The sequence below is a fragment of the Allotabrizicola aquatica (SeqCode) genome (assembly GCF_965194375.1).
In the GTDB taxonomy this organism is placed as follows: domain Bacteria; phylum Pseudomonadota; class Alphaproteobacteria; order Rhodobacterales; family Rhodobacteraceae; genus Tabrizicola_A; species Tabrizicola_A aquatica.
In genome coordinates this window covers 1-54,977 of sequence record NZ_CBDAEL010000009.1, presented here as the reverse complement: position 1 = coordinate 54,977, position 54,977 = coordinate 1, and the positions used below count along the sequence as shown (strand labels likewise).

The window sequence follows — 54,977 nt, the reverse complement described above, 5'->3', positions numbered from 1 at the left end:
TCATCCGATGCCCCTGCCCCGAAATGCGCCTCATTCGCAGCCTTCAGATCATGGACCAAAGACCGCGACGGATCGGCCTTGACCCGTGCCGCATAGCGCATGACCCAAGCCACCGCTGCCGCCCATGTCAGCGCCAAGATCACCAGCCGCAGCCACAGCCCGTCGGCAAAGCTGATCCCAGCGGCATCCGAGGCGATCACGGTGGAAAAGGCATTGATGGTCGATCCCAGAACGCCAATCCCCGCACCCAAGAGGATCACCGCAACCGCCACCAGCGCGTCATATCCGGCCGCGATCATCACAGGGATCAACAGGCCATAAAACGCCAGCGTTTCTTCGGCCATCCCGTAGGTCGTCCCGCCCAGGGCGAACAGCGCCATGAGGATGGGGATCATCCACATCTCGCGCCCCTTCAGCCGGACCATCGCACGGCGGATGCCCGCATCGATTGCGCCCGTCGCGGTGACCACCCCGATGAACCCGCCGATGATCAGGACGAACAATGCGACATCAATCGCGTTGGCGGCATAGCTGTCGGGGTCGTAAAACCCCGCGATCGGGGCCAAGATCACATCGACAAAGCCTTGGGGATTGCCCGGCGTCAGGGCGTAGGTGCCAGCGACGGGCACATCCTTGCCCAGCGCCTCAGAGGGCACGCGCGTGTATTGGCCAGACGGGATGATCCATGTCAGGGCCGCGACCGCAATGATCAGCACGATCAGGATCGTAAAGGCGTTGGGAAAGCGCCAGCCTTTGGGCGGGGTCTGTGCGGGCATGAAACAGGTCTTTCAAAGGCAAACTGCCCGCCGGGGTGCGGCGGGCAGGAGTTTGTCGGACTTAACCGGTGGGCGTGATGATCACTTCAACCCGACGGTTCATCGCGCGGCCATTCGCCGTGGCGTTTGTGGTGATCGGTTCGGCATAGCCGCGGCCTGAATAGGTGATGCGCGAGGCAGGAACACCATCCGCAATCAGGATCCGCGCCACCGAGAGGGCACGGTCCACACTCAGTTGCTGGTTATAGGCCATGGATCCGACGTTGTCGGTATGTCCCACAACCCGCACAGTGGAGTTGGGATGCGCGCGCAAAGAGCGCGCCACTTCGCGCAGGGCCGGGCGGAAACTGGGGTTCACCACCGAGGATCCGGTGGGGAAGGTCACATCTTCGGGCAAGATGACTCGCAACTGGCTGCCGGTGTTGGTGATGCGCGCGCCAGATCCGGCAAGCTGCTGGTTCAGCTCACGTTCCTGTCGGGCCATGTTTTCGCCAATCGCCCCCCCAATCACACCGCCCAGCACGCCTCCAATCACGGTCGAACGCGTGTCATCGCCAACGATATTGCCCAAGACCGCGCCGGTCGTGGCCCCCAGCAAGACGCCGTTGACGGGCCGGTTCGGCGCGCCGGTGTTGTAGGTGCAGCCTGCAAGGGCAAGTGCGGTGGTCAGGGTCAGAGCTGTTGCTTTCAAGATCATGGCAGGGTTCCTTATCGTGGCCCCTCTGGGCCCGGCGCGGCCCCGGGGTATCCAGAGCCGATCTTCCACCACCTTGCGCCACTCGCTTGCGCTCTGCGCTAATCTGGATCAGCCGCCCTTGATCGAAGTTTTCTGCGACCCACAGCAGAAGTCCGGGGGCCCAGACCCGCTTTCGCCGATGCAGAGCCGTTGGGTACGAAAGAACTCTGGTCCGACCTAACCTCGATCAGCACAGGTCCGGCTGCACCCGCCTAGGTTGGTTGCAGCACAGCCCGGAGGCCCAGATGCAAGGATTCGTCGCCCCTCTCGACCGCCTCACCAAAGCCAACAAGGACTTTCGCCGCGTGCTCTACACCACGATGCGCCTGCAATTGGTGATCATGGCCCTGAAACCGGACCAAGAGATTGGGTCGGAAATCCACGCAACACATGATCAGTTCTTTCGCATTGAAAAAGGCAAAGGCCGCATCCGGATAGGTCAGGCCAAGGTCAAAGTTGGGGCTGGCGATGCCTTTGTCGTGCCGGCCGGGGTGCGGCACAACCTGACCAACATCGGCAAGAAGCGGTTGCACGTCACCACACTCTACGCCCCGCCCAACCATGCCGATCACCTGATCGAACCCATCAAGGTGGCGGTAGAGGTGCCAAGCCCCAGCGCAACCACCGCCGCCGTGATGGAGGCGGCGCGCAAGGACATGATCGACGAAGGATCACCGACTGCCCGGGGGCTGAAATGACCTTGCCAAACGAAGTCCGCGCTCTGGCCTTGCGCCTTGGGGCTGATCCGTCGCGCGTGACGGGGCACAGCGTTCTAAGACAGACCGGGGAGATGAAGCTGTCACTGGCCTCTCAGCGCTGGCACCGGTTTTCGGCGCGTCAGACCATAGCCGTGACCTCCTGCGCCTTTGACTGGCATGCGCGGTTCTCGCCCTTTGGCTATCTGTCGGTCACGGATGCCCTGAAGGCAGGGCGAGGCCAGCTGGACGTGACAGCGCTGGGGCTGATCCCCTTGGTGCGCAGCGCACCCTCTGTGGCGCTGACCAAGGGCGAAATGCTGCGATATCTGGCGGAATTGCCCTTTGCCCCCGATGCGATTTTGCACAATCGCGGCTTAACTTGGCAGGTGATGGAGGCAAACCAACTGGCGGTTCGCTGCGGACCTGCCGCCATGCAGGCCGAGGTGGTCTTTGCGCTGAACGCCGATGGCCGGGTCGCCAGCTCAACTGCGCGGGATCGCCCCCGATCGGCCAAAGCGCCTCACCTTCCAACACCTTGGCGGGGTGAGTTTTCCGACTATCGCCAGCAACAGGGCCGCTGGATCCCCTTTGCCGGTCAAGTCGCCTGGATCATCAACGGGGTCGAAGTGCCTTACTGGCGCGGAGTGCTGTCGCATTGGTCGATGGCCGCCCCACCATTTGCCAGAGCGGTACCGAACTCCTTGTCCCGGTCCCACGTGCTTCAAGGGACCAAGATATGAGAGTTGCTCACAAGCTGAAGGGCCGGCACCACGCCGCATCCCACGACGGTAGGCACGCCTAGACCGCAGAGGAACCCCAAAACGCCGCACGACACTTGGGCCAGTCAATCATGCTGCAGGCACGGTTGGTTTTTTGCGGCCATACTTCGAATAGGCCCAAAAGATCGCTGCGACGCCCACGATGAGCCCAAGCGACAGGAGCGGTCGCACAGCAAACCAGCCAATCGCAATAACAATCGCACCGACGGCCAACGCCATAGCAAAGGAAATCAAACCCGTCCCAAATGCGATCAAGGACCCCACAAACGGGATAACGTCGCCGATCACGCTAAAAATCCGCAAGATCAAGCCAATTCCAACAAACAACGCCAATACCCCTGACGCACGAATGACCCAAGTCAACACGCCGTTATTGGCCTGACTATCGGCGAACATTTTGGCCGAGGGTTCACGCCCTGCCGCCAAAAGGAACAAGCTATATCCATTCTGGGTGGTATAATCCGTCAGGCTATCGCCGTTTTGCATGCCGACGATACTGACTTCGGGCAGAACAATCTTTTCAAAGCTGACCTTTGTATCGCCGATCTGCGGTGCGTTTTCATCGGCACCGAAATACAGCGCCTGCATCACTGATCTGCCCTCGCCTGGATAGCCCAAAGCCGTAGAGGCTTTGGCAGCTGCGTCATCGGTGATCGGCAACACTTCGCGCATGCCAACCGAGGCGATCTGCAAGCCCGCCACGCTAAAAGCACCCAATTGCGCCGTATCCACCAAGGTTTCCGAAGAGGGCAGCCAGAAATCAGGGTTCTCATGCCCTTGAGGTTCCTTGAACGCCGATGAATCTTGGGCGGATCCGCTCCATTCCGTGGAGTAGCTATAGGTTGTTATGGTTTCTTCGCCGCCACCCAGCTTTTTCTCAGTTGTGCTACTCTGGGTTTCAACCCATTGGTACATCTCAACATTTCTTGAAATTCCAATCGCCCCAGATGCGGTGATCCCCGTATCCGCATCAATCACATCCGAGGCAGGTGTCACATCGCTTTCGATATGAACCAATTTGCCATCAAGCGCGGGGTCGATCTGGGTTGCATCGGTCGTGACGACGATCGAAAGCCCTTCATTCAGCGATTTATAGGTCGCAATGGACCGGCCTTCATTCCAAAACAGCGCGACTATTGCCACGATGACCAAGACCAAGCCGAACACGGCACCCATCAACGCCCCGCCCAGACGAGAGAACCAAGATGTCGATGACTTCTCCACCACGTTCATAGCAGGCCCCATTGTTTTGCGCCGTTTTCCTTTGCCAAGCTTCTTAGCAGTTCTCAATGATGCTGGCAGAAAAAATCTTTGAACGATTGCGCTTGCTTCAAACTCCATTCATTCGGACTTTTCTTTGCAATTCAGTCTGCGCAAAGAGACTGAACATAGAGCAATTAGGAACCGCGCGTGGTTGTATCGCGACCCTGCCCGCCCTGCACAAGCTGGCGGCGTGCCTTAAGGGCGATGTGCCGCTATTCACCTATCCCGGATCGAAGCCGGCCGGGCGGCACCGCTTTCACCCCGTCACAACCCCATCCCCCACGACGATCTGCCGCTTGCAGGTCGCGGCGATCTTCTCGTCATGGGTGGAAATCAGAAAGGTCGTGCCCTCATCGCGGTTGATCTGGGCGATCAACTCCATCACCTGCAAGGCCGAGGCGCGGTCAAGATTGCCGGTCGGCTCGTCAGCAAGCACCAGCTCTGGCGCGTTCATCAGCGCGCGCGCCACCGCCACGCGCTGCTTTTGTCCGCCTGACAGGTTGGCTGAGGGAAAGTGGATCCGTTCGGCCAGACCCATCCGGGTCAGCAGATCGGCCCCGCGCGCCCGGGCGGCTGCGGTCTCGCGGCCGTTGCGAATGGCGGTCGGAAAGATCACGTTTTCCAGCGCGGTAAAGTCCGGCAAGAGGTTGTGGAATTGAAAGACAAAGCCAATGTGCTCGTTGCGAAATGTGGTCAGCGCGGCATCGGAGGCGCGGATCAGATCGACCCCCAACATCTGATGCGCGCCCGAGGTGGGCTGCATCAGTGTGCCCAGAATGGTCAACAACGTGCTTTTTCCGGATCCAGAGGGTCCCAGAAGTGCTGCCATCTCTCCCTTGTCCAAGGTCAGGTTTAGCCCGCGCAAGACATGGGTGGCGGTGTCGCCGGTGCCAAAGGTCTTAACCAGATCGCTGACAGTCAGCAGCGTCATTGGCCAATCGCCGTCACCGGATCCACCCGCGCGGCCGCGCGGGCAGGCAGGATGGAGGCGGCAATTGCCCCCAGAACCGTCAGCACAATCGCCAACCCATAAGAGCCTTGGGTGATGTCCATCGGCAAGGTGCCCGAGCGGAACGCATCGCGGGTGGGGAAAGGCAGCAAGGCGAGATAGCCGATCCCCGCGCCCAAGAGACCGCCCATCACCCCGATCAAGGCCCCTTGGGTGACAAACACCCCGACCACAAACAGCCGCGACGCCCCCATCGCCCGCATGATCCCAATCTCGGGGCGCCTGCGATAGGTGGACAACAAGAGCGCCGAGGCGACACCGATGATGATGGTGATCATGGCGAAGGTTTTCAGGAAATAGCCGGTCTGCGCCTGCGCATTCAGCGCCTCAAGAAGTTGCGCGCCATCTTCGGTCCAAGATTTGGCATCAAGGCCCATCAGCCCTTCCACCCGCAAGGCAACCGCATCGGCGGCGTAAAGATCAAAGAGCTTGATCTCAATCCGGCTGATCCCTTGGGGCATCTCAAAAAGCGTGCGCGCTGTCGCAAGGCTGACATAGGCCATGCGTCGGTCTGGCCCGCCCCCCGTGCCGATCTGGTAGAGTCCAGTCAGGGTCAGCGCGGCTTTGATGCCGTCGGTCGACTCCAGCGAAATCGTCTGACCCAGCGCAAGGCCCATATCATCGACAAGGGATTTGCCCAAAAGCACCGCGCCCGATCGCAGGCGCACTTCGCCCTCCACCAGATAGCCTTCCAGATCGCTGATCGCAGATTCGCGCCCCGGCTCCAGCCCGATGATCGACACTTGCGACACCTGCGTGCCACGGCGCAAAAACCCCGCCCCGGTGATCTGGGGCGAGACGGCCTTGACCTCGGGCAAGGCCTCGATCAGCGGGGTATAACTGATCGCCTCGCGCAGTTGAGGCGTGTTTGTCGACGGTTCCTGCACCAGCAAAACGCGGCCCGGCAAGGCCATCAGCAAGGCCGGATCGGTGGCCTCGGCCTCAATCGTGACGTGACTGATGTCACCTGCGGTGCGCGACAGGATGAACTCCGCCAGACCGCCGATCAGCGCCGACATGAAGATAAAGATGAACACCCCCACGGCGACGCCCACCACCAAGAGCGCGGTCTGAGCCTTGGAGGCCGTCAGGTAGCGCGCGGCGATTTTCAACCCATAGAGCATCAGGGCACCACCACGGTGACTGCCAACCCGTCGCTGAGGCCCGTGCTGTCGATAATGACCTGATCGCCCGCGTTCAGCCCATCGGTCACGATCAGCCGCGCCGCTGGCCATTCGACGACCGTCACCAGCGTTTGCACAGCCTTGCCGCCGCTAAGCACAAACACCGCGCCCGCCATCAGCGCCGAGCGCGGTACGGTCAGGGCCTTCTGCTGATCCACCACGATATTCGCGGTCACCGTCAGCCCCACCGGGGCCGCAATCGGCCTGTCAAACCCGATCTTGATGGCCAGTCCCCCTGTGGCCGAATTGACCCTTGGCGAGACAAAGACCACCGAGCCGGCCAAAGTGTCGCTGCGCCCAACCAGTTGCAGGGTCGCCGATTGCCCATAAGCAATGTGGCTGGCGTAGGTTTCGTCCACATCAGCCTCAACAATCAGATCGGACAAATCAGCGAGCGTGAAAAGCGCCGTCGTAGGGTCGACCAACTGGCCGGGATCGACGGTACGGCTCATCACAGTTCCCGCCATCGGAGCGGTGACGGTGTAACGATCCAACTGAATGGTCGCTTGATCCAGCAAGGCCTGCAGCCGCGCCACCTCTTGCGCGGCCCCCTCCAGTGCCAGCTTGGCGTCATCGAGTTTTGACCGCGAAATGATCCCGCCCAAATCGCGGTCGCGGCCATAGGTGGCCGCGGCTTGGGCCTGCTTGATGCGACCCTGCTCAAGGGCCGAGCGGGCCTGCTGCACGATCGCCTCTTGCTGGCTGGCATCCAACCGCGCGAGCACATCGCCCTTGGCCGCGAGATTACCTTCGTCGACCAACAGGTCCGAAACTGTGGCCGACACAGCCGATCGAACCTGCACCGAGGCCCGCGCCTCGACCTTGCCGTTCACGGCCAGAACGCGCGTGACCGTGGAAAAGTCTGCGGTTTCGACGCGAACCTCAAAGGCATTTCCCGCCCCAAACTGCCACCAAGCGAGCACGCCCAAACAGACAGCCAAAAGGCCGCCCGAGACCCAAAGCCAGCGGGTGGATTTGCGAGGTTCAACGTCGGTCATGCAGGGGGTCCAAAGGCTTGGGCACAATCAACCCTGCAGGGGCTCGCACCCAACCGCACTTACCTGCGTCAGCCGGTGCCCGCGAATTCAGCGCGCTGATGTCCGCCCATGCGCCCCGGCGCTGACCGGTGTTAGTGCAACGCCTTGCTCGCCGCGACAGTCTGCTTTGATCCCGACGGCAACCCCTGCCGACCGGGGCCGATCAAAGGAGCCCGAGAATGGCACAGGAAAACAACCTACCAAAAAGCATCGCCGCCGATTACGAAAGTGTCATGGCGCAGATGGAAACGATGCGCGCCGATATGGCCAAGATGGCCCATAACGTGCAGCAAATCGCCAGCCGCCGCAGCCATGATATGGCTAAGGATATGACCGACGGCATGTCAGAAGCCGCCAACTATTTGGGCCGTAAAGGCCATGAGGCGGATATGCGCGTCGAAGGCGCGGTGGCAGCAAACCCTTACATCGCGATGGGGCTTGCGGCGGGCGTGGGTGTGCTCTTGGGCGCACTGACCCGGCGTTAAGGCCCGTGTTGCGCCAACTTGCGGCCAGCTTGGCTGCGACCGCCCGCCAAAGACTGAACAGGGGCCTTGTGGTCCTTGCTTGGGCTTTGGGTGCCGCCGGGCTCGCTGCGGCGGGTCTTGGGATGCTCGTGGCGGCCGCACTGATCGCGCTGTCGCGTCTTATGGGGCCGCTGCTGGCCTGTGGCCTCATGGGCCTAATCCTGCTGCTTCTGGCCCTTTTGATCGCCACACGGCTTCGCTCACGCCCTGTTGCGCCAACGCCCCGCGCCTTGACCCCTGATGAGCTCGCCTTCTCGATAGGCTTCGCGCTTGCAAGGATCGTCTTGGGAAGGCGTCCGTAAGGAAGCTGCAGTTTGCGCTGGAGGCTGCCAGCCGATTGCTGACAGGGCGCTCCCATTGTCAACGCGCCCTAACCACCCTTGAGGCGCTGGAGCAGGTAAACCTCGCTTTGAGGGCCGACAGCGGCGGCGCGGTTGTTGGCGATCACCTCGCCATCCACCGCCACCGAAACGCCTGCCTTGATAGCAGGGGCAAGGCCGGGATGCGCTTTTTCCAGCGCATCCAGCATTTGCCCCACGGTCGCGGCCTCAACCTCCACCACTTCCTGCCCATCGGTGAACCGCCGCAGGCTAGACCAGAGATGGACCTTGGCCATCAGGTCTTGGCCGCCTTGCCCGACTTATTCGCCTTGATCGCCGCCAAGACCTTGGGCGGGGATAAGGGCAAGCTGCGGATCCGCGCCCCTGTTGCCCCGGCAACCGCTGCGGCAATTGCAGGCAGCGGCGGGGTTATGCCCGTCTCGCCCACGCCGCGCACGCCATAGGGGTGGCCGGGGTTTGGCACTTCAACAATCACCGTGTCGATCATCGGCAGGTCCGAGGCCACCGGCACGCGGTAGTCGAGGAAGATCGGGTTTTGCAGCCGCCCATCGGCGCCGTAGACGTATTCCTCGTTCAGCGCCCAGCCGATGCCCTGCGCGGCACCACCCTGATATTGCCCTTCGACATAAGCCGGGTGGATCGCGGTGCCCGCGTCCTGCACCACAAGATAGCGCAAAACCGTGGTTCGACCGGTCTCGGGATCAACTTCGACATCAACCACATGCGTGCCAAAGCTGGCACCAACACCCTCAGCCGTCACCTCATGGTGACCCGAGATCGGCCCCCCGGTTGACCCCATCTTGCCACCAATCTCACCGATGGACATCGGCGGGAACTTGCCAGCGTTCGGCCCGGCGGGATGGGCGGCCCCATCTTTCCATTCCACCGCCTCAGGGTCGATGCCCCAATCCGCCGCCGCCCGGCGGCACATCTCTCCAACCGCCTGACGCGCGGCCTCTACCGCCGCCTTGCCGCTGGCAAAGGTCGCCCGGCTGCCATGTGTGGGTTCATTGACGCCCAGCGCGCCAGTTTCCACCACGTTCACCCGGACGTTTTCATAAGGAATGCCCAAGAACTCGGCCACCATCAGCCCGATCGAGGCCCGGCTGCCGCCAATATCGGGCGTGCCAATCGAGACGGTTGCCGTCCCATCCTCGCCCACCGCCAGCGACACCGATGTTTCGCCGCCATGGTTGAACCAAAAGCCCGAGGCGACGCCCCGCCCTTGGTTCGGGCCCAGCGCAACCTTGTAATTCGGATGCGCCTTGGCCGCCTCCAGCGTTTCTTGCAAGCCGATGACATTGTAATCCGGGCCATAGCTCGACTTAGAGCCATTGCGCGCGCCGTTCTTCAGCCGCACCTCAATCGGGTCCAGCTTCAACTCGCGACACATCTCATCAACAAGGCTTTCCACCGCAAAGGCCGCCATGGGCGAGCCCGGTGCACGATAGGCTGCCGCCTTTGGCCGGTTCGCGATGACCTCAACACCCTCGTGCTTCAGGGCTGGAATGTCATAGCAGGCAAAGGCGCAAGGCAGCGCTTCGCCAATCGGTGACATGCCGACGAAGGCCCCACCCTGCATGCGGAAAAAGACCTGACCTGCCGTGATGGTGCCATCACGCTTCATGCCCAGCTTGACATCCATCGAGGCCGAGGCGGTCGGCCCCGTCGCGCGCAGCACTTCGGACCGGTTCATCACCAGCTTCACCGGACGGCCGCCCGCCTTTTTCGACAGCGCCAAGGCCAAGGGTTCCATGAAGATCGTGGTCTTGCCGCCGAAACCGCCGCCGATCTCGGAGGGCGTCACCCGCAGGTTCGCCGCCTCAATCCCCAAAACCGAGGCGCACATGCGGCGGATGTACCAATGGCCCTGCGTGCAGACCCACATCTCGCCGCGCCCGTCCTCGCCCATCTGGCCGACACAGGCATGCGGCTCGATATAGCCTTGGTGAGTGGCTTCGGTTTTGTAGGTGTGCTCGCGCACGATGTCGGCGGCGGCAAAGCCCGCCTCCACATCGCCATGCCCAAACTCCATGTAGCGCGCGACGTTGGGGTGCATCCCCTCGGGCACCGAGTAATCGGCAACCCCCTCGCGAATGACCGGGGCGCCCGGTGCCATCGCGGCGTCAACATCAGTCACATGCGGCAGGATCTCATACTCCACCGCAATCAGCCGCGCCGCGTCCTGCGCCAAAAGGGCCGAGGTTGCGGCAACCGCAGCGACCGCGTGGCCGTCGTAAAGCACCCTGTCGCCTGCCAGCGTGTTGTCTTGCAGGTTCAGGTCTTCCCCCGAAAGACCCGTGGGAAGATCGGCCCGTGTCACCACAGCCTTGACCCCATCCAAGGCCAGCGCCTTGGATGCATCAATGCTCTTGATCCGCGCATGGGCATGGGGCGAGCGCACGACCGCCGCCCAAAGCATGCCGGGCAGCGAGAAATCCGCGCCATAACGTGCCCGACCTGTAACCTTGTCCAGCCCATCAGGGCGGTTGGGGCGGGTGCCGATCAGTTTGTAGCCAGACTTGAGCTCATCCTTCGCCATCACGCAGCCCCCCGCATCTCTGCCGCCGCGTCCTGAACGGCGCGGATGATCTTGTCATACCCGGTGCAGCGGCACAGGTTCCCGGCCAGCCAATAGCGAATTTCAGTATCGGTCGGATCGGGGTTGCGCTCTAACAGCGCCTTGGCGGCGACCAAGATGCCCGGCGTGCAGAACCCGCATTGCAGCGCCGCATGTTCGATGAACTGGCGCTGCAACGGGTGCAACTCTTCGCCCGCCATGCCTTCGATGGTCTCCACCTTCTTGCCCTCCGCCTCGGCGGCGAGCATCAGGCAGGAACACACCAGCACTCCGTCGACAACCACAGAGCAGCCCCCGCAATCGCCCGTGCCGCAGCCTTCCTTGGTTCCGGTCAGGCCAAGCTGGTCGCGCAGCGCATCCAAAAGCGTCTCGCGCGGGTCGGCAAGGAATTCCGCCGGATCGCCGTTGACAGTGGTGGTCACATGAATCTTGGTCATTTGCCTTGTCCTTTCGCCCGGTCATAGGCAATTTTTGCCGCCCGTCGGGCCAATACGCCCACAACTTCGGTGCGGAATTCCGCCGTGCCGCGCTTGTCGGAAATCGGCTTTGCACCAGCTTCCGCCGCAGATGTCAGCGCCTGCAGCGCCGCTGCGTCCAGCGTGGTGCCGATGATCGCCTGTGCGGCTGCCTCGGACAGGATCACCGTCGGCGCCACTGCCCCCAGCGCCACACGCGCCTCAATGATTTTATCGCCGTCCATCCGCAGGTTGACCGCGCAGCCCACCACGGCAATGTCCATCTCGGTGCGCGGGATAAAGCGCAGATAGGCATCTCCGCCATGCTTGCCGCGCGGCGGCAAGAGGATGGCGGAAATCAACTCGCCCTTGGCCAGATTGATCCGCCCCGGCCCCGCCGGGATCTGCTCAACCGGGATTTCCCGGCTGCCATTTGGCCCGGTCACCGCAACCTTTGCCCCCGCCGCGATCATGCCCGGCACCGAATCCGCCGCAGGCGAGCCGTTGCACAGGTTCCCCGCCAGCGTGGCCCGGCCCTGCACTTGGGTCGAGCCGACCAAGTTCATCCCCTCGACCACACCGGGCCAGTCGCGCGTCAGACCCTCATGCCCGCCCAGCACGATGCCCGGTACGGCGATGCCAATCCGCCATCCACCATCCGGCGTTTGGGTGATTTGGTTCACATCAGGGATGTGCTTGAGGTCAATCAGATCGTCGGGCTGAACCATGCCGGCGCGCATCTGCACCAGAACATCGGTTCCCCCGGCCAAGAAGCGCAGGGTTCCTTGGGCAGCCGCGGCAATCGCCGCCGCGTCCGCAAAGCTGGTTGGCTTGTGGTATCGCATTTCGCGGCTCCATTGCATAAGGCGACGTGGCTTGCGGTGCCGCGTTCGTAAGATGATCCTGAGCATTCTGCGAGACGCCTTCAAGCGCTTTGACGCCCCGATGCCGAAAATTTCTGTGGCCAAACGGAACTGACCCTTTGACAGCCAAAATCCGATCCGGTCTCAAAGCGCCTACGCATGTCCGAAACCGTACGGAAATTGCTTGAACGGCCGTCCAGATTTGGCAATCCTCGCCCCAAACACGGGGCAACTTGGCGATTGCCAGACGCTGCTGGAGGGCCAAATGCCGCTTGATCCATCTGATCTCACTGCCGCCACCGCGCCACTGCACAGGGCGCGGTCGATGCCTGCGGGGTTCTACACCGATCCCGCCATCTTTGCGGCCGAGCGTGAGCACCTGTTCTTGAAGCACTGGTTCTTTCTGTGCCGCGCAGAAACCCTGCCCAACCCCGGCGATTACCGCGCTTTTGACAATCCCGGAGGGCCGATCGTGCTGGTGCGGGGCAGCGATGGGGTGCTGCGCTGCTTTGCCAATTACTGCCGACATCGTGGGTCGATCCTCTTGGAAGGCACGGGCAACATCGGCGGGCGCATCATCTGTCCCTACCACGCCTGGAGCTATCTGAACGATGGCCGCCTGTACGGCTGCCCGGACATGAAAGACGCCGAAGGCTTTGATAAGGTTGAGAACGGCCTCGTCACGCTCGACATCGACCAATGGGCCGGGTTCGTCTTTGCGCGCTTCACCAAGGATGGCCCATCGCTGGCCGAGCATCTGGGTGATCTGCCCGACCGCATGGCCAGCCACCGACCCCAAGAGATGCGCCACACTTGGACCTGCACGCTGGATGTGGCCTGCAATTGGAAACTGATCCTCGAAAACGCGATGGAGACCTATCACACCGGGATCGTCCACCGCGAGACGGTGGGGGCGCAAACCTCGCGCACGCTGCCAACACGGGGCAACTGGATTTGTATTCAGGTGGTCTCAGGCCGCAGCATTGCCACCCTGAGCGACACCGTCCCACCCTTTGATAAGATCGAAGGCTTGGATGAGGACGCGCGGATGGGGACCTATTTCACCGTCGCCCTGCCCACCATGCAGTTTGCCGTGGCCCAAGATTGCCTGTGGTGGCTGAACTGCATCCCCATCGCCGAAAACCGCACGCGGCTGGAAGTGGGGGGATGTTTTCCTGCCGCCCGGCTGGACCAACCCGATTTTCAAATCCGGGCCGAGCCCTACTACGACCGCTGGGAGCGTGTCGCCAAAGAGGATGTCGGCATCCTTGAAAAACAGCAGCGCGCGCTGGGGTCCGCTTTGTATCGCCCGGGACCGCTGTCATGGCGCGATGACATGGTGCAGGCCTTGGGTGTCTGGGTGGTGGATCGGCTGGGGCTTTAGCAGGCCCCTGCCCCGCCGCATGGAATGATTGGGATATGCCCCAATCGCAGCATGTCAGGACATCGCGGTGCCATCACGCTGGCACCCGACTGCAACATGACCGCGACAGTCGGTGAGAACGGTGGTGCGGGTCCGCTTGGCGGCGCATGCTAGGCAAGTGATGGTGGGTCGAGCGACGGACCGACACCCTGACCGTCCTGAGGATGACACAAGAGACCGCAAGAGGTCCGCCGCACGGGAAGCATTTCGTGACGTTGGAAGCCATCGATGGCGCCACCGCTCAGCGCAGACACCGTGCCCCTCTCCCCATGCGGGAACCCCGCATGAGAGAATATCTTGCGGTCTAGGCCTTCTGCCGAGCGTTGGCCGGATCCCAAACCGGGGCATCCATGAGGGTCAGCGACCGGCGCTCTCCAAGGATCACCACCTCCAAACCCTCGGTCACGCCCGGTTCTACATAGGCGAAGGTCAGACTTTTGGCCGTTGCATGCCCATAGGCGCCGGAGGTGCAGACCCCGACCACGCGATTGCCCTGCATCACCGCCTCGCCCCCGTAGATGTCGCAGTCGGTGGCAGCCACCGCGCCATAGACCAGCTTGGTCGTGACGGTGCCCGCGCGCATGGCCTCGGTGGCAACACGGCCACGGAAATCGCCTTTGTCCGGGGCATAAAGCCGGGTGCAGTCCGCCTCGATCAGGGTGATCTCATTAGTCAATTCTGACCCATAGCCGCGATAGGCCTTTTCCATGCGCAGGGAGTTTACAGCCTGCCCGCCGAAATCGGCGATGCCATGCGGCACACCGGCGGCCCAGATTGCCGCATAAAGGCGGCCAAGATCAGCCATCGGCGCATGAAGTTCCCAGCCAAGCTCGCCCACATAGGTCACGCGCAGCGCGCGGACGGGAATGCCAGCCAGCATGATCTCCTGCGCCGAGAGCCAGCGGAATGCCCCGTTGGACATATCTGAGCCCGTCAGGGTGGCGAGGACCTCACGCGACTTCGGACCCGCGACGACCAGCATGCCGAAGCTGTCGGTGACGTTGGTGACCGTTACGTCGGGACCTGCAGCCAAAGCCAGATCGTCCCGCGCCTGTTCCTCGGCCCCAGCGCCGGTCAACAGATAGAAGCGATCAGGCCCCAAGCGGGTGATGGTCCATTCACCAAGGATGCGGCCCTTGTCCGAGAGCACCTGCGTTAGACCAATGCCATCCAGCTTTTTCGGAAGGCGATTTGCGGTCAGACGGTCCAACAGCGCCTCGGCCCCGGGGCCCGCCACATCAAACTTGGCAAAGCTTGACAGGTCCATGATCCCCACCCGCTCGCGCACAGCGCGACATTCGGCGGCGACCAGATCAAAGGTGTTGGTGCGGCGGAACTGAAGCTTTTCGGCAAAGCCGACGGGGGCGAAATACTTGGGCCGCTCCCATCCGTGCACCTCGGTCATCACGGCGCCTTTGGCCTTCAACACCTCGAAAAGCGGGGTGATGCGGCGGGGACGCCCGGCCTGCACTTCGCGCCCCGGCAAGGGCGTTTCGAACATGTTTTCATAGTCGTCAAAGCTTTTCGCCCGTGTGTAGTCCTGATCGGCATAGGCCCCAAAGCGCCGCGGGTCGACCGAGGCCATGTTGATCTCAGCATCGCCGTGGATCATCCATTGGGCTAGGAACTTGCCGCAGCCCGCCCCCTGCGCGATCCCGATGGACGAGCCGCAGCATTGCCAAGCATTCGGCACGCCCGGCATTGGCCCGACAAGGGGGTTGCCATCCGGCGTGTGGGGAATGGCGCCGTTGATGATGCGCTTGATCCCGGCATTGGCGAAGATCGGCATGCGCTCTAGCGCCTTTTCCAGCCAAGGGGCGATCCGGTCGAGATCCCCCTCAAACAGCTCATTCTCGCTGGACCACTCCGGCCAACCGCCGCGACTGGCCCAAGCCTCCCGCGCGCCCGTGTGCTCGTAAATGCCGACGAGACCCGCCTTCTGCTCTTGCCGATAATAGCCCGCTGTCGCCGGATCGCGCATCACGGGCAATTCGACGGGGCTGTCCTTGAACTCAGCCAGCGGTTCGGTGACCAGATACTGGTGTTCCATATTGGTGATCGGCGTATCGACACCCAGCCACTTACCGACCTCTCGGGCATAACAGCCCGCCGCATTGACCAGATGCTCGCAGGTGACATTGCCCTGTTCAGTCTCGACCCGGAACTCGCCTGAAGGCAGCCGGGTCACGCCCGTCACTCGGTTGCGCCGCACAATCGTGGCGCCCAGTGCCCGCGCGCCCGCTGCCATGGAATTGCACGCACTCGCAGGGTCCACGTGACCGTCCAAGGTGGTGTGGGCGCCTGCCAAAATGCCATCGGTCTTGAGCCAGGGGTTCAGCTCGCGGATGCGCTCGGGGCTGATGATTTCCATCTGGAACCCAACATTGGCGGCAAAACCCTCGACGTAGCGGAACCAGTCCACCTCCTCTGCCGTGGTCGCGATGCGGATGCCGCCGCAGCCGTGCCAGCCTGTCGGATGGCCCGTCAGCTCCTCAAGCTTGGGGTAAAGCGTATTCCCATAATGGTGGATCTTGGCCATGTTGTAATTGCCAATGAAGGACGGGCATTGCCCGGCGGCGTGCCAAGTCGAACCGCTGGTCAACTCGCCCTTCTCGATCAGCAGGACATCCGTCCACCCGGCTTCAGCGAGGTGGTAGGCCAGACCTACCCCCATCATGCCACCGCCGATGATCACCACTTTCGCATGGGTTTGCATGGCGCTCTCCTTACCAGACGCCGTTGCCGGCTTGCATCCGCTCGCGCGGCAAAATGATGTTGTAACCGGCGCGGATCGCCGCGTCGGTCGTGTCGCTGATGTGGCGCGGATAATGGTCGGTCAGTATCTTGCGAACTCGGTCGCGCGCCACGTCTCGCGCGTCCCGCGCACCGGCATCCTGCCATTCGCTGATGCTGCGGCGGTCCGCGATCTCGGGATAGACGTAATCAGTTTTCATCCGCGCAAAGGTCTGCGGATGACCAAGGTAGTGCCCCGCGCCCATGACCGTATCGCGGATGACCTCAAAGTTCAGCGTGTCCTCGCTAACCTCGATCCCCTTGACCGTGCGCAAAATCGCGCCGAGAAGATCGTTGTCCAGAACATAGCCCTCAAAGCTCGTGCCCATGAGTGAGCCCTGCATGCCGGCGCATTCATGGATCATCGTTGCCCCAGCCTGTGCGGCAAGTGAGATGGTATAGCCTTTCTCGCCCCCACTTTGCGCATCGGGAAGCTTGCTGTCGGTCATTCCGGCGGGCACCGAATTTGGGAGATCATAAAAGTTCGCCATCTGGGCGCAGGCGGCCGACAGAAGCGCCTGCTCACCCGACCCGCCGGACATTGCCCCGGTGCGCAGATCGCTGACGAATGGCCAAGCGGCAAAGATGCCGCGGCAGTTGGGGTCAATGATGTGGCACAGGATCAGGCCCGCCAGCACCTCGGCACAAGCTTGCGCGACCGCCCCCGCAAGGGCGGCGGGCGCCGTCGCTCCGGCTTGGCCGGCCGAGACCAGCAGGATCGGCATGCCGGCTAAAACGGCGGCCTCTAGAGCGTCACAGCTTTCGGTCGCAAATCGCATCGGCGGCACAACATGGCAGCACACAGCGGTGCAGAAAGGCCGCTCGCGGTGCTTGCCGTCGCCACCAGCGACAGCGTCAAGCATCGGCTGCACCGCGCGCACAGATGCGCTGTCGGTGTAACTGACGGCAATAGACTTTGTGGTGCCTGCCAAGCAGGCATAGGTGGTGTTCATATCAAGGTCGAGGATGGTCTTTGCATCCCGCGCCACGATAGAGCGATGATACCAGTGGATATTGTCCAACCGATCCACCAGTCGGGCAATGTCGTAAAGGTCAGCGACCGTGCTTTCACGGTAGCGGCCGGTTTCGAAATCCATGATCGTCGGGGCCGCGCCGCCGGTGCCAGTGTGGACGCGCTTGCCACCGATTTCGATGTCATGGATCGGATCAATGCCGTGGAGGGTAAACGTGCGCCGCGAACGGGCGATCACATCTTCGACCAGTGCACGCGGAAAGCGCATCCGACCATTCCCATCCACCCGGCACCCTGCCGCCACGGCGCGGGCTTCAAGGCTGGGGGTCAGTTGCGATAGGCCGAGGTCTTCCAAAAGCTGCAGCGTCAGTTCGTGGATCCGCAAGACCTCAGCGTCCGTCAGAGGCTTGTAGCGTCCGCCGACGAGGCCCGGTGGGATCGGTGAGACCATGACGGCCTCCTCGACACGCGCGCGGCGGCCAGAGCGGCGGGTGGACGGATCGGCAAGGGCTGGTTCGGTCATGGTGGAAACTCGACGGTTTGTGAGACTCCAGCTAGCACCCGTTTTGGCCGCGGCTCAAACGATCATTCCGAATGGTTCGCATTCCCTGGGCGCATGCGAACATCAGAACCACCCTTCGCTTCGGCCATAATCCACTCAAGAAAAGCGGTGATCGCCGCGCCATGAGACGGACGCGCAGATGTGCTGACGTAATAGCCGTCCGAGGTTTCAAGAGCTTTGTCGATGGGGCAGACCAGCCGACCCTCTGCAAGGATTTGATCCGTGATGTAACTCCACCCCAAGGCGACACCACGTCCCGCCTCGGCCGCCTGAAGAACCATTGGATAGGAATTGAGCCGAATAGCCCGGCGCACTGGTTGCCCATTCACGCCCTGACGCAGCAGCCATTGCCGCCAATCCACCTCACCGGCTGAAGCCCTTGGGTATTCAAGGTGCAAAAGCGTCTGGTCCAGAAGATCGGCTGACTGCCGCAGTTCGGGATGATCGGCCAAATAGCCGGGGCTACACACCGGGTAGACCCGCTCGCCGAACAAAAGCTCGGCCTTCAGCCCCTCCCATTTTCCCGCACCAAAAAGGATGGCGACATCCACCTCACCGGTGCTTGGCAAAACCGGCTGGTCCGCCGCCAGCACGCGCAGGTCAATCTCTGGCTGCAGGGCGGCAAAGCGCTCAAGCCGTGGCATCAGCCAGAACCAAGCGAAGGCAACAGAGGCACTGACGGTGATCTGGGGCGCCTTTGATGCCGCGCCGAGTGCGGCGAGACACTCGCTGATATCGTCCAATCCCCGCGTCACCGAGTCGAACAAACGCTGCCCGTCTGGCGTCACCTCGACACCACGGTGCAACCGGCGAAACAGTCGCAAGCCCAGCCAATCTTCCAGCGCTTTAATCTGTCGGCTTACGGCACTTTGCGTCAGGCACAGCTCATCCGCCGCAAGCGTAAAGCTCAGGTGACGTGCGACAGCCTCAAAGCTGTGGAGCAGGTCCAGCGGCGGTAATTGGTATTTCCTCACGATGGCCCTTTGCATGCACAGTGCAGGCGCGACAATGGCGCCAGCGGGCCGCCAATGCAAAGAGAAATTTGCCGCTTCAAAGCGGCACATGCATGGGGCTCAGTCTGTTGGTTGCAGAAGGGCTTGGCGGCGAAGCCAGAACTCCACGATCAGCATGGTCAGCGTCCCGGCCAAAGGACCGAGAATGAATCCGGGCGCACCAAACAGCAAAAGGCCGCCGACAATCGACATGAACGCGGGAATGGTATGCAGGCGCAACCGGTTCCCGACGAACATCGGCCGCAGGACGTTGTCGATGCTGCCAACGACGATCCCGCCCCAAGCGGCAAGAATGACCGCGCGGATCCAGCTGCCATCAAGAACGAGCAGGATCGCAGCCGGGATCCAGATGATGAAGGCGCCAAGGACCGGAACAATCGACAACAGCCCCATCACCAAGCCCCAAAGCAACGGCGTGGGCAGACCAAGCACCCAAAACATCAGGCCAGCCAAGCTGCCTTGAACTGCGGCGACGGCAAGCGTTCCGTAGGCGATCGCGTGGACAGTCTCGGCCACCCGCCGCAGCAGGTGTTCCGTCTCTGGTTTTGTGAGTGGGAGCCATGCGATGATCATCGTCCGGGCGGCCAATCGGTCGCGCAGAAAATAGAACAGGAGGTAGAAGGTGATGAACACCTCGACCACCTGCAGCAACGACCCCTTGACGAACGTCGCGCCGAGATTGCTGAGATAGGTCGCAATTGCGGACATCATCGAGGGCAAATCAAACTGCCGGTCAATCCAGGCCCCAAAGGGCGCAAGGGCTGGATGGCTGTCTATAAGGGCTTGAAGCTCGCCACCCTCAACACGCGCCTGAAGTGCTTGGATGCCAGAAGTTGCTTCTGTGATAAGGCGTTCAACCACGAAGACCGCAGGCACGACCACAACCACGATGACAATCGCCGTCGAGAGCAAGGCGGCGATGTTTGGGTGCCTAACGCGCCTTTCGACCCTTTCATGGAGCGGCGCGAAAAGGATCGCCAGCGTCAGCGCCCATGTGATGGCCCCAAGGAACGGCCAAGCGATCAGCAGACAAAGCGAGATGCCAGCAACACTGGCGACGGCCAAGGACAAGCGTCCAAAACGGCGGCTGCGGGGTGCACGGGGCTTGGTTGTCATCGGGTCACCGCGCAACCGCTGGCAGCAAACGCAACCCAATGCTTGAGACGGGGCCCGCAAGAGGCCCCCGACCCGGACAGACAAAAGCCTGTGCAGGCGGCGCGTGCATGCCGCCTTGGTCTGCGGCAATGCCAAACCGCAGATAGATGCCGGCGCCAATCATCGCACCGAGCCCAGAGAGCACAGCGAGAAACAGCGTCAACGGGCGCTTTAGGGTCTGGGGTGGGGCAGAGTCTGACAAAGTACCTTCCTGAAATGTCTCGGCGGATGTTAGCCCCGGACCGAACCCCGCGCCTTGACAGAGGTTAAGGTCCTTTACGCGCAGGCTGCACCCAGTCAGCCATCTTTGCGGGCACCGACACCGATGAGGAAGTGATCCACGTCAATACGCGCGCATCATGGGTGCTTTATGCATTGCTCCTGAACAAAGACCCGTTCGAATTGCGTGGAGGCTGCACTGCTCCTTGACCCACCCCTCCTGAATCTCGTCAGTGCCGTCGCGGTCGGAGCGCTGATTGGGGCGGAGCGTGAGCGGCGCAAGGGTGAAGGCGCGGCGCGCTCTCCGGCAGGCATCCGGACGTTCACGATCACCTCGATCTCTGGCGCTGTCGCCTTGGCCCTTGGGGGCGTCGGGTTGCTTGCCGTCTTGACGGCCTGCGTTGCCGCGCTGGTCGCCGTCTCCTATTGGCGCGCCCAAGATCAAGATCCGGGCTTGACCACGGAAATCGTTCTTGTCCTGACGGCCCTGCTGGGCGGCATGTGCATGCAAGCACCGCAGACCGCCGCCGCGATCGCCGTGACCGTGGCGGTGCTGCTTTATGTGAAGGCGTGGCTCCACAACCTTGTCATCAAAGTGATCTCGAAAGACGAGTTGGACGACGCGTTGATCTTTGCTGCAGCGACCCTTGTCATTTTGCCTTTGGTGCCGAACCGCCAGATGGGCCCCTACCTAGCGCTCAATCCACACTCGATCTGGATCGTGATCGTGCTGGTCATGGCGATCAGTGCGGCCGGCTATGTTGCAATACGCCTGTTCGGGGCAAAGTATGGCCTGCCGCTCGCCGGGGCCATTTCCGGCTTTATCTCCAGCACGGCCACGATCCTCGCGATGGGATCGCGGGCTCGGGCGTCAGCAGACCTTCTGGCGGCCTGCGTTGCGGGGGCCGTGTTGTCGACCGTCGCCACGATTGCGCAGATGGCGCTGGTCGTCGCGGCCACCAGTATGCCCACCCTGTTCAGCATGTCTGGCCCCCTGCTTTTGGCCGGAGGCACCGCTTTGGCCTACGGGGCGGTCTTTACGCTCTTGGCCGCGCGCAATTCAGGAACCAGTGCGCCACAGACCGGGGGCGTCTTTAGCCTGAAAACCGCGCTTGCCTTCGGAGTCATCCTTGCAATCGTCCTCGTCATCTCGGCGGGGCTTCAAGAACGGTTCGGCAGCGCAGGCGTGCTGATCGCGGCCGTGGTTGCCGGGCTGGTCGACACTCATGCGGCGGCCATATCGGTTGCGACGCTGGTCGCATCGGGAAAGGTCATGCCGCAAGACGCTGTCCTGCCGATCCTTGCGGCCTTGACGTCCAATACGCTGTCCAAGATCGCCATGGCCGCGATTGGTGGCGGGTGGGCTTTTGCCCTTCGAGTCGTGCCGGGATTGGTTCTTGTTGCGCTGGCAGCCTGGGTCGGGACGTTCGCTGCGTGGCTTTGGACCTAAGCGAAGAGACCGCGAAGGCGGCACAACGATCAGCCATGCCTTGAAGAGCCGGTCCGAAACCCTGCCCGGTCCCCATGTCAGCTTGCTTGTGGCGGTGGCGTTGTTTGCCCGCACAGGGCCAGAGATACGGCGATTGACGCAAAGATGGCGCAGTGCCGCCCGCAAAGTTGCCTGCAAGCATGGAAACCTGTCCGCCCTCATCAGCAACGACAAGAAAGAGCACGCTGGTTCATTAAGCTCATGACGCGTTTGATCTATGCGAAGTGGAAAACAAGTCCGGGATGTGGCTGCACAGAAACCGAGCGGTCTCGTTGCGGATGGCAGCCATGATCCGGGTCCGGCTTGCTTTCAGAGCGGTGTCGTCCGCCCAGATCGGGCAGAGGTTCGGGTCGTCGATTTCGGCCCTCACATGAAAGAGGTCGGCAAGAAAAAACAGCACCTCACCACCGGAAGCGATACGCACGATCCGATGGCCCGGCGTTTCGCCGGGGGTATCGATCAGAGTGATTTCCGGGGGCAAGGGGTGCGAGTTGCATCCAAGGTCGAGCAAGCCAAGGCGGAACAAGTGTTCCAATGCAGCCGGATCGGCAGCTTTGCCATCGGCCCTCTGCGCCTCGGCCGTCAACGTGCCATCGCCCCAATCCAGCGGTGACAGAATGTGTCGTGCCAAGGGAAAGGTCAGTTCCCCGCGCGGGTCGGCCAGTCCACAAAAGTGGTCGTGGTGGCCGTGGGTGATGATCACATGGGTGATGCCTGCGGGGTCAATGCCCGCCATCTTGAGGCAAGGGCCAATTTCGGCAGTTTGTCCTTCGCCCCTATATCGGGCCGGATCGCAGGCGTCGATCAGCACTGAAACACCCGGCCCACCGACATGCAAGGCGTTCACGGGCAGGTGCGAGACGCCGTCCGGAACAGCCTGCGCCTCGGGCGCGAACCAGTCGCGCAGGCTGTCGGATATCTCGCCCAGCGGCAGCACCGTTGCGGTGAGCGCGCCGACCCTGATCTTCTGAACGGGCCAGCGGGTCATCCTTCGACGGCCATTCGGTATCGTCGGGCATACTCGCCACGATGTTTCACGAACCACAGTGGCTGCTCGGGCTGCCACCACAGTTTAGCCAAAGCTTCGGCCGGATAGCTGGCGGCAAAGAACGACTGATCCTGCGCAGGCAACAGCGCCCTCGCGCCCGTGGCGGTGGGGTTCGCCCCAAAGGCGGTGGCGTATTGCGCCGAACCCTGGGGTGTGTTGACCCAAGCGATCCAGTCCTGCGCCGGGCCGGGATCGGCCTTGGCGCTGAGCACGAAGTTCTGCAGATAGCAGTTCGTCCCCTCGATTGGGGCGATGAAATTGCCGGGAAACCCCTCGCGTTGCAGGGCCGCCATTGTCGTGTCCCAGCTGTAGCCGACCACACAGGCGCCCGAACGGAAGGCGTCCATCCCCTCTTCCTCACTGAACCAGAACCGGGCCACATGGGCCGCGCGATCGGCTAAAAACGCACCGATGACGTCATAATTGGCGATCATCCTGTCTTCGAACCGATAGGAGTCGTCAAACGGGTAAGGCAACAGCCCTGCCGCCTCTAAGGCCCGACCGGCGGCGACAAAGGCCGTGTCCTCGCGCATCGTCAGGCGACCCGCATAGGCCGGGTCGAACAGGGCCATCAGGCTGAGCCCGGCAGGGTCAAGCGGGGCGTGGTCCCTGTGATGCCCGATCCCGGCACCGCCCCAGATGTTTGGCGATCCATAGCGCCTGCCGTGAATGATCGTATGCGCATCGGCATGAAAGGCCGGATCAATCCGCGCAAAGCCGATCCGGTCTTCGTCCAGAGGGGCAATCAAGCGGCTGTCCAGCCAACTGGCGAGCCGGTCGGTCGTCGGGCAGGCGATGTCAAATGCTTCGGTCTGCGCGACGTGATGCATCTCGTCCTGATTGCGGGCGCCTTTGAAGGAAACAGCAATTCCGGTGTCGCGGGTAAAGCTGTCAAAGGCGCGGCGCAGCCCTGTGTCGTATCCAGCCCACCCCAGTATGCGCAGCATGTTCCAAAACCCTTCTTTCGACGGCCTGCACCAGGCTTGCAGAACACCCACCGCAAGACAAATGTTATCCACGCCTCAAACGGCGAAACCCTGTCAGTGTCGCACTGGCCCCCTGCTGTCTTTGTCGTGCTCGACGGGTTTTCGCCGTTCGAGGTCTTGTCAGACCGGCCTGCTTGGTGCGCCGAATGGGATTGGCTGCCAGCCACGCGATCGGGGCATGAGCGTCAAAGGGCTGTCGTCAAAACTGCGAGCATGGCCCCTTCACCCCCGGATCGCGGCCTGTAGGCCAAAGACCTCCACTGCGGATGTTCCGGCGGCGAGCCCTTCGATCCAACCGGCTTCGCGGGCCAGTTTGGCCTCGGCCTCGCCGATCAGAGCGCGGGCGTTCGGTGCTGAGATGACCACAAGGCCATCGTCGTCGCCGATGATCAGATCACCGGGCGCCACGAGGACACCGCCGATCGTGACGGGCCGGTTTATGGCCCCCTTTTCGGCGCCGGTGGGGCCGCGGGGGTTGATCCAGCGGCTGAAGACCGGGAAATCGGTCCAACTGCCCAAGGTGCCCACGTCGCGCACGGCCCCATCGCAGACCAGCCCCGCAACCCCCTTATTGCGCAGATGGCCTGACAGGATGTCACCGATCATCGCCGCATCGCGGTAGCCGCCCGCGTCGATCACCAGCACCTGACCGCGTTCGATCACGTCCAAAGCCTGCAGGACTGCGCCAAAATCCGGGGCCTCACAGTGCACCGTGACGGCCGTGCCAAAGAGACGCGGCTGCGACCCCGCCGGGCGCAAGGGGCGCAGGGCCGGGTCGATCTGCCCCGCCTCACGAACCAGATCAACTGCGACGGCGACGGGAATGTCGCTCCACCGGGCGATCTCTGCGGGTGTCAGGCTGGGGGCGGAGGTGTGCAGGGTGACGGGCATGGTGACCTTTGTTTCACAGATTGGCGTGCAGGGCGCGGCCAAGGGCGGCCATCCCGGTTTCGATTGCAGACAGCGACGGTGCTGAGTAGTTCAGCCTTGCATGATTGGCCCGCGGCGTGAGGGGAAAGAACGTCGCGCCGGGCACATAGGCGACCCGCGCCTGGGGCAGGGCAACATTGCGCATGAACTCGGTCGCATCGAAGCCTTCGGGGAAGGTGAGCCATGTGAACAGGCCGCCTTGCGGATCGGTCGCTATGATTTCCTGCGGGAAATGCCGACGGATCGCGTCCAGCATCGCCTCTTTCTTGACCGCATAGGCGGCGCGCAGCGTGGCGATATGGGCGTTCAGGTCATAGCGGTCGAGGAACAGGCTTGCGGCCGCCATGTTCAGCGTTGAGGTTTGGGTGTCGGCGGCCACTTTCAACTGTCCCATCCGGGAAAGAAGATCAGGATTGGCCACCGCCCAACCAATCCGCATGCCCGGCACCAGAATCTTGGAAAAACTGCCCAGGTGGATCACCCGCCCTTCGGTATCCAGCGATTTCAGCGTTGGCAGGTTGTGACCGGCAAAGCGGATGTGGCGATAGGGGGTATCCTCAAGCACGATCAGATCATGACTATTGGCCAGCGCAATCAGCGCCTTGCGCCGCTCTAGTGACAAGGTCACGCCGGTGGGGTTCTGAAAGTCGGGGATGGTGTAGATCATCTTCACCCGGGGTTGGGCGGCAAGGATCGCCTCAAGCCTGTCGGTCTGCATCCCCTCATCATCGACAGGGACAACGGCGTAATCGGGTTGGCTGGGCGCAAAGGCGATCAGCGCCCCAAGGAAGGTCGGGTCCTCGGTCACGATCACATCGCCCGGATCGACCAGCATGCGCGCCGCGAAGTCCAAGCCCTGCTGCGAGCCTTGCAGGATCAGCACGTCATCACCGGTGCACGCCACGCCATCCGCGCGCATCAGCCCCGCGACCTGATCGCGCAGACGCGCCAGCCCGTTGGAGGGCGCGTATTGCATCGCAGCCCCGCCCGGTGCCGTGATGATCTCATGAAACACCGCGTCGAGCTGGTCCGCCGGAAACAGCGTCGCATCCGGATAGCCGCCGCCAAACGAGATGATCGAGGGGTCAGCCCCCAAAGCCAAAAGCTCACCAATGGCTGAAGGCTGCACCTTGGCCATTCGCTGTGCGTATTTGGGTGTCATGGATCGGGTCCTTTTGCGCTGCGTGCAGCAGACACGAAGGGGCGGGCCGGGGCAAGCCGCGATGGCGAAAGATAAAACCGGAATTGAATGACACATGATCGCGCTGGCGGTGTCTTGGGGCGCAAAAGCGGTGCACGCTTATGAAAGGGGGAATGGCCACGCGGGAAAACCGGTTTGCGGCCGTCAATCTCGCCCGACAGGCAGCATCAGACTGCGTGCTGTCGCAAAACTGCAATACTGGCGTCATTCGACGTTTACGCGCCCCGACTAGGAATAACGAAGGCGCGTCAAGACTGGGGGGCGTCGCGGCGGTCCTGCGTGTTCAATTCACGCGCTTTGGTTTCATGCCGCGCCTTTTCCCCTCGGCATGCTGGATTTGAGGGGAAAACGCCAATGCTTGATTCTGTCAGCGAGATGGCACCTGCGGCCGACCTGGACCTGAGCTATTCGCATCCCAGTCAGCCGCGCTTTCGCCGAAGCCTGATCCGCATGGTTGAACGGCTTTCGGGCCAGCCCAAGCTGCGGTCGCTTTACACCGGATGGGCCGCCTCACCCGCGTCCCGCTATGAGCCCGTGTTCGAAGCCGCGATGCGGCTTTTGAACCTGCGCCTTGAAGTGCATCGCAAAGATCGGCTGGAGAGCCTGCCGCGCGAGGGCGGCCTCTTGCTGGTCGCCAATCATCCCTTTGGTATCGTCGATGGCCTCAGCCTTGGTCAGTTCGGCATGGCCCTGCGGGGCAATGTGGCGATCATGACCAACAGCCTGTTGTGCCGGGTGCCCGAGGTGGAACCTTACCTGTTGCCGGTCGATTTCTCTGGCACGACTGAAGCGCGGCGCCTGACCGGGGAAACCCGTCGTCGCGCGGCCGATCTCTTGCTGGCAGGCAAAGTGGTTGCGATCTTTCCGGCCGGAGGCATTGCCACGGCCAACCGCCCCATGAAGGGGGCTGCGGTTGATGCCGCATGGCATCCCTTCGTCGGACGGCTTGCCGCATTGCCGGGCGTGACCACCCTGCCCTTGCATTTCCAGGGTCAGAACTCGCGGCTGTTTCAGATTGCCAGCCATTCCTCCTATCCCTTGCGCCTTGCGCTGATTTTCCATGAAACCCGGCGGCGGATGGGAAAGTCGGTGCATGTGACCGTGGGCCAGCCCCTTGCCAGCGAAGAGCTGCGCAAACTGGATCGGTCTTGTGTGGCCGAAACCCTGCGGCGGCGGTGCATGGAATTGGCCGAAGGCGCGAGCGTCGATCCCGATGAGGTGTTTATCTGGCCGCCCCATCTGCGGTGATCGGTGCCCGCTCGGCGGGTGGCTGCGTCACGGAACCTTCATGTGACCGCAAAGCCCTTGTCATGAATCACCGATATCCCCGGCGCAACCAAGATTGCAAAGGGTCGTCTCATGTTGGAAGTTAAGGCGGTTACGCGGATGTTCGGCCCCAAGGCTGCAGTGGACCGCGCCAGCTTCACCGTCGACCGGCCAGCCTTTGTGGGTATCATCGGCCGTTCTGGTGCGGGCAAGTCGACCTTTCTGCGCATGATGAACCGGCTCACGGATGCCACGTCAGGCGAGATCTTGGTGGATGGTCGCAACGTGCTGGCGCTGCAAGGTGCCGAGGCACGGGCATGGCAAAGCCAATGCGCGATGATCTTTCAACAGTTCAATCTGGTGCCACGCATGGATGTGGCCTCGAACGTGCTGCACGGCATCTTGAACCGTCGGGGCACGCTGCAGACCATGTTCAACATCTGGCCCCGCGCCAACATCTTGAAGGCGCTGGAGATTCTCGACCGGTTGGGCATCGCCGAGCAGGCCCCGAAACGGGCTGAGGCTTTGTCTGGCGGTCAGCAGCAGCGCGTGGCGATTGCGCGCGCCTTGATGCAGGACCCCAAGATCATTCTGGCCGATGAGCCGATTGCCAGCCTCGATCCGATGAACGCCCAAATCGTCATGGACACGCTGAAAAAGATCAACGTCGAAGATGGCCGCATGGTCATTGCCAACCTGCACACGCTGGACACCGCGCGGCGCTATTGTGACCGGGTGATCGGCATGCGTGACGGTCGCATCGTGTTCGACGGCACGCCCGACCAGCTGTCCACAGGTGTTGCTCGCGACATCTACGGCGCGGATGCCTCGTTCAACGAGTCCGCAACCTCAACCGCCATTCCGACCGACACATCTGCGGATGCGGCCTATGCCGCGCAGATGTTGGCCTAACTTTTAGTCCCCGGCCCAAAGCCCGGGATCGGGCGCGGGTCATAACCCTCATGGAGAACACCATGCAAAAGCTGCTGATTGCCCTTGCCGCCACCACGGCGCTGACCGGAACCGCGATGGCACAAGACGCCATCACTGAATTCAACATCGGCATCTTGGGCGGCGAAAACGCTCAGGACCGCATGACCTCGAACGAGTGCTTCCGCGCCAAGATGGAAGAAGCCCTTGGCGTGCCGGTCAAGCTGTTCACCCCCGCAGACTATGACGGCGTGATCCAGGGCCTCCTCGGTGGCTCGCTCGACTATGCGTGGCTGGGCGCTTCGGCCTATGCCAAAATCTATCTGACCGACGCGGAAGCGGTTGAAGTCAAGTTGACCAAGCAAAACACCAACGACTCGACCGGCTATTACTCCATCGGCTTCGCCCGCAAGGACAGTGGCATCACCAACATGGACGAAGCCAAGGGCAAGGTCTTTGCTTTCGCCGACCCGAACTCGACCTCGGGCTACCTGGTCCCCGGCGCCGAATTGACCGCCAAGTATGGCAAGCTGGAAGAGTACTTCTCGGAAGTCAAAATGTCGGGTGGTCATGAGCAGACCATCGTCGGCGTCGCAAACGGCGATTTCGCCGCAGGCGTGTCTTGGGCTGACGGCGTTGGCAACTGGGAAGACGGCTACAACTCGGGCGCTTTCCGCAAGGCTGCTGACGCAGGCTTGGTCGACATGAACAACATCGTCGAAATCTGGCGCTCGGCCCTGATCCCCGAAGGCCCGATGGTTGTTCGCAAGGCGTTGCCGCAGGACGTCAAGGACAAGGTCACCACCTTGACCGCCGACCTGTGGGAAACTGACAAAGAATGCGCTTATGCCGTTGCCGCTGGTGAAGCCAAAGACTTCGTGCCGGTTGAGCATTCGATGTACGAAGGCGTCCTCGCCGCCCGCAAACTGCAAGAAGGCATGTAAGGCCCGGCTCTCGGCCTTATCGCCGGCCGGACCCCGCTTCTCCCCGGGGTCCGGCCTTTTCCCATCTTTTTGTCCAAGGCTTGCACATGGTCGATATCGCCTTTGGTCCCGAACCCGGACCCCGCCCCGATCTGAAGGACCCGCGTGAAGCCTATCTTGAGATGGTCCGCCGCAAACGCATGTATGGCGGCATCATCATGGTGTTGTTCGTAGCCTTTATGGCATCAGGCTGGATTTTGGCAGATGACCGCAACGCTGGCGGGTTCTGGGAGGGGCTGCATCAGGTCTTAGACTTCCCTGCAGAGGTCTTCGCCGAAGCATGGGTCAAGCTTGCCAACCTGCCCGGCATTTTTATCGAACACATCCCCGCCCTGATTGAGACGCTGAACATCGCTGCCGTGGCGACCCTGATCGGGGCACTGGCCGCAATGGCGCTGTCCTTGCTGGCAACGCGCGGGCTGGCACGCTGGCCCCGCCTGATCCCGGTTTTTCGCCGTACTATGGACGCGCTGCGCGCCATTCCCGAAATCGTCATCGCGCTGGTGCTGATCTACGTCTTGGGCGGCGGCCCGGTGCCGGCCGTCATCGCCATTGCGCTGCACACCGGTGGCGCCCTTGGCAAGCTCTTTTCCGAAGTGGCCGAGAATGCCGACCTAAAGCCGGTCGAAGGTCTTGCCTCTGTTGGCGCGACATGGGGTCAGCGCATGTGGCTGGGCATTATCCCTCAAGTCGCACCAAACTGGCTGTCCTATGCGCTGTTGCGCTTTGAAATCAACGTCCGCGCCAGCGCGATCTTGGGTTTTGTCGGCGAAGGTGGCATTGGCCATGACCTCAAGCTTGCCATGCAATGGGGCCAGGGCCGCTATGACCAGGTGGTCGCGATCTTCCTTTTGCTCTTCCTCGCCATCGTCATCATCGACCGGATTTCCGACCATTTCCGCCACAAGCTGGTGAAAGGGCACTAAGCCATGACCATGACCACCCTTGCCCCGACACTGGCCGAAACCGTCACCCGCCGCTTTGACCGCAAACGCCAGTTGGCCTTTGCCATCCCGGCAGCGATCATCGCGTATCTGGTCTATGCTGCCATCAGTTTTGACATCGCGGGCCTTGCCCAGCGCGCGCGGTTCGACAATGCCGCCATCCTCTTGTCCGACTTCTGGTCGCACAAAACCCATGTCACCCGCGACAACCGCAGCGGCGCAGTCGAGATTGCGATTGAGGGCGAAACCAAAGGCACTTACCCCGCAGGCATGATGCCCGAGTGGGTCAGCGTGGCAGACAATGTCACCACCATCGATCTCGGGACCGGCCATGTCGTGACCTATGACGACGCAGGCGCGCGGTTTGTTGTGCCGGGCTATGGCACCATCGACATCCGCTCCGAGGGCGGAAAGCCGGTGATGACGGCGCCCGAGCCCATTCCTGACTGGATCAGCGTCTCGGCCAATAAGATCTCGGTGACCACGGATGCGGGTCGCTTCAACTATTCGCGCTCTAAGGTGGAGACCTTTCGCTATCAGGCGGGATGGGAGCTGTGGTTCTTCACGCTCGACAGCCCGTTTTATGGCAAAAGCTTTGCTGAACTGGGCGCACTGGCGCTGTGGGGAGACCGCGTGTCGCCCGAGCGCAGCAACATTGGCTACATGGTGGCCGAGTTCTGGACCAACAAGATGTGGCGTCATGGCGATGTGGTTTGGGCGATCTTTGAGACCATCCTGATGGCCTTCCTTGGCACCATGACGGCCGCCATTGTGGCTTTGCCCTTGGGCTTTGTTGCGGCGCGCAACTTCAACCCGCTCGGGCCCCTGCGCTTTGCCACACGTCGCGTGTTCGACTTCATCCGCGGCGTGGATGGGTTGATCTGGACCGTGATCCTAAGCCGCGCTTTTGGTCCCGGCCCGATGACCGGGGCCATTGCGATTGCGATCACGGATGTTGGTTCGTTCGGCAAGATGTTTTCCGAAGCCTTGGAAAACATCGACGAAAAGCAGGTCGAGGGTATCCAGTCCACCGGGGCCAACAGCCTGCAGCGAGCCCGGTTTGGGGTCATTCCGCAGATCATGCCCGTGCTTCTGGCGCAGGTGCTGTATTATCTGGAATCCAACACCCGCAGTGCGACCGTGATCGGCGCGATTGTGGGCGGCGGCATTGGGCTGTTGCTGACCCAAGCGATCATCACCCAAAAAGACTGGGAAGAGGTCGCCTATTACATGGTGCTGATCGTGTTGATGGTCATGCTGATGGACAGCCTTTCGGGCTGGCTGCGCCGCAAGCTGATCAAGGGGTCCTGAGATGGGAAAGCTATCGCCCGTCACCCCCGTGATCCACAGCGGCGCTGAGATCGTCAACAGCCAGTTCGGCGCATGGTGCGAGGTGGGCGCGCTGTCGCGCGTCATCAACTCGACCTTCGAAGATTATGCCTATTGTGACCGCATGGCCGATATCGCCAACACAACGGTGGGCACGTTTTCCAACATCGCCGCGATGACCCGGATCGGGCCCACCGACCACCCCTTTGCCAATGCGGCCCAGCATCATTTCCTGTATCGCTCCAGCTATTACTGGGATGATGTGACGGACGATCCGACGTTCTTTGCCGCCCGCGCCGCGCGCCGCACCACGCTCGGTGCAGATTGTTGGATCGGCCATGGCGCGATCATCAAGCCGGACATCAACGTGGGCATCGGGGCGATTGTCGCAAGCGGTGCTGTGGTGACCAAGGATGTCGCCCCGTTCATGATCGTCGCGGGTTGCCCCGCAACCCCGATCCGCGCGCGGTTTTCACAAGACGTAATCGACCGCCTGCTGGCCTTGGCGTGGTGGGACTGGAGCCACGACGCCTTGCGCACGGCATTGGAGGATTTCCGCAGCCTTAAGGCAGAGGCTTTCCTCGAGAAGTATGAAGCCTAAGACTTGAAATCAAACCGATAGGTCAACGCCTCTGGCATCCAGTCCGGGACAGTTGCTCCAGTATCCTCACACGCGCCCAAACGCAGGGCGAGGGTGCGAGAGCGGCGATTGTTCGCATCGACTCGAGCGAAGAGGGTCTGAAACACCGCCTTTGCGGCGACCTCGTCCAAATAGGCGCGTGCCGCCTCATAGGCAAAGCCACGGCCCTGATCCGCATCTGCCCAAACGGTCCAGGTCATCTCAACAGGCGTGTTGGGGTCCTGTTGCAAGGCGCCGACATGGCCAATGGGGCGGGCTGTAAATCGGTCGCACAAGATCAACCTGCCAAAGCCACGGATTTCCCAGTGGCCGATCATGGCGGCGAGTTTTTCGAAAGCGTCTTGGCGCGTATAAGGGCCGCCGGTAAAGCGTGTCCTGTGGGATGTGCAATAGGCCTCGTAGGCGGGCAGATCACCGGCGACCGGCCGCCGTAGGATCAAACGCGCCGTTTCAATCCGGGTCATACCCAGATCCGTCGTGCCAACTCCCCGGCAAGATGCGCGATGCGACCCTGACACAAGGTCATCTCGACCCTGTGGGTCTTGGCGTTGACAACGGCTATGTCGGCCCGCGCGCCCGCTTTCAGATGGCCCCGGTCAGACAGCCCCATGATCCGCGCCGGCGTGGCCGAGATCATCTCCCAAGCCTGTGGCAAGCGCAGACTACCCCGATCCGCCAAGGCAAAGGCCGATTGGGCCAGCGCCGGATAGTAGTAATCCGACATCAGCGCATCCACGAGCCCTTCGGTGATCAAGGCTTCAGCCGCGATGTTTCCGGTCTGGCTGCCGCGGCGCACCACATTCGGCGCGCCCATCAGCACGGGCTCGCCCGCCGCATGGGCGGCCCGCGCCGCGTCTAAGGTTGTGGGAAACTCGGCAATCGGTGCCCCAATGCTGCGATAGAAAGCGCGGGTTTCGGCGCTGTCATCATCATGCGAGCCTGTGGTCACCCCCAGACGGCGGAACTCAGCGGCAATCGCGCCAAGGGCGGCAGGCACTTGCGGCGACTGGGCCTCGGCGGCACGGACAATCTCCATCATCTCTTCGCCCGTTCGCTTGGTCTGGGCGGCCCATTGCGCCAGCCGATCGGGGCGGTTGCGGGCCATCTCTTGGGCTTCGGGCAGGTGATTGTTGAACACCACAAAATCGACACCGTGGCGGACAACCGCCTCAAGCACCTGTGGGTGATCCTGCACGACATGGGTTTCCAACCGCAATTGCATCCGGACATCGGGCAAAAGCGACGGACGGGTCGCGGCCATCGCCGCCATCAGCCCAACCGCCGCAGCCCCCGATCTGTGGCCACCTTCCCAACTCCAGCTTTGGGCAAACCATGCCGTGGTGATGCCATTCACCGCCAGCTCCGCCGCCGCCGAGGCCAAGGCCTTGGTCTGGTCAAGCTGCGCCGAGGGGCGCGGGGCAAGGTGGCGTTCAAACCCATCGCCATGCAGGTCAATGATGCCCGGCAGCAAAAGATATCCAGACAGGTCCAACTCACGCGCTGGGGTGTCGGTGATCTGGCCCTCCGCAACGGTCAGCGGGTGATCTTGCAAGGCACCATCCAACAAGGTCTGGGCCTGGGTCAGGCGAAGCGGGGCGATCTGCGGCATGGGACCTCCTGTTCAGGCCCGGCTAGCGCGGCTTCATGACGCCGATGTGACAAAGTGATGGGCCGGGGCTCAGGAGGCAACGGTCAGCGTGACCCGGTCCCCGGCAAACCAAGTGGTGCCATATTCAATGGGCCGACCCGCCGCATCGACGTTCAGCCCGACCGATTGCAAGATCGGCGAACCAGCTTGCATCTGCAGCGCAAGCGCCTGCAACCCATCGGCAAGCTTGGCAGTCAGCCGTGTTTCGGACCGGGTGTAATCCGTCACCCCGCAGGCCGCCAGCGCGGCTGTGACCGAGTTTTGCGCGTCCATCGCCGTCAAGAGCCCCGGGAGCCGCCCAGCCGGAAAGATCGACGAAAAGATCGCCAGAGGCTGACCATCGGCCAGCGAAATTCCATCGATCACATGCACCAGATCACCGGATGCCAGCGCAAGCGCCGCCGCTTCGGCCACGCTCGCAGGCCGAGTTTCGAGCCGCGTGATCCGGCGCGACGGCGTGCGGCCCGAGGCGGTGACATTTTGGTGAAAGCGCACCCTTTGGCCCAAGGCATAGTCCGTCGGGCGGGCGGCGACGAACACCCCAGACCCACGCCTTGCGTGCACAATCCCGGCCTCGGCCAGACTGGCCAGACCTTGGCGCACCGTGTGGCGGTTGACGCCAAAGCGATCGGCCAGTTCGGCCTCAGTCGGAAGCTTGTCACCGGGGCGATAAAGCTCCTGCGCAATTTCGGTCTGCAGCGTGTTGGCGATAGATCGCCAGATCGGCTCTCGGGGCATCTGTCACCAAATCTTCACGTGTGTCGGGCGGGGAATCGCGTTAAGTGTTGTCTAGTTGTATAGTCAAATAGACAACTTCACAAGATGTCGGGATCCGCCATGACCACCCCTTCCGAGATTTCCACCCGCCAAGGCTGGATGGGCCTTTTGGCCCGCAGTGCGCCCGCGCGGCTGGCCAGCCTTTACGCCGATTTGCCGCCCCATGACATGCTGCGCCCGCCTGAAATTGGCTCGGTGATGGTGCGCGGGCGAATGGGGGGCACGGGCCAGTCCTTTAATCTGGGCGAGGTGACCGTGACGCGCTGCGTGCTGCGACTGTCCTCGGGCGAGGTGGGTCATGCCCATGTGCAGGGCCGCGACAAAGGCCATGCCACCCGCGCCGCCGTGGTCGATGCGCTGATGGCAAGCCCCGCCGCGGAAACGGTGCGCCAGCAGGTTCTTCAGCCCCTCCATGCCGAAGAAACCGCACGTCGCACCGCTCGTGCCGCGCGGGCAGCGGGCACCAAGGTTGAGTTTTTCACGCTGGTCCGGGGGGAAGATCAATGACACCCGAAGCTTTGCTTGGCGGCTTTGCCAACGCCTCGATCGATGCGGCACGGGGGTTTCGCGCGGCCCTTGAAGTGATGGCCCGGCCCGGCCGGATTGAGGATTTGCCCGGCGCGCAGCCGCCGCAGCCTTTGTCAGTTGCGGCTGGAGGGCTGATCCTGACACTGTGCGATGCGACAACGCCCGTGCATCTGGCGGGCGCGCATGATTGCGCCGCCTTGCGCGACTGGATCACCTTCCACACCGGTGCGCCCTTGGTTGGGGCAGCGGCGGCACAGTTTGCCATTGGCACATGGGCGGCGCTCAACCAAGTTCACCGCTTTGCCATTGGACAGCCGGACTATCCCGACCGCAGCGCCAGCTTGATCATCGAAATGCCTGACCTCAGCACCGAGGGCCCCCGCCTGACCGGGCCGGGGATCAAGGGCACCGCGCGGCTCTCCTTGCCCGAGACCGCGGCCTTTGCCGCCAATCAGGCGCTTTTCCCCTTGGGGTTTGACTGTTTCCTGACCGCGGGGACTGAGGTTGCTGGCCTGCCCCGTTCAACCCGCGTGGAGGACATCTGATGTATGTGGCCGTCAAAGGAGGCGAACGCGCGATTGACGCCGCCCACGCGTGGCTGGCAGATGAGCGCCGGGGGGACACGGGAATTGCCGCGCTGTCCGTGGCGCAAATCCGCGAACAGCTGACGCTGGCCGTCAACCGCGTCATGGCCGAAGGGTCACTCTATGACCCTGATCTTGCCGCGCTTGCGATCAAACAGGCGCGCGGCGATCTGATCGAGGCGGTGTTTCTGATCCGCGCCTATCGGACAACCCTGCCCCGCTTTGGTGCATCAATCCCGGTCGACACCACGAAGATGGCGGTGGCCCGGCGCGTTTCAGCAACCTTCAAGGATCTGCCCGGCGGGCAGATTTTGGGGCCGACCTTTGATTACACCCACCGCCTTTTGGATTTCGCACTGATGGCAGAGGGCGAAGCACCTTTGGCTGCGCCCCCCACCCCCAGCCCCTCCCCACAAGGGGGAGGAGAGGCGATTTTGTCTGCCGCAAGCGCGACCTTGGACACCCAAGCGCCTCCCTCCCCCCTCGCGGGGGAGGGATGGGGTGGGGGGGCCACCTCTGCGCATATCCCGCATGTCATGAGCTTTCTGAACCGCGACGGGCTGATCGAAACCGATGCTTTGGGCGATGCCACGCCGCCCGATCTAACGCGCGAGCCGATGGAATTGCCCGCCAGCCGCCCCTTGCGCCTGCAGGCCCTGACGCGCGGCGATGAGGGGTTTATCCTGTCGCTCGCCTATTCCACCCAGCGCGGCTATGGGCGCACCCATGCCTTTGTGGGCGAGTTGCGCATCGGCACGGTCGCGGTGGAAATGGACATTCCCGAACTGGGCTTTTCCATCGAGATTGGCGAGGTCGAATTGACCGAATGCGAAACGGTCAATCAGTTCACCGGGTCAAAAACTGAACCGCCGCAGTTCACCCGCGGCTATGGGCTGGTCTTTGGCCAGACCGAGCGCAAAGCCATCGCGATGAGCCTTGTTGATCGCGCCCTGCGCTGGCGCGAGTTGGGCGAAGACTTTGTCGGAGCCCCAGCACAGGACGAAGAGTTCGTTCTGATGCACGCCGACAATGTGCAGGCGACAGGCTTTCTCGAACACATCAAACTGCCGCATTACGTTGATTTCCAATCGGAATTGGAACTGATCCGCCGCCTGCGCGCCGAGGCGATGGGCCATAAGGAGGCCGCAGAATGACCGCTCAGGATTATAACTTTGCCTATCTGGACGAACAGACCAAACGCATGATCCGCCGCGCGATCCTAAAAGGCATCGCCGTGCCGGGCTATCAGGTGCCTTTTGCCAGCCGCGAGATGCCGATGCCCTATGGCTGGGGCACGGGCGGGGTGCAGGTGACAGCCGCCTGTCTGACGCCGGATGATACGTTGAAAGTGATCGACCAAGGCGCCGATGACACGACGAATGCGGTGTCGATCCGCAAGTTCTTTCAGCGCACCGCCGCCGTCGCTGTGACCGAGGCCACGGCCGAGGCCACAATCATCCAGACCCGCCACCGCATCCCCGAGGCCGCGCTGACCGAGGGCCAGATCCTTGTCTATCAGGTGCCGATTCCAGAGCCCCTGCGGTTCTTGGAGCCGCGCGAGACCGAGACGCGCAAGATGCATGAGTTGGAAGAATACGGCCTTATGCACGTCAAGCTGTATGAGGATGTTGCCCGCCACGGCCATATCGCCACCGCCTATGCCTATCCGGTCAAGGTGGAGGGGCGTTATGTGATGGACCCCTCGCCCATTCCGCGGTTTGACAACCCCAAACTGGCCGATTGCCCCGCGATCCAGCTTTTCGGCGCAGGTCGCGAACAGCGCATCTACGCTTTGCCGCCTTATACGCGCGTCGTCAGTCTGGATTTTGAAGATCACCCCTTTGAGGCCTCCAAGGCCCCACATGACTGCGATCTGTGTGGCGCATCGGAAAGCTATCTGGATGAGGTCATCACCGATGACGCGGGCGGGCGGATGTTTGTCTGCTCGGACACCGATTTTTGTCGCAGCCGTGTGGCGGCCGGGCATGTCGGGCGCCTTGGCACCGCACAAGCAGCCCCCTCACCCCAGCCCTCCTCCACAAGGGGGGAGGGAGCCACCAGCGTCACTCGCACCTCCCCTCCCCCTCGTGGGGGAGGGCTAGGGGTGGGGGGGCCGCTGCCGAAAACGGAGGCCGCAGAATGACCGACGCCCCTCTTTTGTCTGTTCAGGGCCTGACCAAACGCTACGGCGCACGGATCGGCTGTGCGGACGTGTCCTTTGACCTATACCCCGGAGAAGTCTTGGGGATCGTGGGCGAAAGCGGGTCGGGCAAGTCAACGCTTTTGTCCTGCCTTGCGGGCCACTTGCGCCCCGATGCGGGCGATCTGACCTATGATGGCCGCGATGTTCTGGCCATGTCAGAAACCGACCGCCGCCGTCTGGGCCGCACCGAATGGGCCTATGTCCACCAAAATCCGCGCGATGGGCTGCGGATGGGGGTTTCCGCAGGTGGCAATGTGGGCGAACGGCTGATGGCCGTGGGCGCGCGCCATTATGGCGACATCCGCGACAAGGCGATTGACTGGCTGGGCCGGGTGGAGATCGCCGCCGACCGGATCGACGACCGCCCCCGCGCCTTTTCCGGCGGCATGCAGCAGCGTCTGCAAATCGCGCGCAATCTGGTAACCGGCCCGCGTCTGGTCTTCATGGACGAGCCGACCGGGGGCCTTGATGTCTCGGTTCAAGCGCGGCTTTTGGACCTGTTGCGCGGGCTGGTGCGTGAAATGGGGCTGTCGGCCATCATCGTGACGCATGATCTGGCGGTGGTACGGCTTTTGGCCGACCGGCTGATGGTGATGAAGGGCGGCCATGTGGTGGAACAGGGCCTCACTGATCAGGTGCTGGACGACCCGCAGCACGCCTATACCCAGCTTCTTGTCAGCTCTGTCCTGCAGGTGTGAAATGATCGAAATTTACAATCTTTTCAAAAGCTTCACCCTGCACAATCAGGGGTCTGCCGTGATCCCGGTTATGGCGGGGGCCGAATTGACCGTCGCCCCCGGCGAATGTGTGGGGTTGATCGGGGCCTCCGGGGCGGGCAAGTCGACGCTGATGCGGATGGTCTGGGGCAATTACCTTGCAGCCTCGGGATCCATCCGGGTTGGACCTTTGGACGTGGCCACCGCCGCCCCGCGCCAGATCATCCGTTTGCGCCGGGAAACCTTGGGCTATGTGAGCCAGTTCCTGCGCGTGGTGCCGCGTGTGCCGACCATCGATGTGGTTGCCGAGCCTTTGCTGAACCTTGGCGTGCCCACAAATCAGGCCCGCGACCGTGCCACGGCCCTCTTGGCCCGCCTCAACATCCCCGAGCGGCTTTGGTCCCTTTCGCCCACGACCTTTTCAGGTGGCGAACAGCAGCGCGTGAATATCGCGCGCGGTTTTGCGCACCCCTACCCCGCCCTTTTGCTGGACGAACCCACCGCCAGTCTGGATGCGGTGAACCGTGAGGTGGTGCTTGGGTTGATTGAAGAGGCCAAGGCGCGCGGTGCAGCGATCTTGGGCATTTTCCACGACGAGGCCGCGCGTGACCGCGTTTGTGACCGGGTGGTCGACGTGCGCGCCTTTACCCCAAAGGCTGCATGATGGGGCGGCTTTTTGTGGTCGTCGGCCCGTCGGGCGCGGGCAAAGACACGCTCTTGGCCGGGGCCGTGGCTGCAGAACCGCGCCTGCACTGGGCGCAGCGGGTTATCACGCGGCCATCATCCGCCGGGGGAGAGCCGTTTGAAGGTGTAGATGAGACCGAGTTCGCCGCCCGTCTTACACGCGGGGAGTTCGCGCTGCACTGGCAGGCACATGGGCTGCACTATGGTGTGCCGTTGGTGGAGCTTGCACCGCTGGCGCAGGGCCGCGATGTGGTGGTGAACGGATCGCGGGCGGCATTGGCCGAGGCGAAGGTGGCCTTCCCAGACCTGATAGTGTTGCACATCACCGCGCCCTTGGACGTCTTGGCTGACCGACTGGCCGCCCGCGGACGTGAGACCCGCGCCGACATTGCCGCACGCCTTGCCCGCGCCGCCCAATCGCTTCCTGAAGGTCTGCCAGTGCTCGAGGTCATGAACGACGCGACGCCCGAGACAGGCATCGCGCGCCTGCTTCAGGCGCTGAGGGCGTAGCGGTGCAAGAGATGGAACTGGCCGCTCAGGTCTTCGCCAAAGAGGCACAGATCCTCAAACTCAAAGGGCTGTGGCAAGAGACCCGCGAAATGGGTCTGGGCCGCGGCCTCAAAGGCCGGGACCTGCGGACCAATGAGCCGATCAGACAAGGTCAAATGGAACTGAAACTCTTCCATCACATAGGGATAGCCGTAAGCGGCCAGCAACTCCCGCTGCCGGGGCGTCAGGGTTTCTGGACGACGGCGTGCGATATCTTCCGGGGTCAGGGGGGCGCGCAACGCCTCCAACCCGTGCACGACACGGGCGGCCAGATCGGCCAAGGCTGCGGTGTCACCTTGGGGGATCAGCGCCAGAAAGCCCTCCAGCCGGACCATGGCCAAAGCCTCAACCGACACCGCCCGCAGGCTGGCAGCGAGAGTGGCCACAGCCTCACCCAGCGCCACCGGCGTGGTGCCGTCGGCCAACCGGAAAGGTGGCTTGATCGTGCCATGGAACCCATAGCGGCGTGGGGCGGCCGTCAGATCGGCCATGCCGGGCACATTGGGCTGCGCCACGGATTGTCCGGTCCGGGCATCCCAACCCAACCAATGTGCGGCGGCATCGGCAAAGGCACCGTCGCGCGGCGCGAAATAGATCGCAAAGCGTTTCATCTGGTCCATGCCCGCCCTCCTAACCGCCGTTCGTCACATGCTTGTGACAGTTCTTTGTCACATCGATTCAAACTCTTCTGAAGGCAAGTCCCATGACTGAAACCATCCTCGCCAATGCCATGCTTGTCTTGCCCAATGAGGTGATCCACGGCGCGATCCGCGTGCAAGACGGCCAAATCGCCGCGATAGATGCGGGTGGCTCGGTGCCACAAGGGGCCATCGACTGTGAAGGCGACTTGCTGATGCCCGGCCTGATCGAGTTGCACACCGACAATCTAGAGCGCCACATCGAGCCGCGCCCTCGCGTCAACTGGCCCCATGCCAGCGCCATCATCGCCCATGATGCTGAACTGGCAAGTGTCGGGATCACCACGGTGTTCGATGCCCTACGGGTGGGGTCGGTTGTGTCGAACAAGAAGGCCAATTACGGCGAGTACGCCCGGCTTTTGGCTGATGAGATCTTGGACCTGCGTGCCACAGGCGCCCTGCGGATCAGCCATTTCCTGCATCTGCGCGCCGAGGTCTGTTCGGAAACCCTGATTGACGAGTTGGCCAAGTTCGGCCCCGATGACCGGATCGGCATTGTCAGCCTGATGGACCATACGCCCGGCCAGCGCCAATTCCGCGATCTGAACCAGCTGCGCGCCTATGTCTGCGGCAAGCACGGGCTGTCCGAGACAGAATTTGAAAGCCATGTCGCCGATCAAGTGGCGCTGTCCCAGCGCCTTGGTGCCGCGCATGAAGCAGCCGCCGTGACCGAAACCCGCCGGTTTGGGGCGGTGTTGGCCAGCCATGATGACACCACCGCCGAACAGGTGGCGATCTCAGCCCGACATGGTGCGCACTTTGCCGAATTTCCCACCACGGTCGAGGCAGCCCGCGCCTGCCATGACCACGGCATTAAGGTGATGATGGGCGCGCCCAACCTGATCCGGGGCGGATCGCATTCGGGCAATGTCGCCGCGCAAAAGCTGGCCGAAGCCGACCTGCTGGACATCCTGTCCTCGGACTATGTGCCCTCGGCGCTCTTGTCGGCCGCGCTGATGCTCGGGGATCTGTGGGGCGATGTGGCGCGCGGCATGCGAACGGTGACCTCTGCCCCGGCGGCAGCGGTGGGCCTGCAAGACCGGGGGCAGCTGACGCTTGGAGCGCGGGCGGACCTCATCCGCGTCGCGCGCGTCAGAGGCGCCGCTGCACTGCGGGGCACCTGGGTGCAAGGGCGTCGCATGGGATGAAAGGCGCTGCTGCTCAACTCAGCTTGGCAAGGAGGCGGCACGTGACTCCATGCGGTTAGATGGGATGAAGGTGCAAATCGACACACGCTAGCGCGCACGCGACGAACGCGCTCAGCCATCCTGTCAATGACCGTCAGTTGGGGCCGCTCCGGATCCGGCTTAGGACAGCGCAGCTTCGAGCTTTGGAGCTGGCACATGACGATTGCGGTGAGGGCAAGTGGCGGAGTGGAAGTCCTCCACATGTTAGTCCATCGTGTGCCTAGTAAGACTTAGAATTCACTGATAATTTATATATTTAAAACATTTTTCACGTCTATCTGTCCATAGAGTTCCATACTTGACCAGTGAAAGCCAGGCGCATATCGGTATACTGGAGGTATACGAAACAGGATGTGTCCATGCCATTGACCCACAAGGCAATCGAGGCGCTGGCGCGCCACAAGCTCGAGAAGCAGACACCAGACGGAACGCCGAACCTGTACCTGCACACGCGGGCATCAGGAGCCGTGTCCTGGCTTTGCCGCACGACTATTGCAGGTAAGCGCACTCCATTTACGATTGGACCTTGGCCCGAGGTCAGCGCGACAGATGCACGCGCGGTCACACCGGTCATCATTCGCCTCGCTGACCAAGGTCACAGCGTGCAGGCGATCAGGAATGGCTTGAAGCTCACGCTTGACCCAGATCGCTTGGCAGCTGTTGTGCGTGGGGAGAAGGTGGCCGGGGACAGGGTCACCCCGACCTTCGAAATTGTCGCGCGGGAATGGTACGAGAAGCATCTAAAAGGAGGCCTTTCCGAAGGGCCTTACAAACGGCAGGTGCTGCAGCAGTTGGAGGATCACGTCTTCCCAAAGCTTGGGCGCAGGCCGATCAACGAGATCCGACGCCGCGAGATCGTCGATGCCCTGCACGACCTGTGGGTCAACCACAACCCCACCGCCTCCAAGGTTCGTGGTAACATCGGGCGAGTGTTCGACTATGCGATCGATCATGCACTGCGCGAGGACAATCCCACCCCGCCGCCGCGCTCGATGCCCAAGAAGCAGCATCTGGTCGAGCATTTCAGCGCCTTGGCCTACGAGCGCGCACCCGAGTTCTGGCAGTGGCTACACTCACGACCAAGGATGGGCGTGCACACACATGTGGGCATCGCTCTGGCGGTGCTACTGGGCAAGCGCACAGGCGAAATTCGCAAGATGACGTGGGACCAGATCGACTTCGAACACGCGATCTGGGTGACACCCGCCGAAAACATGAAGAAGCGGAAAGCGCACCGCCAGCCATTGTCGCGGCAAGCGCTGGAGAAGCTCCAACTGCTCCACGACCTCGGCAAGAAGGAAGGCTTCGTCTTTGACAGTGGGAGCGGCAAGCCGATGTCGGAGAATGCTATGCTCTACGCTGTGAAACGGTTCGACGACATCACGACCCACGGGTTCCGTGCCACGCTGGGCTCTTGGTGCGCCGAAAGCGGCGTCGACAAGCAGGTTTCTGACCTGATCAAGGCTCACCAACCGAAGTATCTCGACGCAGCGTACAACCGTGTTGATCTGCTTGAGGAGCGGCGGAAGGTGCTTCAGGATTGGGCCGATTTCGTCACCCGTCCAGCGTAGGTCGCACTATGTTCTATAAGAAGGGCTGGAAGCCCCTCAGTGAAATAACCCGGGAAATCCACGATCTGCTGGATGAGAAATACCGGGCAAACCCTTCAGAATGGCAGGCGGAGGGGGAAGCATATCGCATGCACCTGCTTCACTTCTCGACCTGTGACAGCGTTTACTGGCTGCTCAGCGAAGCAGAGGTCGGCTGTATGACGCCATCCGGAGTGGTTTCGGTCTCAAGTCAACTGCTAGAGCCAGTCAATTCTGGAGATTGGGAGAATGACCACGTAAATCTGACGGTTGGCACAATTGGCTCGGGCAGGTGGAGCGAAACTTGTGCAGGCGAACCTCGGGTGCCTGAGGAAGACCTGCGCCGTCGCTTTGGGCCGTTCCTGTTTTCTCCGATCGTCATCAAAGAAGCAGACTACAAGAAGTTCATGACGGAGAGTGCAGCTCGCGCCGAAGCAATGGCCAGCACCCCCGAAGCGAAAGGTCGATTGAGGGCCAAGCAGATCGCGCAGGAACTAATCAAGCTGTTCGATGCGGGGCAGTTTGAAACGCGGTCAGCCGCGCGCAAAATTATCGGGCAGCGGTGCTTATCAGAAAATCAATTCAGTCTGGGATGGGAGCAAGCGCGTCGCGAACGACCCAGCATAGCAAAGCCTGGACGTCGGCTCCTGCGCTAAACCCACAATCAATCCCCCTAACGAAAGTACCCTGGGTGATTGTTGGGGAATTTTTTCCGTCCACCGCTCCTCACATCTTGTCGGCATCAGATGCATCCAAGGAGGATCACGATGACCGACCGAATTCTTCGACGTCCTGAAGTAGAAGCCATAACGGGGCTGGCCCGTAGCACCATCTATGATCGAGTTCGGAACGGAAGGTTCCCGAGCCCTGTCATTCTCGGTGCCCGCTCCGTTGGCTGGAGGCAGAGTGACGTTGAAGCGTGGATTGCCACGCTGTCTGCTGCGCCCACCTTCAGAACCAACCCCCACCCAGATACCGTTGGGTCCCTAGGGGTGGCTGCCACAAACGCAAACGCACACTCTTCCCGCTAATTGAAAACCACCGCCCCCCTTCACGGAAGTACGGTGGCTCAGGTCTTGGCGGACCTCTATTCTACTTCACTGTGCAAAGGCGGGCAATGTTCTGGAGAAAACGATGAACATCCCCTTCCCACTTTCCCCTCGCGCCAAGCGCTGCGGTAGGGGCTACTCTGACCGCTGCCCCGCGCATCATGATCGTCACAACAGCCTCAGCATCGGCATCGGAAACGATGGCCGGTTGCTGCTTAAGTGCCACGCTGGCTGCACCTTCAAGGAGATCCTCGACGCCAGCGGTCTGAGCCGCACCCAGATGTCAGACATCGTCGCAAATCCAAGCCAGATCCGCTCTCAAGAGATCCGCGAGCAGGCGGCTGTAGAGCGGCGTGTCGCGTTTGCCCGTCACCTCTGGGAAGAAGCGGTCCCGATCAATGGCACACTCGGCGAGCAGTACTTGAACAGTCGAGGCATCGAGAGCGGCTACGATGCACTCCGTCTGCACCCTTCACACAAGCTCTCCGACGACGGCCTCATGTACCCCTGCATCTTGGGTAAGGTTGAGCGCGTGGATGCGTTTGTGGGCCTGCACCGCACTTTCCTAACGCCGGATGGCAAGAAGCGCTACCGCTCGATGCTGGGGCCGGTGACAGGCGGGGCAGTTCGCCTTTCGGCAGGACACCGCGGACTGGTGGTCGCGGAAGGCCTCGAAACGGCCCTGTCTGCGAAAACCCTTTACCATCCAGAGGGCTTCTCGATCTGGGCCGCTCTCTCAGCAGGCGGAATGAGGGCACTGCAGTTGCCTGTGTGGCGCACCTCGCTCGTCGTCTATGCAGACGGTGACGACGTTGGGCGAGAAGCGGCCTTCGACCTCGGCGAGCGGGCTGCGCAACTCGGCTGGCCCGCAAAGTCGGTGATCTCGCCCAAGCAGATGGATGTGAACGACGAGTTGATGATCAAGCGGGGGCTGAAGTGATGAACGAGTTCAACATCGAACACAGCGCCGCACCCGAGCCGTTCCTGCCTCCAATTGGTGAAGCAGCGCCCTACCCGGATGACACGCTCGGTCCGCTCAGGGATATCGTTCGCGCCGTCCACGACCTGACTATGGCTCCGCTGGCAATCGCCGCGCAGTCTGCGCTTGGTGCAGCCTCATTGGCCGTGCAGGGCCACGCGGATGTCGAAACGCTCGCGGGCAGCGGCCCTACCTCTCTGTTCCTGTTGACCATCGCCGAGAGTGGCGAGCGCAAGAGCAGTTGCGATAGGCTCGTCATGCGCGGCTTTGACGAGAAGCTGAAGGGTGATTTGATTGAGCACGCTGTAGCACGCAAGTGGTATGCCGCTGAAATGCGGGCGTGGGAAGAAGCCCAGCGGAAGCTTGCGCGACCGGGCAAGAGCGAGACAAAGGAAGGCGAGGCCGCACGCTTCGCCGACCTACAGGCACATGCCATGACCGAACCGCTCGCGCCGCTGCGGCCGGAGCGGCTTGCCTCAGACGTCACCATCGAAGGGCTGGTGAAATACTTCCTCGAAGGCCAGCCTTCTATGGGACTTTTTAATGATGAAGGAGGTATCTTCCTTGGTGGCTTCGGAATGAGCGCGGAAAGCCGGGTGCGCACCGTCTCGGGCTTCTCCGCCCTCTGGGACGGTAGCTCTGTTACGCGCACCCGTTCAGGTGACGGGACAGCCACGATCGGAAATCGTCGCTTTGGCTGCCACCTTATGGTTCAGCCGGTTCTCGCCGCGCCCCTTCTTGCAGACACGGTCGCTGCGCAGCAGGGCTTTCTTGCGCGGTTTCTGCTTGTGTCTCCGGCAAGCCAGATTGGTAAGCGCGTCCGCCACGTGCCGTCGCCACAAAGTATGAATACAGTGGCAGCGTTCGCGGCGCGGATCACCGACCTTTTGTCGCTCGCCTTCCCCACCGTGTCAGGCAGCCGTCAAGAACTGGCGCCACGCCTCTTGCCGCTCTCGTCGGAGGCAAAGGCCACCCTTAGGAGCTACTACGAGGAGGTGGAGTTGGCGCAGGCTCCGTTCCGCGAGTTCAGCGAGGTGCGAGCCTTCGCGTCGAAGTCCGCCGAGCAGGCTACAAGGATTGCGGGGGTCCTGACCCTCTTCGAAAACATCGATGCGGCCGAAGTTTCGGGACGCACCATGGAAAGTGCAGTGACCCTCGCCAGCTTCTATCTTCACGAGGCGGCACGCCTGTTGGGGGCATCTGCAATCTCCGCAGAAACGCGCCAGCTTCACGAGCTTCTGCGCTGGCTGCAGCAGCGTCAAGAAGAGGACTTCATTATCTCGGACATCGTCCAGCGTGGACCGAATGCGCTGCGCGACACCAAGCTTGCAAAGCGGCTGGTGGCATCGCTGATCGAGCACAGGGCTGTAGTTGCTTTGCCCGAGCTGTCGATTGTTGGTGGCAAGCTGCGGAAGGAGGCATTCAAGGTAGTGCGGGGCTGACCCCTTTGCTGGGGCGGCTTAGGCCGCCCCAGTTCGCAGAGTAGCACAAATAGCGGCGCGGGGACATTTTGTGCGGAATACTCCAGTCGCGCCTAGCCTTTGTGCTGCAGGCAGTTCGAGATGCCACCAAATGCGAGACGTCAACTTAGTCGCTGCCCCTATTTCCGCTAGTTTGCTAATCGATAAGGACGAGAGCGAGGGCCAAAGTGAGCCGAGGTATCATCGCATTTGCGCCGAGACCGCCGGTCAGCGGTAGTGTGTCAGGCCGTTGATCTGCAAGTAGACCTCGTCGAGAGGCGAGCGCCAATGCTTGCTCCCGCTCATTAGATCCACCCCCTAGCCCCAGAGTTCTGCGGCAAACATCGGACCGAACCTGCTCCACCAGTTGCGCTTGGTTTCGTGGCTAATCTTGGTCACGCGTTCGTGTAGCAAGTGTTCGACGTTGCGCAACGACATCGGGAACCGGACCTACAGCATCGCTGCAAGTCAGATTATCGGTGGGCTCGTCTTGAAGTGTCGGAAAGGGGAAAATTAATCACCCCCGGAGCTCCCCAAGCGACTTTATTGCCTCATCCAAAGTTCCTCCGACCGGGCCCAAGTCCAACCTTATTCGACCTGCAATTCTTCAAGAAAGGCAACGACCGAGAGAACCCGGCCTTGGGTGATCATGGCGGCATCAGCGGGGTCAATGGCAGGGCCATGCAATGCTTCACTCATGAAAAAGTCGCCCCAGACCGGCATATTTGTCTTACCATGCCCTGCGATGTCAACTTGGCCATAGATTGCTTCGATGACGCGCTTTGTCGGGAAAGTTCCGTTGTTCTCGCGTGCCAAAAGCCTCAAATTCGCGGGCCGCTTTGCAAAAAGCTCACCCACAATGCCGTCACCACCCCCAGTTTCGCCATGGCAGACGACGCAATGATTGCCATAGATTTCAGCGCCGAACTGGGCATCCTGTGCGGAAGCCGCACCAAAGCCAGACGTCGCTCCAGATACAAAAGCAAAGAACAGTCCAATTCTGGTTCTCATAATCAATCCTCCGAAACGAGTCTGCTCGGTCTCAGGCTCTCAGAATAGAACCGTGCAGCCATTGACCAGCGTCAATCAGACGAATTGCGTCAGATCAGTTTCTCGCTTTGGCGGGGGGAAATCCCAATTGTTCAAAGTCAATGCCGTCTTGGCGGCGCATTCGTAACCTTTATCAAGCGTCCTCGAGTGGCGGCCCTCCTGCAGACGCAGTAGAATCGGTCGCGGTTTCGAGATGTCGCTCGTTTGCGGCGTACGCAGTGTAAGTCTCTGAAGGACGCGTCGAATGGACCGAATGTTTTCTGATCGACAGGCAGCGGGCAAAGAACTGGCCCAGCGTTTGACCTCCTTAGCGGGGCGAACCGATACGGTGGTTCTGGGACTACCAAGGGGCGGCCTGCCAGTTGCTCTCGAGATCGCGCAGGATTTGGCCGCGCCCCTTGATGTTGTTCTGGTGCGAAAGATCGGGTCTCCGATGAACCCCGAGCTTGCGCTTGGGGCCGTGTCGGGACCAGACGGAAAACTGCTGATCCTGAACTCAAAAACTGCATCTGGTCTGGCCATTGCAGCAGACAGCATTGAACGGCTTGCCGCACCCCAGCGGGCTGAATTGGTTCGGAGATCCAAGTTGTGGGGGGCAGGTGCTGCCGCAAAGACATTGCGCAACAAGGTGGTTGTTCTGGTCGATGATGGAATCGCGACCGGAGCCACGATGCGGGCGGCGATTGCGGCGGTCAGGGCCAGCGCACCCGCGCGGATCATCGTGGCAACCCCGGTCGCAGCCCCCGACAGCCTGGTCGAAATTGCAAGATTGGTTGATGACGTGGTCTGTTTGGAGAGCCCGGCGATGTTCGTCGCTGTTGGTGCTCATTATGCGCAATTTCCGCAAGTCACGGATGACGAGGTGAGAGAAATCCTTGTATCAGCTCGATCAAGTGCTGGTTAGCCGTGACATGCGAATGGCTTCTCCAAGGCAGGCTGCGGCGCGAAGGGGCCATTTCTGCGGTGTTCGCGGCATAGGATCACGCAAGTGCATCAGGGCCAGACGCGCGCGTGTCACGAGGCGGAACATGGTATAGACCGATTGTAGATGAGGCGGCGGCGGGACGAAACCCTCGGCCGCAAGCCCTTGCATCAATGCGCTGCCCAAGTCTTGACGCCCCATTAAGGCGCATTCCGCAGCCAGATAGCCAACCTCGTCAAAGACATCAATCACCCGCATCTCTAGCGCCGTTTCAACGCGGTCGAAGATGATGACAGGCTGGGTTAGGCAGACATGTTCAGGTCGCAGATCACCATGACCTTCGACAACCTGCCCCATGGTTTCGCGCTGTGCGATGTCGTCGCGCACCCGTTCCATTCGGTGGCTAAGCTCATGAGTGATCTGCGCCATGGCGGGATCAGGCAAATGGCCGGCCATGCGGATCAATTGAAAGCTGTTGATCCTTTGCTCATTGGTGAGATGCGAAAAGTAAACTCCGGGTCTAACTGATGTCTGCTGTTGGCTCCGATAGAACCGCGCAAGATGGGCAACGACCGGCACCATGTCCAAAAGATCCGGCCCCTGCCCGGCAGCAATGACCGCGTCCAACATCCGATCTTGCGGCAAGCGACGCATCTTGACCAACCAATCGACAGGTTTCCCAGCCTGCGCCCGGGTTGATGGCGGGTCGTCCAGCAAAAGGTCGCCTTGGCACAAGACCAGCGCGACCTTTTTCAGGTAGATATCACTCGCCAGCGCCCGGTTTAACCGCAACTCTTGCGAGCAGGCTTTTTCCCGCGCTCTAAGGCTGCGATGGTCGAAATAGCCAAACCGCAGCGGTTTTTTCAGCTTGAAGGCGTGGCCCGAGGTCAGAAAGACAAAGGCCATATGGGTTTCGATGACCTGCGTGACGTCGGGCAGCGTAGCAAGGAAGGCCGCCTTTTGCGCGATCGTCGGAAGCATTGACGCGGTAGGCAAGACCGATCTCACATCCACAAATGGCGCATAGATTTCCGCATGGCACTGGTAATCTGGTCATATTCACCAAAGCTGATCTTGCTGCGCAGGAGTGTAAACACGGATGAAACCGCGATGTCGGGATCAAGCAGCGGTTCATGTTCAAAGGCTTTTTTCACCCGATCCAGAAAGTCATCGACGGATCGCGGATGGGCCGGAGTCTTGGAAGGCACCCAACCTTCAAAGTAAATCCCGCGGATCAACAAGGGCAATTGGGAGGCCAAATCTGCTGCCTCATCAACGGTCAGAAAGTCGCGCAAGGCCTGAAGAGTGGTGCGCAACAGCAAGAACGCCCGACCACGGTCAGACCAGCCGAGGTCAGCTTGCAGCAGGTTAAGCCATTCGGCCACGATCTGAGGCGCGTGGTCTAAAGCTGAGATTCCAGTGGTTTTCATGAGTGGTTACCTATTGCTCGGGCAGCTATATGTTGACAGAGACTTGAGAAGTCTCTTTGCGCACAGCCCATTGGCAACACACGGCCGACCCATGCCAATTGGGCAACGATCTATTGCACAAGACCAAGCTGTGAACATCTCTGAGGCAGCCCTGAAGCGATCATCACATGCGCCATACTTGATCCCAGCGACACCCGCCCTGATGTCGACCAAACAGGCCCTTGGCACATTGACGCCCATCAATGAGGTACCCAAGACGATCGGGAAGACTTTGGTGCATGCAGATCTTCGACCTCACCCCGTCTTCTGCGCTGGGCCAAGCTGTTGCTCAGGACGCCGGATGCCCTTTGTCCGCTCTCGAGGTGAGGCGCTTTCGCGGCGGCCAACACAAGATACGCCCGCTGGTCAGCGTTCGCGGTCAGGATGTCTTTATCGTCGCAGCATTGCATGCCGCAGATGGTGCATCGACCAATGACCTGTTGATCCAGTTGCTTTTCTTTATTGCGACCTGCCGCGATCATGGCGCGCGACGGATCACTGCTGTGGTTCCATGGCTACCCTATGCCCGAAAGGATAGAGTGACCAAGGCACGCGATCCAGTCAGCTCGCGCTATGTAGCGCAACTCTTTGATGCTGTCGGCACAGACGCCGTTGTAACGGTCGATGTCCACAATCCTGCTGCCTTTCAGAACGGGTTTCGTTGTCAGACTGTGCATCTGCAAAGCACGCGCCTGTTCGCCACTGAGATCGCCGCACGTGCGGGTGAAGGGCCGATTGTCGTCATGTCACCGGACAGTGGCGGTGTGAAGCGTGCCGAGGTTTTGCGCCAATCAGTCGAGATGCTGCTTAACCGCCCCACGGCCTTTGCCTTTATGGAAAAGCATCGCTCGCAAGGCTTGATCAGCGGCACCCTCTTTGCAGGCACCGTCACAGACCAAGATGTCTGGATCGTGGATGACATGATCGACAGCGGTGAAACGATGCTGCGGGCGGCAAATGCCTGCCGCGAGCGTGGGGCGCTGACGGTGCATGTTTTGGCCACCCATGCGCTGTGCAGGATCGAAGAAACTGCCAGCCTGCAGGACCCGGCGATAGACACAATCACCGTCACCGACAGCGCAATGAACCTTGGGGGCGGAGCAGAACACGGAAGAATAATCACGCTGAGCCTGGCCCCGATCATAGGACAATGTCTTGCGCGAATGCATCGCGGGCAAGCCGTCAGCCCGGTCCTAGACCCGACCGGGCTAACGCGCTGAACCGTTTGTCTGTTGGTGTAGGGACCGCATGAACGCGCCATGCGACTTCTGACAGTTCGAGACACACCGCAAAATACCCGACGCCGCCTTGCGAACACTCAAGGCGGCTTAACAACCATGCGAATGATCCAAGCGATTTGCCCCTTAGGCGCCGTGGCCCAGCCCAAACGATAAGGGCCGATGCTGGCACCTGCACGGATCGCGCAGGCACCAGTTGGTTCGAAGATCACACCACGGACAGCCGATCCCGCACTTCGCGAATACCGGGCGCGGCCCAAACAGCCTGCTCGGCAACCCGCCGTTCGCTCAGGCTATGCACCTTGCCTTCCAGCGTGACGGCCCCGTCAGACACCTCGATGCGGATATTCTGCATATCCAGCTCGGCCTGACGCTTCAGCGCCTTTTCAATACGATCGCGCAGGTCGGTGGGGCTGGCCTTCGGCGTAATGAGTATGGTGTTCGTCACCCCTTTGACACCAGACAAATCCCGCACCGCACGCGCGGCCGCTTCGCGTTGGAAATTCCATTCGACCGAACCCGCGAGGGTCAACCAGCCGTCCTGGACCTTTACCTTGACCGCATCGGCAGGCAGGGTTGTGCTCCAGCGCAAAACCTCTACAGCGCGGCGGGCGATTTCGTCATCGGCGGTCAGATGGGTCCCAACAGGTCGCACCTCGATCTTCTGTGCAATCGCCTTGACGCCCCGAATGGCCATGGTGACAGCTTCTGCCTTCATCTTCTCGAAATAGGTGGGCACATGACCGCTCAGGGTCACCACACCGTTGTCAACGGCAACTCCAATGCTCGCCGCATCAATGCTCGGTTCAAATTCCAGAGCGTCCAGGACGCTTTGCTTGATGGTCAGATCGGTCATTTGAAACCCTCCATGGAAAAAAATCGTGGGCCGCATACCCACGTTTGCAAGATGATCGAAGGCGCGGCGGACGGCATTGATGCCCCACAATGAAGCGCGGCGGCGCAGCAAAAAGCCCTCGCAATCGGCGCTCATTTCTGGGCCGACCATGGCGCAACTGGTCGCCGCGCTGGTCCTTGGCCTAGCCACCCCGAGGCCCATGCCAACGGGCAACCCGGTCAACCCAGCCCGAAAAATGCGACAAGGGCCGCAGCGGTGGCGGCCGTCGCAATAAGGTTTGGAACAACAGCCTCGCTGCGCTACGAATCCTTGACCTCGATTTTGCGCTCTTGCTGCACGGCCGTTGCCGACTTGGGCAAACTGACTTTCAACACCCCGTTATCAAACTGCGCGTCGATCTTCGACGTGTCGACCGAAGCCGGTATGCGAAATGTCCGCTGGAACGACCCGAAACTGCGCTCACGCAGATGGTAGTCCTGCGCATCCTCGACCCGTTCCGCCGATTTCTCGCCCTTGATCGTCATCAACCCGTCAGACAGCCTGACCTCGATCTGGTCACGCGACAGGCCAGGCAACTCCGCCTGCAATTCATAACCACCGTTGCGCTCAACAAAATCAACCGGTGGGATTTCGATCGCCAGATCCGGCCATGACGGAGCGCCATAAACGCTGCGCCGCGGCCGACCAAAACGCAGATCGGGCCAGTCGAAATCGCTCAACATACGGTCAATCTGATGTCGCAACGACCGCAGCGGTTCCCAGTCTGCAGCCTGCACAGGCACGGCGTCGCGCTTTACGGCGACCTCGGTTTTGGTCTCAGCCATGGATGTCATCCTTTGTTGGTGTGGTTTCAAGTGGCGCAGACCCTAACCTGACGGCTTGAAGCGCGCATTGATGGTCATCACCCGGCCCCGACCACGCCACCAGGGCGGGCAAACCTCGCATGCGAATCTCGGGCAAAACGCCTGCGCTGCGATTGGTTGATGCCAATCAATGCCAGCTCACCCGGCGCGCTCAACTATTTGGCCTAAGTGCCAACATAGGAACGACCATGTGGACTGCGCTTTTGTCCCGCGTCTTGCACCGCCTCATCCGCGAAGGCCAGCTTGTGCTGCGCGTCGCAAACGGGGCAGAGCAGCGCTTTGGTGACGGCTCAGAGCCAACCGTTAGGATCCATATCAAAGACACCGCAACCGTCCGACGGCTGATCCTTGATCCCGAACTGGCCTTGGGAGAAACCTATATGGACGGGGCGCTGTCGATTGCAGGCGACGATGTGCAAGGCCTGCTGGACCTTGTCACCCGCAATACGGTGCACCAGACCCCTCTATCCTTTCCGGCCCGCGTGCTGGGCGGTCTGCGCCATCTGCGCAGGCGTCTGGACCAAGCCAATCCAGAAGCCGCGTCACGGCGCAATGTCGCGCATCATTATGATCTAACGCCTGAGATCTACGACCTGTTTCTGGATGCCGATCGCCAGTATTCCTGCGCCTATTTCACCAACCCCACCCTGTCGCTTGACGCCGCACAACAGGCAAAGACGGCGCATATCGCCCGCAAACTCCTGATCACACCGGGCATGCGCATTCTGGATATCGGCTGCGGCTGGGGCGGGTTGGCGCTGGGTCTGGCGCGCGACCATGGCGCGGTGGTGACCGGGATCACCCTGTCGCGCGAACAGCTGGAGATCGCCCGCAAGCGGGCCGCGGCGGCAGGCCTCATCGATCAGGTCAGGTTCGCGCTGATCGATTACCGCGCCGTCAGCGGCCAGTTTGACCGCATCGTTTCGGTGGGCATGTTCGAGCATGTCGGCGCGCCAAATTTCAGCACATTTTTCGCCACGGTCCAAAACCTTCTGGCACCTGATGGTGTGGCGCTGATCCACACGATCGGGCGCACGGCACCACCGCGCGCCACAAACCCATGGATCGCAAAGTATATCTTTCCTGGCGGCTATATTCCGTCCTTGTCCGAGATGATCCATGCGGTCGAGGACACCGGACTTCGGATCGGTGACATCGAATGCCTGCGGCTGCATTACGCCTTGACCCTGCGCTGCTGGTTCGACCGGTTCAGCGCCCAAGCCACCAAAGCCGAAGCCCTGAAGGACCCTCGCTTCGTGCGGATGTGGCGGTTCTATCTTGCCGCCTGCGAGCAGACATTCCGCAACGGGCCACAAGACGTTTTCCAGCTTCAGCTCTGCCGCCGTCCAGATGCGGTGCCAATCACACGCGACTATCTGTATGCGCCCCGCGCCGCGCCGTCGGTGCGCGCGGCTGAATAACCTGTGCCAAAAGGCGACGATCAGGCCGTGGCGGGGGCCCATGTCATTACAAAGACCCCGCGATCAAGGCGCGTGCCAGTGCTTGCCAGAGCGCAGCAACGTCCCATGCTGTTGATTTTCATCCAGAACTGCGCCGTTTAGGCGGATAATTTTCACTGAGAACTGAGCCATGTGAACCTTTCCCCAAAGCGGTGAGCGGCGGGGGCAACGGAGTGATCCACATGGGACTATTGAACATCACCCGACGGATGCATTTGCGGCAGAAGCTGTCGATCCGCGAGATCGCGCGGCTGACGGGAGTGTCGCGCAATACCGTGATCAAGCATCTGGCTGCGAACACTATCGAGCCCAAATTCGCGACGCCGGAGCGGCAAAGC

At 61.7% G+C, this 54,977-nt stretch carries 53 protein-coding genes and 2 pseudogenes (1 of these 55 running past the window's edge); 27 read left to right on the top strand and 28 right to left on the bottom strand.

From position 1 onward, the window contains the following. Both AC72UB_RS11465 and AC72UB_RS11460 read right to left on the bottom strand, forming a co-directional pair. On the bottom strand, positions 1–776 hold the 5' portion of the coding sequence (locus AC72UB_RS11465; RefSeq protein ID WP_505189902.1) for a YfcC family protein. 640 nt of this gene lie to the left of the window's left edge; 776 of the gene's 1,416 nt are visible here — the first part of the coding sequence; its start codon is at positions 774–776; its stop codon lies beyond the left edge, outside the window. A 61-nt stretch (positions 777–837) separates the two neighbouring features. Then, positions 838–1,473, bottom strand: coding sequence for a YiaD family glycine zipper/OmpA-like lipoprotein (locus AC72UB_RS11460; protein ID WP_505189901.1), 636 nt, complete (start codon positions 1,471–1,473; stop codon positions 838–840). Positions 1,474–1,757: 284 nt separating this feature from the next. On the opposite strand from AC72UB_RS11460, the gene AC72UB_RS11455 reads away from it, so the two are divergent. Then, on the top strand, positions 1,758–2,210 hold the full coding sequence (locus AC72UB_RS11455; protein ID WP_505189900.1) for a cupin domain-containing protein: 453 nt from the start codon (positions 1,758–1,760) through the stop codon (positions 2,208–2,210). Continuing rightward, positions 2,207–2,950 carry a DUF6544 family protein gene (locus AC72UB_RS11450; RefSeq protein ID WP_505189899.1) on the top strand — a complete coding sequence of 248 codons (744 nt, stop codon included), beginning with the start codon at positions 2,207–2,209 and terminating at the stop codon, positions 2,948–2,950. Before AC72UB_RS11455 ends, AC72UB_RS11450 begins: the two co-directional genes overlap by 4 nt. A 108-nt stretch (positions 2,951–3,058) precedes the next feature. Here the strand turns inward: AC72UB_RS11450 and AC72UB_RS11445 are convergent, their stop codons facing one another. From AC72UB_RS11445 to AC72UB_RS11430, 4 genes are all read right to left on the bottom strand, one after another. Continuing rightward, positions 3,059–4,330: a TMEM43 family protein gene (locus AC72UB_RS11445; RefSeq protein WP_505189898.1), complete on the bottom strand. Its 1,272-nt coding sequence runs from the start codon at positions 4,328–4,330 to the stop codon at positions 3,059–3,061. Between the two features lie 178 nt (positions 4,331–4,508). After that, the gene (locus tag AC72UB_RS11440) at positions 4,509–5,183 is read right to left on the bottom strand and encodes an ABC transporter ATP-binding protein (RefSeq protein WP_505189897.1); all 675 of its coding nucleotides are present in this window, start codon (positions 5,181–5,183) and stop codon (positions 4,509–4,511) included. Beyond that, positions 5,180–6,385, bottom strand: coding sequence for an ABC transporter permease (locus AC72UB_RS11435; protein WP_505189896.1), 1,206 nt, complete (start codon positions 6,383–6,385; stop codon positions 5,180–5,182). Before AC72UB_RS11435 ends, AC72UB_RS11440 begins: the two co-directional genes overlap by 4 nt. Continuing rightward, positions 6,385–7,443, bottom strand: a complete 1,059-nt coding sequence (locus AC72UB_RS11430) for an efflux RND transporter periplasmic adaptor subunit (protein ID WP_505189895.1) — start codon at positions 7,441–7,443, stop codon at positions 6,385–6,387. Before AC72UB_RS11430 ends, AC72UB_RS11435 begins: the two co-directional genes overlap by 1 nt. 218 nt (positions 7,444–7,661) lie before the next feature. Between AC72UB_RS11430 and AC72UB_RS11425 the strand changes: the two genes are divergently transcribed. Then, positions 7,662–7,967: a glycine zipper domain-containing protein gene (locus tag AC72UB_RS11425; RefSeq protein WP_463289725.1), complete on the top strand. Its 306-nt coding sequence runs from the start codon at positions 7,662–7,664 to the stop codon at positions 7,965–7,967. 409 nt (positions 7,968–8,376) lie between these two features. Here AC72UB_RS11425 and AC72UB_RS11420 read toward each other — a convergent pair whose 3' ends face one another. The 4 genes from AC72UB_RS11420 to AC72UB_RS11405 are packed head-to-tail and all read right to left on the bottom strand — an operon-like array spanning position 8,377 to position 12,228. Further along, positions 8,377–8,622 carry a MoaD/ThiS family protein gene (locus tag AC72UB_RS11420; RefSeq protein ID WP_463289724.1) on the bottom strand — a complete coding sequence of 82 codons (246 nt, stop codon included), beginning with the start codon at positions 8,620–8,622 and terminating at the stop codon, positions 8,377–8,379. Continuing rightward, positions 8,622–10,889: a xanthine dehydrogenase family protein molybdopterin-binding subunit gene (locus tag AC72UB_RS11415; RefSeq protein ID WP_505189894.1), complete on the bottom strand. Its 2,268-nt coding sequence runs from the start codon at positions 10,887–10,889 to the stop codon at positions 8,622–8,624. Before AC72UB_RS11415 ends, AC72UB_RS11420 begins: the two co-directional genes overlap by 1 nt. Continuing rightward, the gene (locus tag AC72UB_RS11410) at positions 10,889–11,365 is read right to left on the bottom strand and encodes a (2Fe-2S)-binding protein (RefSeq protein ID WP_505189893.1); all 477 of its coding nucleotides are present in this window, start codon (positions 11,363–11,365) and stop codon (positions 10,889–10,891) included. Before AC72UB_RS11410 ends, AC72UB_RS11415 begins: the two co-directional genes overlap by 1 nt. Further along, positions 11,362–12,228 (bottom strand): FAD binding domain-containing protein, encoded by an 867-nt coding sequence (locus AC72UB_RS11405; RefSeq protein ID WP_505189892.1) that lies wholly within the window; start codon positions 12,226–12,228, stop codon positions 11,362–11,364. The genes AC72UB_RS11410 and AC72UB_RS11405 overlap by 4 nt, the downstream gene beginning before the upstream one ends. Positions 12,229–12,511: 283 nt before the next feature. Between AC72UB_RS11405 and AC72UB_RS11400 the strand changes: the two genes are divergently transcribed. Beyond that, positions 12,512–13,630 carry an aromatic ring-hydroxylating oxygenase subunit alpha gene (locus tag AC72UB_RS11400; protein WP_505189891.1) on the top strand — a complete coding sequence of 373 codons (1,119 nt, stop codon included), beginning with the start codon at positions 12,512–12,514 and terminating at the stop codon, positions 13,628–13,630. Between the two features lie 343 nt (positions 13,631–13,973). On the opposite strand, the gene AC72UB_RS11395 is transcribed toward AC72UB_RS11400, so the two are convergent. The 4 genes and pseudogenes from AC72UB_RS11395 to AC72UB_RS11380 form a co-directional block, all read right to left on the bottom strand. Further along, positions 13,974–16,385: an FAD-dependent oxidoreductase gene (locus tag AC72UB_RS11395; protein WP_505189890.1), complete on the bottom strand. Its 2,412-nt coding sequence runs from the start codon at positions 16,383–16,385 to the stop codon at positions 13,974–13,976. Positions 16,386–16,395: 10 nt separating this feature from the next. Continuing rightward, complete coding sequence (locus AC72UB_RS11390) at positions 16,396–17,958, bottom strand: trimethylamine methyltransferase family protein (RefSeq protein ID WP_463289719.1); 1,563 nt, start codon at positions 17,956–17,958, stop codon at positions 16,396–16,398. Positions 17,959–18,089: 131 nt separating this feature from the next. Continuing rightward, positions 18,090–18,986, bottom strand: a pseudogene (locus tag AC72UB_RS11385) (LysR substrate-binding domain-containing protein); the annotation flags it as partial. Positions 18,987–19,070: 84 nt separating this feature from the next. Further along, positions 19,071–20,126 (bottom strand): AI-2E family transporter, encoded by a 1,056-nt coding sequence (locus tag AC72UB_RS11380; RefSeq protein ID WP_505189889.1) that lies wholly within the window; start codon positions 20,124–20,126, stop codon positions 19,071–19,073. A 445-nt stretch (positions 20,127–20,571) separates the two neighbouring features. Here AC72UB_RS11380 and AC72UB_RS11375 point away from each other — a divergent pair, with 445 nt between their 5' ends. Beyond that, positions 20,572–21,834 (top strand): MgtC/SapB family protein, encoded by a 1,263-nt coding sequence (locus tag AC72UB_RS11375; RefSeq protein WP_505189888.1) that lies wholly within the window; start codon positions 20,572–20,574, stop codon positions 21,832–21,834. 238 nt (positions 21,835–22,072) lie between these two features. On the opposite strand, the gene AC72UB_RS11370 is transcribed toward AC72UB_RS11375, so the two are convergent. The 4 genes from AC72UB_RS11370 to AC72UB_RS11355 form a co-directional block, all read right to left on the bottom strand. Further along, positions 22,073–22,861 (bottom strand): MBL fold metallo-hydrolase, encoded by a 789-nt coding sequence (locus AC72UB_RS11370; protein ID WP_505189887.1) that lies wholly within the window; start codon positions 22,859–22,861, stop codon positions 22,073–22,075. Next, positions 22,858–23,868 (bottom strand): extracellular solute-binding protein, encoded by a 1,011-nt coding sequence (locus AC72UB_RS11365; protein WP_505189886.1) that lies wholly within the window; start codon positions 23,866–23,868, stop codon positions 22,858–22,860. The genes AC72UB_RS11370 and AC72UB_RS11365 overlap by 4 nt, the downstream gene beginning before the upstream one ends. A 261-nt stretch (positions 23,869–24,129) precedes the next feature. After that, entirely contained in the window at positions 24,130–24,798 is a 669-nt protein-coding gene (locus AC72UB_RS11360; RefSeq protein WP_505189885.1) for an RraA family protein, read from the bottom strand. A 13-nt stretch (positions 24,799–24,811) separates the two neighbouring features. Further along, a complete protein-coding gene (locus AC72UB_RS11355) occupies positions 24,812–25,999 on the bottom strand; it encodes an aminotransferase-like domain-containing protein (protein ID WP_505189884.1) in 1,188 nt (395 codons plus the stop codon). Between the two features lie 393 nt (positions 26,000–26,392). Here AC72UB_RS11355 and AC72UB_RS11350 point away from each other — a divergent pair, with 393 nt between their 5' ends. The 6 genes from AC72UB_RS11350 (at position 26,393) to AC72UB_RS11325 (ending at position 32,091) form a co-directional block, all read left to right on the top strand. Beyond that, positions 26,393–27,286 carry a lysophospholipid acyltransferase family protein gene (locus AC72UB_RS11350; RefSeq protein WP_463289712.1) on the top strand — a complete coding sequence of 298 codons (894 nt, stop codon included), beginning with the start codon at positions 26,393–26,395 and terminating at the stop codon, positions 27,284–27,286. A 111-nt stretch (positions 27,287–27,397) separates the two neighbouring features. Next, positions 27,398–28,216, top strand: a complete 819-nt coding sequence (gene phnC / locus AC72UB_RS11345) for a phosphonate ABC transporter ATP-binding protein (RefSeq protein ID WP_505189883.1) — start codon at positions 27,398–27,400, stop codon at positions 28,214–28,216. Positions 28,217–28,278: 62 nt separating this feature from the next. Continuing rightward, positions 28,279–29,178: a phosphonate ABC transporter substrate-binding protein gene (phnD, locus tag AC72UB_RS11340; RefSeq protein WP_505189882.1), complete on the top strand. Its 900-nt coding sequence runs from the start codon at positions 28,279–28,281 to the stop codon at positions 29,176–29,178. 86 nt (positions 29,179–29,264) lie between these two features. Further along, entirely contained in the window at positions 29,265–30,143 is an 879-nt protein-coding gene (gene phnE, locus AC72UB_RS11335; protein WP_505189881.1) for a phosphonate ABC transporter, permease protein PhnE, read from the top strand. 3 nt (positions 30,144–30,146) lie between these two features. Next, entirely contained in the window at positions 30,147–31,472 is a 1,326-nt protein-coding gene (phnE, locus tag AC72UB_RS11330; RefSeq protein WP_505189880.1) for a phosphonate ABC transporter, permease protein PhnE, read from the top strand. 1 nt (position 31,473) lies between these two features. Continuing rightward, positions 31,474–32,091 (top strand): LbetaH domain-containing protein, encoded by a 618-nt coding sequence (locus AC72UB_RS11325; RefSeq protein WP_505189879.1) that lies wholly within the window; start codon positions 31,474–31,476, stop codon positions 32,089–32,091. On the opposite strand, the gene AC72UB_RS11320 is transcribed toward AC72UB_RS11325, so the two are convergent. The 3 genes from AC72UB_RS11320 to phnF all read right to left on the bottom strand — a co-directional run bounded on the left by AC72UB_RS11320 (position 32,088) and on the right by phnF (position 34,516). Continuing rightward, positions 32,088–32,594 (bottom strand): GNAT family N-acetyltransferase, encoded by a 507-nt coding sequence (locus AC72UB_RS11320; protein WP_505189878.1) that lies wholly within the window; start codon positions 32,592–32,594, stop codon positions 32,088–32,090. The genes AC72UB_RS11325 and AC72UB_RS11320 overlap by 4 nt on opposite strands. Further along, positions 32,591–33,739, bottom strand: coding sequence for an alpha-D-ribose 1-methylphosphonate 5-triphosphate diphosphatase (locus AC72UB_RS11315; protein ID WP_505189877.1), 1,149 nt, complete (start codon positions 33,737–33,739; stop codon positions 32,591–32,593). Before AC72UB_RS11315 ends, AC72UB_RS11320 begins: the two co-directional genes overlap by 4 nt. 69 nt (positions 33,740–33,808) lie before the next feature. Continuing rightward, positions 33,809–34,516 carry a phosphonate metabolism transcriptional regulator PhnF gene (gene phnF / locus AC72UB_RS11310; protein WP_505189876.1) on the bottom strand — a complete coding sequence of 236 codons (708 nt, stop codon included), beginning with the start codon at positions 34,514–34,516 and terminating at the stop codon, positions 33,809–33,811. A 99-nt stretch (positions 34,517–34,615) separates the two neighbouring features. Between phnF and phnG the strand changes: the two genes are divergently transcribed. Genes phnG through phnN form a run of 7 tightly spaced genes read left to right on the top strand, consistent with a single transcriptional unit; the run spans position 34,616 to position 39,780 of the window. Then, positions 34,616–35,062 (top strand): phosphonate C-P lyase system protein PhnG, encoded by a 447-nt coding sequence (phnG, locus tag AC72UB_RS11305; protein WP_505189875.1) that lies wholly within the window; start codon positions 34,616–34,618, stop codon positions 35,060–35,062. Continuing rightward, the gene (gene phnH, locus AC72UB_RS11300; RefSeq protein ID WP_505189874.1) at positions 35,059–35,628 is read left to right on the top strand and encodes a phosphonate C-P lyase system protein PhnH; all 570 of its coding nucleotides are present in this window, start codon (positions 35,059–35,061) and stop codon (positions 35,626–35,628) included. The genes phnG and phnH overlap by 4 nt, the downstream gene beginning before the upstream one ends. Next, the gene (locus AC72UB_RS11295) at positions 35,628–36,821 is read left to right on the top strand and encodes a carbon-phosphorus lyase complex subunit (RefSeq protein WP_505189873.1); all 1,194 of its coding nucleotides are present in this window, start codon (positions 35,628–35,630) and stop codon (positions 36,819–36,821) included. Before phnH ends, AC72UB_RS11295 begins: the two co-directional genes overlap by 1 nt. After that, positions 36,818–37,810 (top strand): alpha-D-ribose 1-methylphosphonate 5-phosphate C-P-lyase PhnJ, encoded by a 993-nt coding sequence (locus AC72UB_RS11290; protein WP_505189872.1) that lies wholly within the window; start codon positions 36,818–36,820, stop codon positions 37,808–37,810. Before AC72UB_RS11295 ends, AC72UB_RS11290 begins: the two co-directional genes overlap by 4 nt. Further along, positions 37,807–38,568: a phosphonate C-P lyase system protein PhnK gene (gene phnK / locus AC72UB_RS11285; protein WP_505189871.1), complete on the top strand. Its 762-nt coding sequence runs from the start codon at positions 37,807–37,809 to the stop codon at positions 38,566–38,568. The genes AC72UB_RS11290 and phnK overlap by 4 nt, the downstream gene beginning before the upstream one ends. A gap of 1 nt (position 38,569) precedes the next feature. After that, the gene (gene phnL, locus AC72UB_RS11280; RefSeq protein WP_505189870.1) at positions 38,570–39,250 is read left to right on the top strand and encodes a phosphonate C-P lyase system protein PhnL; all 681 of its coding nucleotides are present in this window, start codon (positions 38,570–38,572) and stop codon (positions 39,248–39,250) included. Beyond that, positions 39,247–39,780 carry a phosphonate metabolism protein/1,5-bisphosphokinase (PRPP-forming) PhnN gene (phnN, locus tag AC72UB_RS11275; RefSeq protein ID WP_505189869.1) on the top strand — a complete coding sequence of 178 codons (534 nt, stop codon included), beginning with the start codon at positions 39,247–39,249 and terminating at the stop codon, positions 39,778–39,780. Before phnL ends, phnN begins: the two co-directional genes overlap by 4 nt. On the opposite strand, the gene AC72UB_RS11270 is transcribed toward phnN, so the two are convergent. Further along, on the bottom strand, positions 39,762–40,439 hold the full coding sequence (locus tag AC72UB_RS11270; protein ID WP_505189868.1) for a DUF1045 domain-containing protein: 678 nt from the start codon (positions 40,437–40,439) through the stop codon (positions 39,762–39,764). The two genes, phnN and AC72UB_RS11270, sit on opposite strands and share 19 nt — an antisense overlap. A gap of 83 nt (positions 40,440–40,522) precedes the next feature. Between AC72UB_RS11270 and AC72UB_RS11265 the strand changes: the two genes are divergently transcribed. The 6 genes from AC72UB_RS11265 to AC72UB_RS11240 all read left to right on the top strand — a co-directional run bounded on the left by AC72UB_RS11265 (position 40,523) and on the right by AC72UB_RS11240 (position 46,763). Continuing rightward, positions 40,523–41,665 (top strand): alpha-D-ribose 1-methylphosphonate 5-triphosphate diphosphatase, encoded by a 1,143-nt coding sequence (locus tag AC72UB_RS11265; RefSeq protein WP_505189867.1) that lies wholly within the window; start codon positions 40,523–40,525, stop codon positions 41,663–41,665. Between the two features lie 398 nt (positions 41,666–42,063). Continuing rightward, positions 42,064–43,275, top strand: a complete 1,212-nt coding sequence (locus tag AC72UB_RS11260; RefSeq protein ID WP_505189866.1) for a tyrosine-type recombinase/integrase — start codon at positions 42,064–42,066, stop codon at positions 43,273–43,275. An 8-nt stretch (positions 43,276–43,283) separates the two neighbouring features. Then, positions 43,284–43,949, top strand: coding sequence for a hypothetical protein (locus tag AC72UB_RS11255; RefSeq protein WP_505189865.1), 666 nt, complete (start codon positions 43,284–43,286; stop codon positions 43,947–43,949). A 90-nt stretch (positions 43,950–44,039) separates the two neighbouring features. Then, positions 44,040–44,324, top strand: a complete 285-nt coding sequence (locus tag AC72UB_RS11250; RefSeq protein WP_505189864.1) for a helix-turn-helix transcriptional regulator — start codon at positions 44,040–44,042, stop codon at positions 44,322–44,324. Positions 44,325–44,427: 103 nt separating this feature from the next. Further along, entirely contained in the window at positions 44,428–45,282 is an 855-nt protein-coding gene (locus tag AC72UB_RS11245; protein ID WP_505189863.1) for a DUF7146 domain-containing protein, read from the top strand. Then, positions 45,282–46,763 carry a YfjI family protein gene (locus AC72UB_RS11240; RefSeq protein WP_505189862.1) on the top strand — a complete coding sequence of 494 codons (1,482 nt, stop codon included), beginning with the start codon at positions 45,282–45,284 and terminating at the stop codon, positions 46,761–46,763. The genes AC72UB_RS11245 and AC72UB_RS11240 overlap by 1 nt, the downstream gene beginning before the upstream one ends. A gap of 252 nt (positions 46,764–47,015) precedes the next feature. Here the strand turns inward: AC72UB_RS11240 and AC72UB_RS11235 are convergent. Both AC72UB_RS11235 and AC72UB_RS11230 read right to left on the bottom strand, forming a co-directional pair. Further along, positions 47,016–47,258, bottom strand: a pseudogene (locus tag AC72UB_RS11235) (IS6 family transposase); the annotation flags it as partial. Positions 47,259–47,369: 111 nt separating this feature from the next. Continuing rightward, positions 47,370–47,792 (bottom strand): c-type cytochrome, encoded by a 423-nt coding sequence (locus AC72UB_RS11230; RefSeq protein ID WP_505189937.1) that lies wholly within the window; start codon positions 47,790–47,792, stop codon positions 47,370–47,372. Positions 47,793–48,075: 283 nt separating this feature from the next. On the opposite strand from AC72UB_RS11230, the gene AC72UB_RS11225 reads away from it, so the two are divergent. Then, positions 48,076–48,735, top strand: a complete 660-nt coding sequence (locus tag AC72UB_RS11225) for a phosphoribosyltransferase (protein WP_505189861.1) — start codon at positions 48,076–48,078, stop codon at positions 48,733–48,735. Here the strand turns inward: AC72UB_RS11225 and AC72UB_RS11220 are convergent. Both AC72UB_RS11220 and AC72UB_RS11215 read right to left on the bottom strand, forming a co-directional pair. Continuing rightward, a complete protein-coding gene (locus tag AC72UB_RS11220) occupies positions 48,721–49,734 on the bottom strand; it encodes a hypothetical protein (protein ID WP_505189860.1) in 1,014 nt (337 codons plus the stop codon). The genes AC72UB_RS11225 and AC72UB_RS11220 overlap by 15 nt on opposite strands. Positions 49,735–49,757: 23 nt before the next feature. Then, entirely contained in the window at positions 49,758–50,183 is a 426-nt protein-coding gene (locus tag AC72UB_RS11215; protein WP_505189859.1) for a DUF2267 domain-containing protein, read from the bottom strand. Positions 50,184–50,425: 242 nt separating this feature from the next. On the opposite strand from AC72UB_RS11215, the gene AC72UB_RS11210 reads away from it, so the two are divergent. Beyond that, entirely contained in the window at positions 50,426–51,442 is a 1,017-nt protein-coding gene (locus tag AC72UB_RS11210; RefSeq protein ID WP_505189858.1) for a ribose-phosphate diphosphokinase, read from the top strand. Between the two features lie 226 nt (positions 51,443–51,668). On the opposite strand, the gene AC72UB_RS11205 is transcribed toward AC72UB_RS11210, so the two are convergent. Continuing rightward, entirely contained in the window at positions 51,669–52,466 is a 798-nt protein-coding gene (locus AC72UB_RS11205) for a BON domain-containing protein (RefSeq protein ID WP_505189857.1), read from the bottom strand. A gap of 149 nt (positions 52,467–52,615) precedes the next feature. After that, positions 52,616–53,140: an Hsp20/alpha crystallin family protein gene (locus AC72UB_RS11200; protein WP_505189856.1), complete on the bottom strand. Its 525-nt coding sequence runs from the start codon at positions 53,138–53,140 to the stop codon at positions 52,616–52,618. A 227-nt stretch (positions 53,141–53,367) separates the two neighbouring features. On the opposite strand from AC72UB_RS11200, the gene AC72UB_RS11195 reads away from it, so the two are divergent. Beyond that, positions 53,368–54,600, top strand: coding sequence for a class I SAM-dependent methyltransferase (locus tag AC72UB_RS11195; RefSeq protein WP_505189855.1), 1,233 nt, complete (start codon positions 53,368–53,370; stop codon positions 54,598–54,600). Positions 54,601–54,977: the final 377 nt, after the last annotated feature.

What these genes read in the sequence shown, in the direction of transcription:
- AC72UB_RS11460 (WP_505189901.1), bottom strand. Translation starts at nt 1,473, where the DNA reads ATGATCTTGAAAGCAACAGCTCTGACCCTGACCACCGCACTTGCCCTT.
- AC72UB_RS11455 (WP_505189900.1), top strand. Translation starts at nt 1,758, where the DNA reads ATGCAAGGATTCGTCGCCCCTCTCGACCGCCTCACCAAAGCCAACAAG.
- AC72UB_RS11450 (WP_505189899.1), top strand. Translation starts at nt 2,207, where the DNA reads ATGACCTTGCCAAACGAAGTCCGCGCTCTGGCCTTGCGCCTTGGGGCT.
- AC72UB_RS11445 (WP_505189898.1), bottom strand. Translation starts at nt 4,330, where the DNA reads ATGGAGTTTGAAGCAAGCGCAATCGTTCAAAGATTTTTTCTGCCAGCA.
- AC72UB_RS11440 (WP_505189897.1), bottom strand. Translation starts at nt 5,183, where the DNA reads ATGACGCTGCTGACTGTCAGCGATCTGGTTAAGACCTTTGGCACCGGC.
- AC72UB_RS11435 (WP_505189896.1), bottom strand. Translation starts at nt 6,385, where the DNA reads ATGCTCTATGGGTTGAAAATCGCCGCGCGCTACCTGACGGCCTCCAAG.
- AC72UB_RS11430 (WP_505189895.1), bottom strand. Translation starts at nt 7,443, where the DNA reads ATGACCGACGTTGAACCTCGCAAATCCACCCGCTGGCTTTGGGTCTCG.
- AC72UB_RS11425 (WP_463289725.1), top strand. Translation starts at nt 7,662, where the DNA reads ATGGCACAGGAAAACAACCTACCAAAAAGCATCGCCGCCGATTACGAA.
- AC72UB_RS11420 (WP_463289724.1), bottom strand. Translation starts at nt 8,622, where the DNA reads ATGGCCAAGGTCCATCTCTGGTCTAGCCTGCGGCGGTTCACCGATGGG.
- AC72UB_RS11415 (WP_505189894.1), bottom strand. Translation starts at nt 10,889, where the DNA reads ATGGCGAAGGATGAGCTCAAGTCTGGCTACAAACTGATCGGCACCCGC.
- AC72UB_RS11410 (WP_505189893.1), bottom strand. Translation starts at nt 11,365, where the DNA reads ATGACCAAGATTCATGTGACCACCACTGTCAACGGCGATCCGGCGGAA.
- AC72UB_RS11405 (WP_505189892.1), bottom strand. Translation starts at nt 12,228, where the DNA reads ATGCGATACCACAAGCCAACCAGCTTTGCGGACGCGGCGGCGATTGCC.
- AC72UB_RS11400 (WP_505189891.1), top strand. Translation starts at nt 12,512, where the DNA reads ATGCCGCTTGATCCATCTGATCTCACTGCCGCCACCGCGCCACTGCAC.
- AC72UB_RS11395 (WP_505189890.1), bottom strand. Translation starts at nt 16,385, where the DNA reads ATGCAAACCCATGCGAAAGTGGTGATCATCGGCGGTGGCATGATGGGG.
- AC72UB_RS11390 (WP_463289719.1), bottom strand. Translation starts at nt 17,958, where the DNA reads ATGACCGAACCAGCCCTTGCCGATCCGTCCACCCGCCGCTCTGGCCGC.
- AC72UB_RS11380 (WP_505189889.1), bottom strand. Translation starts at nt 20,126, where the DNA reads ATGACAACCAAGCCCCGTGCACCCCGCAGCCGCCGTTTTGGACGCTTG.
- AC72UB_RS11370 (WP_505189887.1), bottom strand. Translation starts at nt 22,861, where the DNA reads ATGACCCGCTGGCCCGTTCAGAAGATCAGGGTCGGCGCGCTCACCGCA.
- AC72UB_RS11365 (WP_505189886.1), bottom strand. Translation starts at nt 23,868, where the DNA reads ATGCTGCGCATACTGGGGTGGGCTGGATACGACACAGGGCTGCGCCGC.
- AC72UB_RS11360 (WP_505189885.1), bottom strand. Translation starts at nt 24,798, where the DNA reads ATGCCCGTCACCCTGCACACCTCCGCCCCCAGCCTGACACCCGCAGAG.
- AC72UB_RS11355 (WP_505189884.1), bottom strand. Translation starts at nt 25,999, where the DNA reads ATGACACCCAAATACGCACAGCGAATGGCCAAGGTGCAGCCTTCAGCC.
- AC72UB_RS11350 (WP_463289712.1), top strand. Translation starts at nt 26,393, where the DNA reads ATGCTTGATTCTGTCAGCGAGATGGCACCTGCGGCCGACCTGGACCTG.
- phnC (WP_505189883.1), top strand. Translation starts at nt 27,398, where the DNA reads ATGTTGGAAGTTAAGGCGGTTACGCGGATGTTCGGCCCCAAGGCTGCA.
- phnD (WP_505189882.1), top strand. Translation starts at nt 28,279, where the DNA reads ATGCAAAAGCTGCTGATTGCCCTTGCCGCCACCACGGCGCTGACCGGA.
- phnE (WP_505189881.1), top strand. Translation starts at nt 29,265, where the DNA reads ATGGTCGATATCGCCTTTGGTCCCGAACCCGGACCCCGCCCCGATCTG.
- phnE (WP_505189880.1), top strand. Translation starts at nt 30,147, where the DNA reads ATGACCATGACCACCCTTGCCCCGACACTGGCCGAAACCGTCACCCGC.
- AC72UB_RS11325 (WP_505189879.1), top strand. Translation starts at nt 31,474, where the DNA reads ATGGGAAAGCTATCGCCCGTCACCCCCGTGATCCACAGCGGCGCTGAG.
- AC72UB_RS11320 (WP_505189878.1), bottom strand. Translation starts at nt 32,594, where the DNA reads ATGACCCGGATTGAAACGGCGCGTTTGATCCTACGGCGGCCGGTCGCC.
- AC72UB_RS11315 (WP_505189877.1), bottom strand. Translation starts at nt 33,739, where the DNA reads ATGCCGCAGATCGCCCCGCTTCGCCTGACCCAGGCCCAGACCTTGTTG.
- phnF (WP_505189876.1), bottom strand. Translation starts at nt 34,516, where the DNA reads ATGCCCCGAGAGCCGATCTGGCGATCTATCGCCAACACGCTGCAGACC.
- phnG (WP_505189875.1), top strand. Translation starts at nt 34,616, where the DNA reads ATGACCACCCCTTCCGAGATTTCCACCCGCCAAGGCTGGATGGGCCTT.
- phnH (WP_505189874.1), top strand. Translation starts at nt 35,059, where the DNA reads ATGACACCCGAAGCTTTGCTTGGCGGCTTTGCCAACGCCTCGATCGAT.
- AC72UB_RS11295 (WP_505189873.1), top strand. Translation starts at nt 35,628, where the DNA reads ATGTATGTGGCCGTCAAAGGAGGCGAACGCGCGATTGACGCCGCCCAC.
- AC72UB_RS11290 (WP_505189872.1), top strand. Translation starts at nt 36,818, where the DNA reads ATGACCGCTCAGGATTATAACTTTGCCTATCTGGACGAACAGACCAAA.
- phnK (WP_505189871.1), top strand. Translation starts at nt 37,807, where the DNA reads ATGACCGACGCCCCTCTTTTGTCTGTTCAGGGCCTGACCAAACGCTAC.
- phnL (WP_505189870.1), top strand. Translation starts at nt 38,570, where the DNA reads ATGATCGAAATTTACAATCTTTTCAAAAGCTTCACCCTGCACAATCAG.
- phnN (WP_505189869.1), top strand. Translation starts at nt 39,247, where the DNA reads ATGATGGGGCGGCTTTTTGTGGTCGTCGGCCCGTCGGGCGCGGGCAAA.
- AC72UB_RS11270 (WP_505189868.1), bottom strand. Translation starts at nt 40,439, where the DNA reads ATGGACCAGATGAAACGCTTTGCGATCTATTTCGCGCCGCGCGACGGT.
- AC72UB_RS11265 (WP_505189867.1), top strand. Translation starts at nt 40,523, where the DNA reads ATGACTGAAACCATCCTCGCCAATGCCATGCTTGTCTTGCCCAATGAG.
- AC72UB_RS11260 (WP_505189866.1), top strand. Translation starts at nt 42,064, where the DNA reads ATGCCATTGACCCACAAGGCAATCGAGGCGCTGGCGCGCCACAAGCTC.
- AC72UB_RS11255 (WP_505189865.1), top strand. Translation starts at nt 43,284, where the DNA reads ATGTTCTATAAGAAGGGCTGGAAGCCCCTCAGTGAAATAACCCGGGAA.
- AC72UB_RS11250 (WP_505189864.1), top strand. Translation starts at nt 44,040, where the DNA reads ATGCATCCAAGGAGGATCACGATGACCGACCGAATTCTTCGACGTCCT.
- AC72UB_RS11245 (WP_505189863.1), top strand. Translation starts at nt 44,428, where the DNA reads ATGAACATCCCCTTCCCACTTTCCCCTCGCGCCAAGCGCTGCGGTAGG.
- AC72UB_RS11240 (WP_505189862.1), top strand. Translation starts at nt 45,282, where the DNA reads ATGAACGAGTTCAACATCGAACACAGCGCCGCACCCGAGCCGTTCCTG.
- AC72UB_RS11230 (WP_505189937.1), bottom strand. Translation starts at nt 47,792, where the DNA reads ATGAGAACCAGAATTGGACTGTTCTTTGCTTTTGTATCTGGAGCGACG.
- AC72UB_RS11225 (WP_505189861.1), top strand. Translation starts at nt 48,076, where the DNA reads ATGGACCGAATGTTTTCTGATCGACAGGCAGCGGGCAAAGAACTGGCC.
- AC72UB_RS11220 (WP_505189860.1), bottom strand. Translation starts at nt 49,734, where the DNA reads ATGCTTCCGACGATCGCGCAAAAGGCGGCCTTCCTTGCTACGCTGCCC.
- AC72UB_RS11215 (WP_505189859.1), bottom strand. Translation starts at nt 50,183, where the DNA reads ATGAAAACCACTGGAATCTCAGCTTTAGACCACGCGCCTCAGATCGTG.
- AC72UB_RS11210 (WP_505189858.1), top strand. Translation starts at nt 50,426, where the DNA reads ATGAGGTACCCAAGACGATCGGGAAGACTTTGGTGCATGCAGATCTTC.
- AC72UB_RS11205 (WP_505189857.1), bottom strand. Translation starts at nt 52,466, where the DNA reads ATGGTCGGCCCAGAAATGAGCGCCGATTGCGAGGGCTTTTTGCTGCGC.
- AC72UB_RS11200 (WP_505189856.1), bottom strand. Translation starts at nt 53,140, where the DNA reads ATGGCTGAGACCAAAACCGAGGTCGCCGTAAAGCGCGACGCCGTGCCT.
- AC72UB_RS11195 (WP_505189855.1), top strand. Translation starts at nt 53,368, where the DNA reads ATGTGGACTGCGCTTTTGTCCCGCGTCTTGCACCGCCTCATCCGCGAA.